Source organism: Serratia nematodiphila DZ0503SBS1, from assembly GCF_000738675.1.
GTDB classification, from domain to species: Bacteria; Pseudomonadota; Gammaproteobacteria; order Enterobacterales; family Enterobacteriaceae; genus Serratia; species Serratia nematodiphila.
In genome coordinates, this window is the sequence record NZ_JPUX01000001.1 from 2,177,098 (window position 1) to 2,233,762 (window position 56,665).

General features: G+C 61.2%; 53 protein-coding genes and 1 pseudogene (2 of these 54 running past the window's edge). 42 read left to right on the forward strand and 12 right to left on the reverse strand.

Annotated features, from left to right (window positions below):
* From JL05_RS09980 to JL05_RS10030, 11 genes are all read left to right on the forward strand, one after another.
* Positions 1-935, forward strand: partial view of an NAD+ synthase gene (locus tag JL05_RS09980; RefSeq protein WP_033632314.1) — the 3' portion only. 688 nt of this gene lie to the left of the window's left edge; only the last 935 of its 1,623 coding nucleotides appear in the window; its start codon lies off the left edge, out of view; the stop codon is at positions 933-935.
* Positions 936-946: 11 nt separating this feature from the next.
* Complete coding sequence (gene glnB, locus JL05_RS09985) at positions 947-1,285, forward strand: nitrogen regulatory protein P-II (protein WP_004847623.1); 339 nt, start codon at positions 947-949, stop codon at positions 1,283-1,285.
* Between the two features lie 219 nt (positions 1,286-1,504).
* The gene (locus JL05_RS09990) at positions 1,505-2,428 is read left to right on the forward strand and encodes a LysR substrate-binding domain-containing protein (protein WP_015378793.1); all 924 of its coding nucleotides are present in this window, start codon (positions 1,505-1,507) and stop codon (positions 2,426-2,428) included.
* 115 nt (positions 2,429-2,543) lie between these two features.
* Positions 2,544-4,007, forward strand: coding sequence for a gamma-aminobutyraldehyde dehydrogenase (locus JL05_RS09995; protein ID WP_033632315.1), 1,464 nt, complete (start codon positions 2,544-2,546; stop codon positions 4,005-4,007).
* A 73-nt stretch (positions 4,008-4,080) separates the two neighbouring features.
* A complete protein-coding gene (gene ydcS / locus JL05_RS10000; RefSeq protein ID WP_019452335.1) occupies positions 4,081-5,235 on the forward strand; it encodes a putative ABC transporter substrate-binding protein YdcS in 1,155 nt (384 codons plus the stop codon).
* Positions 5,236-5,288: 53 nt separating this feature from the next.
* On the forward strand, positions 5,289-6,317 hold the full coding sequence (locus tag JL05_RS10005; RefSeq protein ID WP_033632316.1) for an ABC transporter ATP-binding protein: 1,029 nt from the start codon (positions 5,289-5,291) through the stop codon (positions 6,315-6,317).
* A 1-nt stretch (position 6,318) separates the two neighbouring features.
* The gene (locus JL05_RS10010) at positions 6,319-7,263 is read left to right on the forward strand and encodes an ABC transporter permease (RefSeq protein WP_033632317.1); all 945 of its coding nucleotides are present in this window, start codon (positions 6,319-6,321) and stop codon (positions 7,261-7,263) included.
* Positions 7,253-8,059 (forward strand): ABC transporter permease, encoded by an 807-nt coding sequence (locus JL05_RS10015; RefSeq protein WP_004941378.1) that lies wholly within the window; start codon positions 7,253-7,255, stop codon positions 8,057-8,059. The genes JL05_RS10010 and JL05_RS10015 overlap by 11 nt, the downstream gene beginning before the upstream one ends.
* A 35-nt stretch (positions 8,060-8,094) precedes the next feature.
* Positions 8,095-9,519, forward strand: coding sequence for an aminobutyraldehyde dehydrogenase (patD, locus tag JL05_RS10020; protein ID WP_033632318.1), 1,425 nt, complete (start codon positions 8,095-8,097; stop codon positions 9,517-9,519).
* A gap of 85 nt (positions 9,520-9,604) precedes the next feature.
* The gene (locus tag JL05_RS10025; RefSeq protein ID WP_033632319.1) at positions 9,605-11,515 is read left to right on the forward strand and encodes an NAD(P)/FAD-dependent oxidoreductase; all 1,911 of its coding nucleotides are present in this window, start codon (positions 9,605-9,607) and stop codon (positions 11,513-11,515) included.
* On the forward strand, positions 11,512-12,696 hold the full coding sequence (locus JL05_RS10030) for a c-type cytochrome (RefSeq protein WP_033632320.1): 1,185 nt from the start codon (positions 11,512-11,514) through the stop codon (positions 12,694-12,696). Before JL05_RS10025 ends, JL05_RS10030 begins: the two co-directional genes overlap by 4 nt.
* 37 nt (positions 12,697-12,733) lie before the next feature.
* Here JL05_RS10030 and hmpA read toward each other — a convergent pair whose 3' ends face one another.
* Positions 12,734-13,924, reverse strand: coding sequence for an NO-inducible flavohemoprotein (gene hmpA, locus JL05_RS10035; RefSeq protein ID WP_033632321.1), 1,191 nt, complete (start codon positions 13,922-13,924; stop codon positions 12,734-12,736).
* 357 nt (positions 13,925-14,281) lie between these two features.
* Here hmpA and glyA point away from each other — a divergent pair, with 357 nt between their 5' ends.
* Entirely contained in the window at positions 14,282-15,535 is a 1,254-nt protein-coding gene (gene glyA, locus JL05_RS10040) for a serine hydroxymethyltransferase (protein ID WP_025303922.1), read from the forward strand.
* Between the two features lie 156 nt (positions 15,536-15,691).
* Positions 15,692-16,837: a 3-phenylpropionate MFS transporter gene (locus tag JL05_RS10045; protein ID WP_021504511.1), complete on the forward strand. Its 1,146-nt coding sequence runs from the start codon at positions 15,692-15,694 to the stop codon at positions 16,835-16,837.
* Here the strand turns inward: JL05_RS10045 and csiE are convergent, their stop codons facing one another.
* Complete coding sequence (gene csiE / locus JL05_RS10050) at positions 16,838-18,103, reverse strand: stationary phase inducible protein CsiE (protein ID WP_033632322.1); 1,266 nt, start codon at positions 18,101-18,103, stop codon at positions 16,838-16,840. It lies immediately after the preceding gene.
* Between the two features lie 182 nt (positions 18,104-18,285).
* On the opposite strand from csiE, the gene JL05_RS10055 reads away from it, so the two are divergent.
* The gene (locus tag JL05_RS10055) at positions 18,286-18,921 is read left to right on the forward strand and encodes a DUF1007 family protein (RefSeq protein WP_050501234.1); all 636 of its coding nucleotides are present in this window, start codon (positions 18,286-18,288) and stop codon (positions 18,919-18,921) included.
* Positions 18,912-19,934: a nickel/cobalt transporter gene (locus JL05_RS10060; protein WP_033632324.1), complete on the forward strand. Its 1,023-nt coding sequence runs from the start codon at positions 18,912-18,914 to the stop codon at positions 19,932-19,934. The genes JL05_RS10055 and JL05_RS10060 overlap by 10 nt, the downstream gene beginning before the upstream one ends.
* Positions 19,935-19,990: 56 nt before the next feature.
* Here the strand turns inward: JL05_RS10060 and suhB are convergent, their stop codons facing one another.
* Complete coding sequence (suhB, locus tag JL05_RS10065; protein WP_004941400.1) at positions 19,991-20,794, reverse strand: inositol-1-monophosphatase; 804 nt, start codon at positions 20,792-20,794, stop codon at positions 19,991-19,993.
* 119 nt (positions 20,795-20,913) lie between these two features.
* Between suhB and trmJ the strand changes: the two genes are divergently transcribed.
* From trmJ to JL05_RS10175, 22 genes are all read left to right on the forward strand, one after another.
* A complete protein-coding gene (gene trmJ / locus JL05_RS10070; protein ID WP_015378781.1) occupies positions 20,914-21,648 on the forward strand; it encodes a tRNA (cytosine(32)/uridine(32)-2'-O)-methyltransferase TrmJ in 735 nt (244 codons plus the stop codon).
* Positions 21,649-21,841: 193 nt separating this feature from the next.
* Entirely contained in the window at positions 21,842-22,336 is a 495-nt protein-coding gene (iscR, locus tag JL05_RS10075) for a Fe-S cluster assembly transcriptional regulator IscR (protein WP_004941404.1), read from the forward strand.
* A gap of 54 nt (positions 22,337-22,390) precedes the next feature.
* Positions 22,391-23,605, forward strand: a complete 1,215-nt coding sequence (gene iscS, locus JL05_RS10080) for a cysteine desulfurase (protein ID WP_016929764.1) — start codon at positions 22,391-22,393, stop codon at positions 23,603-23,605.
* A gap of 24 nt (positions 23,606-23,629) precedes the next feature.
* On the forward strand, positions 23,630-24,016 hold the full coding sequence (iscU, locus tag JL05_RS10085; protein ID WP_033632325.1) for a Fe-S cluster assembly scaffold IscU: 387 nt from the start codon (positions 23,630-23,632) through the stop codon (positions 24,014-24,016).
* Between the two features lie 54 nt (positions 24,017-24,070).
* Positions 24,071-24,394, forward strand: coding sequence for an iron-sulfur cluster assembly protein IscA (gene iscA, locus JL05_RS10090; protein WP_004941410.1), 324 nt, complete (start codon positions 24,071-24,073; stop codon positions 24,392-24,394).
* A gap of 62 nt (positions 24,395-24,456) precedes the next feature.
* Positions 24,457-24,978, forward strand: a complete 522-nt coding sequence (hscB, locus tag JL05_RS10095) for a co-chaperone HscB (RefSeq protein ID WP_004941412.1) — start codon at positions 24,457-24,459, stop codon at positions 24,976-24,978.
* Between the two features lie 32 nt (positions 24,979-25,010).
* Complete coding sequence (gene hscA / locus JL05_RS10100; RefSeq protein WP_033632326.1) at positions 25,011-26,861, forward strand: Fe-S protein assembly chaperone HscA; 1,851 nt, start codon at positions 25,011-25,013, stop codon at positions 26,859-26,861.
* 2 nt (positions 26,862-26,863) lie between these two features.
* Positions 26,864-27,199: an ISC system 2Fe-2S type ferredoxin gene (gene fdx / locus JL05_RS10105; protein ID WP_004941417.1), complete on the forward strand. Its 336-nt coding sequence runs from the start codon at positions 26,864-26,866 to the stop codon at positions 27,197-27,199.
* A gap of 32 nt (positions 27,200-27,231) precedes the next feature.
* On the forward strand, positions 27,232-27,432 hold the full coding sequence (gene iscX / locus JL05_RS10110; RefSeq protein ID WP_006327336.1) for a Fe-S cluster assembly protein IscX: 201 nt from the start codon (positions 27,232-27,234) through the stop codon (positions 27,430-27,432).
* Between the two features lie 83 nt (positions 27,433-27,515).
* On the forward strand, positions 27,516-28,811 hold the full coding sequence (gene pepB, locus JL05_RS10115; protein ID WP_033632327.1) for an aminopeptidase PepB: 1,296 nt from the start codon (positions 27,516-27,518) through the stop codon (positions 28,809-28,811).
* 88 nt (positions 28,812-28,899) lie between these two features.
* A complete protein-coding gene (sseB, locus tag JL05_RS10120; protein ID WP_015378777.1) occupies positions 28,900-29,730 on the forward strand; it encodes an enhanced serine sensitivity protein SseB in 831 nt (276 codons plus the stop codon).
* Positions 29,731-29,892: 162 nt separating this feature from the next.
* Positions 29,893-30,318, forward strand: coding sequence for a nucleoside-diphosphate kinase (gene ndk / locus JL05_RS10125; RefSeq protein ID WP_004941424.1), 426 nt, complete (start codon positions 29,893-29,895; stop codon positions 30,316-30,318).
* A gap of 232 nt (positions 30,319-30,550) precedes the next feature.
* The gene (gene rlmN, locus JL05_RS10130; protein WP_004941426.1) at positions 30,551-31,747 is read left to right on the forward strand and encodes a dual-specificity RNA methyltransferase RlmN; all 1,197 of its coding nucleotides are present in this window, start codon (positions 30,551-30,553) and stop codon (positions 31,745-31,747) included.
* A gap of 98 nt (positions 31,748-31,845) precedes the next feature.
* Entirely contained in the window at positions 31,846-32,595 is a 750-nt protein-coding gene (gene pilW / locus JL05_RS10135) for a type IV pilus biogenesis/stability protein PilW (protein WP_015378776.1), read from the forward strand.
* On the forward strand, positions 32,585-33,559 hold the full coding sequence (rodZ, locus tag JL05_RS10140; protein WP_033632328.1) for a cytoskeleton protein RodZ: 975 nt from the start codon (positions 32,585-32,587) through the stop codon (positions 33,557-33,559). The genes pilW and rodZ overlap by 11 nt, the downstream gene beginning before the upstream one ends.
* Positions 33,560-33,606: 47 nt before the next feature.
* On the forward strand, positions 33,607-34,728 hold the full coding sequence (ispG, locus tag JL05_RS10145; protein ID WP_004941434.1) for a flavodoxin-dependent (E)-4-hydroxy-3-methylbut-2-enyl-diphosphate synthase: 1,122 nt from the start codon (positions 33,607-33,609) through the stop codon (positions 34,726-34,728).
* 139 nt (positions 34,729-34,867) lie between these two features.
* Positions 34,868-36,142 carry a histidine--tRNA ligase gene (gene hisS / locus JL05_RS10150; protein ID WP_004941437.1) on the forward strand — a complete coding sequence of 425 codons (1,275 nt, stop codon included), beginning with the start codon at positions 34,868-34,870 and terminating at the stop codon, positions 36,140-36,142.
* 13 nt (positions 36,143-36,155) lie between these two features.
* Positions 36,156-36,776: a YfgM family protein gene (locus tag JL05_RS10155; RefSeq protein ID WP_033632329.1), complete on the forward strand. Its 621-nt coding sequence runs from the start codon at positions 36,156-36,158 to the stop codon at positions 36,774-36,776.
* 11 nt (positions 36,777-36,787) lie between these two features.
* Positions 36,788-37,969, forward strand: a complete 1,182-nt coding sequence (gene bamB, locus JL05_RS10160; RefSeq protein WP_004941440.1) for an outer membrane protein assembly factor BamB — start codon at positions 36,788-36,790, stop codon at positions 37,967-37,969.
* 255 nt (positions 37,970-38,224) lie between these two features.
* The gene (gene der / locus JL05_RS10165; protein WP_004941442.1) at positions 38,225-39,715 is read left to right on the forward strand and encodes a ribosome biogenesis GTPase Der; all 1,491 of its coding nucleotides are present in this window, start codon (positions 38,225-38,227) and stop codon (positions 39,713-39,715) included.
* Between the two features lie 98 nt (positions 39,716-39,813).
* Positions 39,814-40,770: an AEC family transporter gene (locus tag JL05_RS10170; protein WP_033632330.1), complete on the forward strand. Its 957-nt coding sequence runs from the start codon at positions 39,814-39,816 to the stop codon at positions 40,768-40,770.
* A 13-nt stretch (positions 40,771-40,783) separates the two neighbouring features.
* The gene (locus tag JL05_RS10175) at positions 40,784-41,005 is read left to right on the forward strand and encodes a zinc ribbon domain-containing protein (RefSeq protein ID WP_004941446.1); all 222 of its coding nucleotides are present in this window, start codon (positions 40,784-40,786) and stop codon (positions 41,003-41,005) included.
* A gap of 4 nt (positions 41,006-41,009) precedes the next feature.
* Here the strand turns inward: JL05_RS10175 and JL05_RS10180 are convergent, their stop codons facing one another.
* From JL05_RS10180 to JL05_RS10190, 3 genes are all read right to left on the reverse strand, one after another.
* Complete coding sequence (locus JL05_RS10180) at positions 41,010-41,351, reverse strand: protealysin inhibitor emfourin (protein ID WP_004941448.1); 342 nt, start codon at positions 41,349-41,351, stop codon at positions 41,010-41,012.
* Complete coding sequence (locus JL05_RS10185; protein ID WP_015378772.1) at positions 41,351-42,376, reverse strand: M4 family metallopeptidase; 1,026 nt, start codon at positions 42,374-42,376, stop codon at positions 41,351-41,353. Before JL05_RS10185 ends, JL05_RS10180 begins: the two co-directional genes overlap by 1 nt.
* A 63-nt stretch (positions 42,377-42,439) precedes the next feature.
* Positions 42,440-43,522 carry a LacI family DNA-binding transcriptional regulator gene (locus JL05_RS10190; RefSeq protein WP_004941451.1) on the reverse strand — a complete coding sequence of 361 codons (1,083 nt, stop codon included), beginning with the start codon at positions 43,520-43,522 and terminating at the stop codon, positions 42,440-42,442.
* Positions 43,523-43,880: 358 nt separating this feature from the next.
* On the opposite strand from JL05_RS10190, the gene JL05_RS10195 reads away from it, so the two are divergent.
* Together JL05_RS10195 and JL05_RS10200 are read left to right on the forward strand one after the other, a co-directional pair.
* Positions 43,881-45,191 (forward strand): MFS transporter, encoded by a 1,311-nt coding sequence (locus tag JL05_RS10195; protein WP_015378771.1) that lies wholly within the window; start codon positions 43,881-43,883, stop codon positions 45,189-45,191.
* Between the two features lie 11 nt (positions 45,192-45,202).
* Positions 45,203-47,568: pseudogene (locus tag JL05_RS10200) on the forward strand (glycoside hydrolase family 31 protein).
* A gap of 3 nt (positions 47,569-47,571) precedes the next feature.
* On the opposite strand, the gene xseA reads toward JL05_RS10200, so the two are convergent.
* A complete protein-coding gene (xseA, locus tag JL05_RS10205; RefSeq protein WP_033633602.1) occupies positions 47,572-48,948 on the reverse strand; it encodes an exodeoxyribonuclease VII large subunit in 1,377 nt (458 codons plus the stop codon).
* A 170-nt stretch (positions 48,949-49,118) separates the two neighbouring features.
* On the opposite strand from xseA, the gene guaB reads away from it, so the two are divergent.
* The 3 genes from guaB to JL05_RS10220 all read left to right on the forward strand — a co-directional run bounded on the left by guaB (position 49,119) and on the right by JL05_RS10220 (position 53,684).
* Entirely contained in the window at positions 49,119-50,582 is a 1,464-nt protein-coding gene (guaB, locus tag JL05_RS10210; RefSeq protein WP_004941460.1) for an IMP dehydrogenase, read from the forward strand.
* A gap of 103 nt (positions 50,583-50,685) precedes the next feature.
* Positions 50,686-52,263: a glutamine-hydrolyzing GMP synthase gene (guaA, locus tag JL05_RS10215; RefSeq protein ID WP_033632331.1), complete on the forward strand. Its 1,578-nt coding sequence runs from the start codon at positions 50,686-50,688 to the stop codon at positions 52,261-52,263.
* 224 nt (positions 52,264-52,487) lie between these two features.
* Positions 52,488-53,684, forward strand: a complete 1,197-nt coding sequence (locus JL05_RS10220) for a tyrosine-type recombinase/integrase (protein WP_050501235.1) — start codon at positions 52,488-52,490, stop codon at positions 53,682-53,684.
* 8 nt (positions 53,685-53,692) lie between these two features.
* On the opposite strand, the gene JL05_RS10225 is transcribed toward JL05_RS10220, so the two are convergent.
* From JL05_RS10225 to JL05_RS10245, 5 genes are all read right to left on the reverse strand, one after another.
* Positions 53,693-53,977 carry a hypothetical protein gene (locus JL05_RS10225; RefSeq protein ID WP_033632332.1) on the reverse strand — a complete coding sequence of 95 codons (285 nt, stop codon included), beginning with the start codon at positions 53,975-53,977 and terminating at the stop codon, positions 53,693-53,695.
* Positions 53,974-54,627: an MT-A70 family methyltransferase gene (locus JL05_RS10230; RefSeq protein ID WP_033632333.1), complete on the reverse strand. Its 654-nt coding sequence runs from the start codon at positions 54,625-54,627 to the stop codon at positions 53,974-53,976. The genes JL05_RS10225 and JL05_RS10230 overlap by 4 nt, the downstream gene beginning before the upstream one ends.
* 103 nt (positions 54,628-54,730) lie before the next feature.
* Positions 54,731-54,982 carry a helix-turn-helix transcriptional regulator gene (locus tag JL05_RS10235; RefSeq protein ID WP_033632334.1) on the reverse strand — a complete coding sequence of 84 codons (252 nt, stop codon included), beginning with the start codon at positions 54,980-54,982 and terminating at the stop codon, positions 54,731-54,733.
* A gap of 40 nt (positions 54,983-55,022) precedes the next feature.
* Positions 55,023-55,901 (reverse strand): RecT family recombinase, encoded by an 879-nt coding sequence (locus tag JL05_RS10240; RefSeq protein ID WP_033632335.1) that lies wholly within the window; start codon positions 55,899-55,901, stop codon positions 55,023-55,025.
* Positions 55,898-56,665, reverse strand: partial view of a PD-(D/E)XK nuclease-like domain-containing protein gene (locus JL05_RS10245; RefSeq protein WP_033632336.1) — the 3' portion only. Its footprint extends 54 nt past the window's final position; only the last 768 of its 822 coding nucleotides appear in the window; its start codon lies beyond the right edge, outside the window — the gene reads right to left on this strand; its stop codon occupies positions 55,898-55,900. Before JL05_RS10245 ends, JL05_RS10240 begins: the two co-directional genes overlap by 4 nt.

Here is a 56,665-nt window from a genome sequence, read left to right on the forward strand (position 1 = left end):
TGGCGGCCTTCGACGAGCAGGTGACCCGCCTGGAATTCAACGAGCTGGATGTGGTGCCGATGGCCGATCCGGCCGCCGAACTGCCGCAGCTGGCGCAGGTGTACCAGGCGCTGGTGCTGGCGGTGCGCGACTACGTGACCAAAAACGGCTTTAAAGGCGCGGTGCTGGGGCTGTCCGGCGGCATCGACTCGGCGCTGACGCTGGCGATCGCCGTGGATGCGTTGGGCAAAGACAAGGTGCAGGCGCTGATGATGCCATTCCGCTACACCGCGGATATCAGCATCGCCGACGCCAAGGAAGAGGCGGAAATCCTCGGCGTGGAGTTCGATATTGTCTCCATCGAACCGATGTTCGACGCCTTTATGGGCCAGCTGTCGCCGATGTTCGCCGGCACCGAGCGCGACACCACCGAAGAGAACCTGCAGGCGCGTTGCCGCGGGGTGGTGCTGATGGCGCTGTCCAACAAACGCCGCAGCATCGTGCTGACCACCGGCAACAAGAGCGAAATGGCGGTGGGTTACGCCACGCTGTACGGCGATATGGCCGGCGGTTTCGACGTGCTGAAGGACGTGCCGAAAACGCTGGTGTTCAAGCTGTCTGAATACCGTAACACCGTCTCCTACGTGATCCCGCAGCGGGTGATCGATCGTCCGCCGTCCGCCGAGCTGGCGCCGGATCAGGTCGATCAGGACAGCCTGCCGCCGTACGATATCCTGGATGCGATCCTGGAAGGTTACGTCGAGCGCGACAAGTCGGTCGCCGATCTGGTGGCCGAAGGCTTCGATGAAGCGATCGTGCGCAAGGTGATCCGCCTGGTGGACATCAACGAATACAAGCGGCGTCAGGCCGCCGTCGGGCCGCGCATCACCGCCCGTAACTTCGGCAAAGACCGCCGCTACCCCATCACATCCGGTTTTGGCCGCAAAAATTGGTAAAAGGAAAGAAGATGAAAAAGATCGACGCGATTATCAAGCCGTTCAAACTGGATGACGTCCGCGAAGCGCTGGCCGAAGTGGGCATCACCGGCATGACGGTCACCGAAGTCAAAGGCTTCGGCCGCCAGAAGGGCCACACTGAGCTGTACCGCGGCGCCGAATACATGGTCGATTTTCTGCCTAAGGTGAAGATCGAGATCGTGGTTGCCGACGACATCGTCGACACCTGCGTGGAAACCATTATGCAAACCGCGCAGACCGGCAAGATCGGCGACGGCAAAATCTTCGTCTTCGACGTGGCGCGCGTGGTGCGTATCCGTACCGGCGAGCAGGACGAAGAAGCGATCTGATCCTCCGCAGGTTCATCGGCCATCAGGAGGGCGCAGCATGCTGCGCCCTTGTCATTTCTGCTCCCCGTACATCACACTTCTTCGCCTCGCCGTTTCCCCCATTTTTGCCTGCGAGCATTCTAAAAAAGCGAACGCTATCGCGTTTTTGACACTTTTCCCGATCGCTTCACGGCCGGCGTCTACACTCAACGCAATGTTTTTGCTTGAGGAATCACCCCCATGATGACGTTACGCCAAATCCGCCACTTCATCGCCGTGGCGGAAACCGGGTCGATCTCCGCCGGCGCCCAGGCGGTGTTTGTCTCCCAGTCTTCGCTGACGCTGGCGATCCAGCAGCTGGAAACCGAGATCGGCGTGCGGCTGTTCGATCGCCACGCCAAGGGCATGACGCTGACCCATCAGGGGCACCAGTTTTTGCGCCAGTCGTATCTGATCCTGGCGACGGTGGACAACGCCAAGCGCAGCCTGCAGATCGGCACCGAAAGCCTGACCGGCAAGCTGACTATCGGCGTCACCAGCCTGGTGGCCGGTTACTTCCTGGTGGAACTGCTCACGCGCTTTAAATCGGCTTATCCCAATGTCACCGTGCAGGTGGTTGAAGACGAACGCCCGTACATCGAGCATCTGCTGGTCAGCGGCGAGATCGACATCGGCGTGCTGATCTTGTCGAATATCGAGGACCGCGACGCGCTGCAGACCGAGGTGCTGATGCACTCGCCGTATCGCCTGTGGCTGCCGCCGCTGCACCCGCTGCTGGAGCACGAGAGCATCAGCCTGGCGGACGTGGCCAAACAGCCGCTGATCCAGCTCAACGCCGATGAAATGGACGTGCACGCGCGGCGCATCTGGGCGCGCGCCGGGCTGAAGCCGGAGATCGCCATGAAGACCGCCTCGACCGAGGCGGTGCGCAGCCTGGTGGCGGCGGGGATGGGGGTCTCCATCCAGCCGGACATGGCATACCGCGCCTGGTCGCTGGAGGGCAACATGATCGAGGCGCGCAAGCTGGACGATCTGCTGGAGCCGCTGGATATCGGGTTGGCGTGGCGGCGCGGCAGCGCGCGGCCGGAGCTGGTGACGCCGTTCCTCACCATCGCGCGCGAGAACGGCAGCAAACACGCCGCCGGGCTTAAGCATTCGATTTAATCGAACGCGTCGTTCAGTATTTAGAATTTGTTGCCCGCCAGAGGCTCGCTTAGGCTGATTAAAACTAACTTATTCACATTTGGTTAACGTTTTTGTCACTTAGGGGCGTCAGGCGATGGCGGATGTGCAGGTTCTCTCAGGTTTGTCCTGTCAGCAGTTCATTAACGGTCAGCTTATCGACGGCGAAGGCCAGCAGGAATGCATCGTCAATCCGGCCAACGGCGAGACGCTGATCGCCCTGACCGAAGCCTCTTCGGCGCAGGTCGGCAGCGCGGTAAAAGCCGCGCAGCAGGCGTTCGGCCATTGGTCGCGCACTACGCCGGCCCAGCGCGCCACGCTGTTGCTGCGCATCGCCGACGCCATCGAGCGGCAGGCGCCGCAGCTGGCGCAGCTGGAGGCCCTCAACTGCGGCAAGCCGCTGCATCAGGCGCTCAATGACGATTTGCCGGCGGCGGTCGACGTGTTCCGCTTCTTTGCCGGCGCGGTGCGTACGCAGCAAGGGCAACTGGCCGGTGAGTATGTGCCGGGCCACACCTCGATGATCCGCCGCGATCCCATTGGCGTGGTGGCCTCGATCGCCCCCTGGAACTATCCGCTGATGATGGCGGCGTGGAAGATTGCGCCGGCGTTGGCGGCGGGCAATACCGTGGTGTTTAAACCCTCCGAACATACGCCGCTGACCATTCTGGCGTTGGTGCCGGCGCTGCAAGAGATCCTGCCGCCGGGCGTGCTGAACATCGTCTATGGCGGCGGTGAAGGGGTCGGCAGCCAGCTGGTGGGGCACCCGCAGGTGCGGCTGGTGTCGGTCACCGGCGATATCGTCACCGGGCAAAAAATCCTCCAGGCGGCGGCCAAAAGCGTCAAGCGCACCCATCTGGAGCTGGGGGGCAAGGCGCCGGTGATCGTTTGCGACGACGCCGATCTCGACGAGGTGGTCAACGGCATTCGCACCTATGGCTATTACAACGCCGGCCAGGACTGCACCGCCGCCTGCCGCATCTACGCGCAGGCCGGCATCTATCCCAAACTGGTGGATGCGCTGGGCGAAGCGGTCGCCAGCCTGCGCTTCGCCCGCAAGCGCGATCAGGACAACGAGATCGGCCCGTTGATAAGTGCCCGTCAGCGCGATCGCGTCGCCAGCTTTGTCGAGCGGGCGCTCAGCCAACCGCATATCGAATTGATCACCGGTGCCGCGGCGCACTCCGGGCCGGGGTTCTACTACCAGCCGACCCTGCTGGCGGGTTGCCTGCAAAGCGACGAGATCGTGCAGCGCGAGGTGTTCGGCCCGGTGGTCAGCGTCACGCGCTTCGAACACCTGGAGCAGGCGGTCGCGTGGGCCAACGACTCGGAATACGGGCTGGCCTCGTCGGTGTGGACGCAAAATATCGATCGGGCGCTGCACATTGCCGCCCATCTGCAGTACGGCAGCACCTGGATCAACACTCATTTCACCTTGGCGAGCGAAATGCCGCACGGCGGCCTGAAACGCTCCGGCTACGGCAAGGATCTGTCCAGCGATTCGCTGCAGGATTACAGCGTTGTCAGGCACGTAATGGCGAAGTTCAAAGCCGGCTTCTAACGGTTATATCAAGAAAAATCAGGCGGCAGCCGTTCCCTGCCGCATACCGATAAGCAACACAGGGGTAATTACGATGGGAAAAACTACCGCAGTCACCACCACCGTCTCCGCGCTCTGCCTCACCGTGCTGTGCGGCCTGGCCCAGGCGGCCGATCTGCCGCAGTCGCTGGGCAAAGGCGAAGGCCGGTTGGACATCATCGCCTGGCCCGGCTACATCGAACGCGGCCAGTCCGACAAAAACTACGACTGGGTCACCCAGTTTGAGAAGCAAACCGGCTGCGCGGTGAACGTGAAGACCGCCGCCACCTCCGATGAAATGGTCAGCCTGATGGCCAAGGGCGGCTACGATCTGGTGACCGCCTCCGGCGACGCCTCGCTGCGCCTGATCTTCGGCAAGCGGGTGCAGCCGATCAATACCGCGCTGATCCCTAACTGGAAGAACATCGATCCGCGCCTGCTGAACGGCGCCTGGTACACCGTGGACGGCAAAACCTACGGCACGCCGTACCAGTGGGGGCCGAACCTGCTGATGTACAACACCAAAACCTTCCCGACGCCGCCGGACAGCTGGGCGGTGATCTTCCAGCAGCAGAACCTGCCGGACGGCAAGAGCAACCAGGGCCGGGTGCAGGCTTACGACGGCCCGATCTACATCGCCGACGCGGCGCTGTTCCTGAAGGCCACCCAGCCGCAGCTCGGCATCAGCGATCCTTACCAGCTCAACGAAGAGCAGTATCAGGCGGCGCTGAAGCTGCTGCGCAGCCAGCACGCGCTGATCCACCGCTACTGGCACGATACCTCGGTGCAGATGAGCGACTTTAAAAACGAAGGCGTGGTGGCCTCCAGCGCCTGGCCGTATCAGGCCAACGCCCTGAAGGGCGAAGGGCAGCCGATCGCCACCGTGTTCCCGAAAGAGGGCGTGACCGGCTGGGCGGACACCACCATGCTGCATGCCGACGCCAAACACCCGAGCTGCGCCTACCAGTGGATGAACTGGTCGCTGGAGCCGAAGGTGCAGGGCGATGTGGCGGCCTGGTTCGGGTCGGTGCCGGCTTCACCGGCGGGCTGCAAGGCCAGCGCGCTGCTGGGTGAGAAGGGTTGCGAAACCAACGGTTTCAACCAGTTCGACAAAATCGCCTTCTGGAAAACGCCGCAGGCGCAGGGCGGCAAGTTCGTGCCGTACAGCCGCTGGACCCAGGATTACATCGCCATCATGGGCGGCCGCTAAGCCGCGGGGCGCAGCCCGCTGCGCCCGAATTACATCAGAATGGAGCACAGAAAATGACCATTGCCGTGCAATTCATCGATGTTTCGCGGACTTTCGGCGATGTTCGCGCCGTGGATCGGGTATCCATCGACATTCAGGACGGGGAATTCTTCTCCATGCTCGGGCCGTCCGGCTCGGGCAAAACCACCTGCCTGCGCCTGATCGCCGGCTTTGAACAGCTCACTTCCGGCTCGATTCGCATTCACGGCCAGGAAGCCGCCAACCTGCCGCCGTATCAGCGCGACGTGAATACCGTGTTTCAGGATTACGCGCTGTTTCCGCACATGTCGGTGCTGGAAAACGTCGCCTACGGCCTGATGGTGAAGGGCGTCGCCAAACGCGAGCGGCTGGCGCGGGCGCAAGAGGCGTTGGAGAGCGTGGCGCTCGGTTTCGTCGCCGAACGCAAGCCGGCGCACCTGTCGGGCGGCCAGCGGCAGCGCGTGGCGCTAGCGCGCGCGCTGGTCAATCGGCCGCGGGTGCTGCTGCTGGACGAACCGCTCGGCGCGCTGGATCTCAAGCTGCGCGAGCAGATGCAGGGCGAACTGAAGAAGCTGCAGCGCCAGCTGGGCATCACCTTTATCTTCGTCACCCACGATCAAAGCGAAGCGCTGTCGATGTCCGATCGGGTGGCGGTATTCAATAACGGCCGCATCGAGCAGGTGGATACGCCGCGCGAGCTTTACATGCGGCCGAAGACGCCGTTCGTCGCCGAGTTCGTCGGCACCTCCAACGTGGTGCGCAGCGAGCTGGCGCAGCGCCTGCTCGGCGAAAGCCGAACCTTCTCGATCCGGCCGGAGCATATTCGCCTGCTGGAGCAAGGCGGCGCGGCGCAGGACGAAATCCAGGTGCAGGGCACGCTGCAGGAAATCCACTACCAGGGCGCGGCCACGCGCTATGAGATCGCGCTGAACGGCGGCGAAAAGCTGCTGGTCAGCCAGGCCAATCCGCAGTGGATCGCCGAAGGGCTACAGCGGCAGATCGGCCAGCCGATCGTCGCCTGCTGGCCGCGTGCGGCGATGGTGCCACTGCTGGAGGAGAGGTGAGATGGACATGAGCATCGATTCCCCCTCGGCGCGCGGTGGTAGCGTGCGCGCGCTGTCGACCTGGCTCTATCGCCGGCCGACGCTGTATCTGCTTTTGCTGCTGGTGCCGCCGCTGCTGTGGTTCGGCGCGGTGTACCTCGGTTCGCTGCTGACGCTGCTGTGGCAGGGGTTCTACACCTTCGACGATTTCACCATGGCGGTGACGCCGGATCTGACCTTCGCCAACCTGGCGGCGCTGTTCAACCCGGCCAACTACGACATCATCCTGCGCACGCTGACCATGGCGGTGCTGGTGTCGCTGGCCAGCGCGGTACTGGCGTTCCCGATCGCCTATTACATGGCGCGCTACACCAGCGGCCGCGTCAAGGCGTTCTTCTACATCGCGGTGATGATGCCGATGTGGGCCAGCTATATCGTTAAAGCCTATGCCTGGACTTTGCTGCTGGCGAAAGACGGCGTGGCGCAATGGTTTCTGCAGCACCTGGGGCTGGAGCCGCTGTTGGCTTCGCTGCTGACGGTGCCCGGCGTTGGCGGCAACACGCTGTCGACCTCGGGGCTGGGGCGTTTTCTGGTGTTCGTCTATATCTGGCTGCCGTTCATGATCCTGCCGATCCAGGCGGCGCTGGAGCGCCTGCCGCCCTCGCTGCTGCACGCCTCGGCGGATCTGGGCGCCCGGCCGGCGCAGACCTTCCGCCACGTCATTTTGCCGCTGGCGGTGCCGGGCATCGCCGCCGGGTCGATCTTCACCTTTTCGCTGACGCTGGGCGACTTTATCGTGCCGCAGCTGGTGGGGCCGCCGGGCTATTTCATCGGCAGCATGGTCTACGCCCAGCAGGGCGCGATCGGCAATATGCCGATGGCCGCGGCCTTTACGCTGGTGCCGATCGTTCTGATCGCCATCTACCTTTCCATCGTCAAACGTCTGGGGGCTTTCGATGCACTCTGAACGCGCGCCCTTAGGGCTGAAGCTGGCCGCCTGGGGCGGACTTGTCTTCCTGCATTTCCCGTTGGCGATCATCGCCATCTATGCCTTCAACACCGAAGACGCGGCCTTCAGCTTCCCGCCGAAGGGCTTTACGCTGCACTGGTTCAACGTCGCCGCCGGGCGGCAGGACATCCTCGATGCGGTGCTGCTGTCGGCGCAGATCGCCTGCCTGGCGACCGCCATCGCGCTGGTGCTCGGCACCCTGGCGGCGGCGGCGCTGTATCGGCGCGATTTTTTCGGCAAAGACAGCATTTCGCTGCTGCTGCTGCTGCCGATCGCGCTGCCGGGGATCGTCACCGGCCTGGCGCTGCTGGCGGCGTTCAAGGCGCTGAACATCGAGCCGGGCATCCTGACCATCGTCGTCGGCCATGCGACGTTCTGCGTGGTGATCGTGTTCAACAACGTCATCGCCCGATTCCGCCGCACCTCGTACAGCCTGATCGAAGCTTCGATGGATCTTGGCGCCGACGGCTGGCAAACCTTCCGTTACGTGATCTTGCCGAACCTCGGCTCGGCGCTGCTGGCCGGCGGCATGCTGGCGTTTGCGCTGTCGTTCGATGAAATCATCGTGACCACCTTTACCGCCGGCCACGAGCGCACGCTGCCGCTGTGGCTGCTGAACCAGCTCGGTCGCCCGCGCGACGTGCCGATCACCAACGTGGTGGCGCTGTCGGTGATGCTGTTGACCATGCTGCCGATCCTCGGCGCTTACTACCTGACCAAAGGTGGGGAAAGCGTCGCCGGCAGCGGCAAATAATTTCCTTACCCGACCTCTGATAAAAGGATAACCCTATGCAAAGCCAACTGTTGATTGACGGCCAACTGGTGAATGGCCAGGGCGCGACCCAGCCGGTGTATAACCCGGCGACCGGCGAAGTGATCGCGCAGGTGGCGGAGGCCAGCCCGGAGCAGGTCGATCGCGCGGTGCTGGCGGCGGACGCCGCGTTCGCCGCCTGGGGGCAAACCACGCCGAAGGAGCGCGCCGAGCATCTGCTCAAGCTGGCGGATCTGATCGACGAGCATGCCGAGACCTTCGCCAGGCTGGAGTCGCTCAACTGCGGCAAGCCTTATCACTGCGTGCTGAACGACGAGCTGCCGGCGGTGGCCGACGTATTTCGCTTCTTCGCCGGCGCCAGCCGCTGCCTGACCGGCATGGCGGCCGGTGAGTATCTGGCCGGGCACACCTCGATGATCCGCCGCGATCCGCTCGGCGTGGTGGCCTCGATCGCGCCGTGGAACTACCCGCTGATGATGGCGGCCTGGAAACTGGCGCCGGCCTTGGCGGCGGGCAACTGCGTGGTGATCAAGCCTTCGGAGCAGACGCCGCTGACCACCTTCAAACTGGCCGAACTGGCCGCCGGGCTGTTCCCGCCGGGCGTGCTCAACGTGCTGTTCGGGCGCGGCGCCAGCGTGGGCGATCGGCTGACCGGGCATGACAAGGTGCGCATGGTGTCGCTGACCGGGTCGATCGCCACCGGCGAGCACATCATCGCCCACACCGCCGCCGGCATTAAGCGCACCCATATGGAGCTGGGCGGCAAGGCGCCGGTGCTGGTGTTCGACGACGCCGATCTGCAGCAGGTGGTGGACGGCATTCGCGGTTTCGGCTTCTACAACGCCGGGCAGGATTGCACCGCCGCCTGCCGCATCTACGCGCAGAAAAGCATTTATCCCGAGCTGGTGAAGCGGCTGGGCGAGGCGGTGGCCAGCCTGAAGATCGGCGCGCCGGACGACGAGACCACCGAGCTGGGGCCGTTGATTACCGCCCAGCATTTGGAGCGGGTGGCCGGTTTTGTCGAGCGAGCCAAAGCGTTGCCGCATGTGCAGGTAGTGACCGGCGGCGAGAAGGTGAAGGGGCCGGGATACTATTTCCAGCCGACGCTGCTGGCCGGCGCGCGCCAGGACGATGAGATCGTGCAGCGCGAAGTGTTCGGCCCGGTGGTGACGGTGACGCCGTTCGACGACGAAGAGCAGGTACTGGCCTGGGCGAACGAATCCAATTACGGGCTGGCGTCGTCCGTGTGGACCCGCGACGTGGGCCGCGCGCATCGCTTAAGCGCCCGCCTGCAATACGGCTGCACCTGGGTGAACACCCACTTCATGCTGGTGAGCGAAATGCCGCACGGCGGCCAGAAACTGTCCGGCTACGGCAAGGATATGTCGATGTACGGGCTGGAGGATTACACGGCCATTCGTCATGTGATGTTCAAACATTGATTTTACAATAATTATCCGCACAATAGCGCGGCCTTTGGGCCGGCCCCGGCCGGCCGATGATAATAAAAATTGAAAGGAAGCCTATATGGGTATCACCAGACGCGATTTTCTCAACGGGGTGGCGATCACCATCGCCGCCGGGTTGACGCCGCTGCAAATCCTGCGCGCGTCGCCGCAAACCGCCAATCAAACCCTGTACTACCCGCCGGCGCTGACCGGGCTGCGGGGTAATCATCCGGGCTCGTTCGAGCATGCGCATCAGCTGGGGCGCGACGGAAAAACCTTTGACTTCGGCAGCGTGCCCGCCGTTGAAGAGTTCGATCTGGTGGTGGTGGGCGCCGGCATCAGCGGCCTGGCGGCCGCCTGTTTCTGGCAGCAGCTGAAGGGCGAGCAGCAGCGCATTCTTTTGATCGACAACCACGACGACTTCGGCGGCCACGCCAAGCGTAACGAGTTCAACAGCGACGACGGCATGCTGCTCGGCTACGGCGGCAGCGAATCGCTGCAGTCGCCGCGCTCCAACTTCAGCCCGGTGGCGATGGGGCTGCTGCGCAAGCTCGGCGTCGATATCGACCAACTGGAACAGGCTTTCGACACCACCTTCTACCCGGATTTGAATTTGAGCCGCGGCGTTTACTTCGATCGCAAGAACTTCGGCGTCGACAAGGTGGTGAGCGGCGATCCGGGCCGCACGGTGGCGGACGACATCCCGCGCGATCGCCTCAACGGCCGCTCTTATGACGCGTTCATCGGCGATTTCCCGCTGCCGGAAAGCGATCGCCAGGCGCTGATCGCGCTGCACACGGTGGAGAAGGATTATCTGCCGGAGATGACGCTGGAGCAGAAGGTCGAGTGGCTCGATACCCACAGCTATACCCAGTTCCTGCGGGAGAAGGTGGGCCTGAGCGAGCTGGCGATCCGTTATTTCCAGCAGACCACCAACGATTTCCAGGCGGTGGGCATCGATGGCACCTCGTGCAGCGATGCGCGCATTTGCGATCTGCCGGGCCTGAACGGCATGAATCTGCCGCCGCTGGACGAAGAGTCGCAGGCGGATCTCGACGATCCTTACGTGTTCCACTTCCCGGACGGCAACGCCACGCTGGCGCGCCTGATGGTGCGCCAGCTGATCCCGGCGGTGGCGCCGGCAGGCAAGGACATGAACGACGTGGTGCTGGCTAAATTCGACTACAGCCAGCTCGATCGGCCGGAATCGCCGGTGAAGCTGCGTTTGAACAGCACCGGGCTGCACGCGGCCAACGTCGGCGACAAGGTGGAAGTCACCTACATGACCGGCGAGAAGATGACCAAAGTGCGCGCCGGGCAGGTGGTGATGGCCGGCTACAACATGATGATCCCGTATCTGGTGCCGGAGATGTCGCACGAGCAGCAGGAGGCGCTGAAGCAGAACGTCAAGGCGCCGCTGGTGTACAGCAAGGTGGTGATCCGCAACTGGCAGCCGTTCATCAAGCTGGGCGTGCACGAGGTTTATTCGCCGGCCGCGCCGTACAGCCGCGTGAAGCTGGACTATCCGGTGAGCATGGGCGGCTATCAGCACCCGCGCGATCCGGATCGGCCGATCGGCCTGCATATGGTGTATGTGCCGACGCTGCCGGGCAGCGGCCTCAGCACGCGCGAACAGTCGCGTAAAGGGCGCGCGCTGCTGCTGGGCACGCCGTTCGAAGTGCACGAACAGATGATCCGCGAACAGCTGCAGGGCATGCTGGGCGAGGCCGGTTTCGATCATCAGCGCGACATTCAGGCGATCACCGTCAACCGCTGGTCGCACGGTTACTCCTACTTCCTCAACGGGCTGTTTGACGACGAAGACGAAGCCAAGAAAATCATCGAAACGGCGCGGCAGCCGATCGGCAAGATCGCTATCGCCAACTCCGATGCCGACTGGAGCCCGTACGCCAACTCGGCGATCGATCAGGCGTGGCGCGCGGTTAACGAACTGGCCTACGGCAAGGTTGCCGCCAAGGAGGGAGCATGAGTCTGCGTTCGCTGTACCTGTTGAGCCTGTTGGCCGCCGGCGGCTCGGCTCAGGCGATGTCGACCGGGGAATACGTCGCCAAAGCCGGTGACTGCACCGCCTGCCATACCGCGCCGGGCGGCGCCGAATTGGCGGGCGGCATGAAGTTCCCGACGCCGCTCGGGGCTATCTACGCCACCAACATCACGCCGGACAAGTTGCACGGCATCGGCGCTTACTCATTCGAAGAGTTCGATCGCGCCATGCGTCAGGGGATCGCCAAAGACGGTCACCGGCTTTATCCGGCGATGCCGTACACCTCGTACGCCAAAATGAGCACGGAAGACATGCGCGCGCTGTATGACTATCTGATGAACGAGGTGCCGGCGCAGAACGTCGCCAACCGCGACAGCGATATCACTTGGCCGCTGTCGATGCGCTGGCCGCTGGCGGTGTGGAATCAGCTGTTCCACGACGACCAGCCGTATCAGGCGGATCCGCAGCAAAGCGCCGAGTGGAACCGCGGCGCCTATCTGGTGCAAGGCGCAGGCCACTGCGGCAGCTGCCACACGCCGCGCGGCTGGGCGATGCAGGAGAAGGGCCTGGACGGTAAGGAGCCGGTGTTCCTGAGCGGCGCCGAGCTGGACGGCTGGTACGCCTCCAATCTGCGCGGCCTGCCGCCGGAGGAGGTGACGGCGCTGCTGAAAACCGGCCGCAGCCGCCATGCGGCGGTCGCCGGGCCAATGAGCGAGGTGGTGACCCACAGCACGCAGTACCTCAGCGACGGCGATCTGAACGCCATCGCGGTGTACCTGCGCAGCCTGGCGCCGGACACCGCCGCCAAACCTGCCTCATCTGCTGCGCAGGCGGATAATTCGGGCGGCAAGGCGACCTATGCGATGTACTGCTCGACCTGTCACGGCAATCAAGGTGAAGGCACCGACTTCGCCATTCCGGCGCTGGCGGGCAATGCCACGGTAACGGCGGATAATCCGCTGACCGCGCTGCGGGTGGTGCTGGAAGGGGCGCATACGCCGATCACGCAACGGGCGATGGCGTTCGACATGCCGGCTTATGGCTGGGCGTTGAACGATCGTCAAGCGGCCGATCTGATGAGCTATCTGCGGGGAAGCTGGGGCAACCAGGCGGCGCCGGTGACGGTGCAGCAGGTGCAGGACGCGCGCCAACTGCAGGAGAAATGAAGGGGGAGCGCGGTCTGACGGCCGCGCTCCGCACGCATTACAGCACCTTATGCGGGCCGAAGCATTCGTAGTGGATGCGTTCGGCCTCTACGCCCATCTCCAACAGCTGTTTGCCCACGAACTGCATGAAGGCCACCGGGCCGCAGAAGTAATAGTGCATTTGCGGATCGGCCAGGCTGCCTTGCAGCGCGCTCAAATCCATCAATCCGCGGCTGTGGTAGTCGCGGCCTTCCACGTCATCGGCGCCCGGCTCGCGGTACCACACATGGCGGCTCAGATTCGGCATGCGCCCGGCAATATCCGCCACTTCCTCGGCAAAGGCGTGCACGCTGCCGTTTTCCGCCGCGTGCAGCCAGTGGACCTGCGCCTGATGTTGGCTGTCGTGCAGGCTGTTGAGCATGCCGAGCATTGGGGTTTGGCCGACGCCGGCGGAGATCAGCGCCACCGGCGTGGTCGGCGTCACGTCGAGGAAGAAGTCGCCGTGCGGCGGGGCGATGTCGATCACGTCGCCTTCCTGCGCCTGCTGGTGCAGGTAGTTGGACACTTTACCCTGATCTTCACGCTTCACCGCGATGCGGTAGAACTCGCCGTTCGGCGAGGCGGTCAGCGAGTACTGGCGAATTTCCTGATGCTCCAGGCTGTCGTGCTTGATGTAGACCGCCAGGTATTGCCCCGGTTTGAAGTCCGCCACCCGGCCGCCGTCCACCGGCGCCAGCACGAAGCTGCAGATCACGTCGCTCTGCGGCTGTTTCTTCAGGATGCGGAACGCGCGCAGATCGCGCCAGCCGCCGTTGTCGGTTTCGCTCTGCTGATAAATCTGCTCTTCACGCTGAATAAACACGTTGGCCAGCACGCCGTAGGCTTTGCCCCAGGCGTCCAACACTTCCTGACCCGGGCTGAACATTTCGTCCAGCGTCGCCAGCAGGTGGCCGCCGACGATGTTGTACTGCTCCGGCTGGATATTGAAGCTGGTGTGCTTCTGCGCGATGCGCTCCACCGCCGGCAGCAGCGCCGCCAGGTTCTCGATGTTGGCGGCATAGGCGCAGATGGCGTCGAACAGCGCCTGACGCTGATCGCCGTTGCGCTGATTGCTCATATTGAAAATGTCTTTCAATTCCGGGTTGTGGGCGAACATGCGATCGTAAAAGTGGGCGGTCAGCTTCGGCCCGGTTGCTGCCAGCAGGGGGATGGTGGATTTCACGGTGGCGATGGTTTGGCTATCCAGCATGGGAGCGCTCCTTGGGTTGGGATCTTGACGAGAATTTTAATGATGCATTTTAAATGCATCTTATTGGGTTCCGCGCCGCTTGTAAATACCCTTGTTTTCGTTGCGGTGTTCTTCGGGCGTCGATCGCGCTCACAGAACATGAAAAAAGCGCATTGTTCGCATGAGGAAATGTCCGTTGATAAACGGCAGCGTTTCGCGGATCAAAGCCTTGCGCCGCCTTATGCCAATCGTTTGCGTAAAAACCTCTGTCAAGACCTATCTTCGGTAGGGCGAAACGGTTTACACTGTGGCCCAGACCCCAAACGGGTAGTTATTTGGTGATTTTTTAGTTAGCTGATTTAAGTCAGGAGATGCCGGATGTTAAAGCGTGAAATGAACATTGCCGATTACGATGCGGAACTGTGGCGTGCCATGGAGCAGGAAGTGGTGCGTCAGGAAGAGCACATCGAGCTGATCGCGTCTGAGAACTACACCAGCCCGCGCGTAATGCAGGCTCAGGGTTCCCAGCTGACCAACAAATACGCTGAAGGCTATCCGGGCAAGCGTTACTACGGCGGCTGCGAATACGTGGATATCGTTGAGCAGCTGGCTATCGACCGCGCCAAAGAATTGTTCGGCGCCGATTACGCCAACGTGCAGCCGCACTCCGGCTCCCAGGCTAACTTCGCCGTGTACACCGCGCTGCTGCAGCCGGGCGACACCATTCTGGGCATGAACCTGGCGCACGGCGGCCACCTGACCCACGGTTCCCCGGTTAACCTGTCCGGCAAACTGTATAACGTGGTGCCTTACGGCATCGACGACAAAGGTCAAATCGACTATGACGATCTGGCCAAACAGGCGCAAACCCACAAGCCGAAAATGATCATCGGCGGCTTCTCCGCTTACTCCGGCGTGGTTGACTGGGCCAAAATGCGCGAAATCGCCGACAGCATCGGCGCTTATCTGTTCGTCGACATGGCGCACGTGGCCGGCCTGATCGCCGCCGGCGTGTACCCGAACCCGGTGCCGCACGCGCACATCGTCACCACCACCACCCACAAAACCCTGGCGGGCCCGCGCGGCGGCCTGATCCTGGCGAAGGGCGGCGACGAAGAGCTGTACAAGAAGCTGAACTCCGCCGTGTTCCCTGGCGGCCAGGGTGGCCCGCTGATGCACGTGATCGCCGGCAAGGCGGTGGCGCTGAAAGAAGCGATGGAGCCTGAGTTCAAGGTTTACCAGCAGCAAGTGGCGGTCAACGCCAAGGCGATGGTGGACGTGTTCCTGCAGCGCGGCTACAAAGTGGTCTCCGGCGGCACCCATAACCACCTGTTCCTGCTGGATCTGGTCGACAAAAACCTGACCGGTAAAGAAGCGGACGCCGCCCTGGGCCGCGCCAACATCACCGTCAACAAAAACAGCGTGCCGAACGATCCGAAGAGCCCGTTCGTCACCTCCGGCGTGCGTATCGGCACCCCGGCCGTGACCCGTCGCGGCTTCAAAGAAGCCGACGTGCGCGAACTGGCCGGTTGGATCTGTGATGTGCTGGACAACATCAACGATGAAGCCACCATCGAACGCACCAAGAAGAAAGTGCTGGATATCTGCGCCCGCCTGCCGGTTTACGCCTAATCCCGCTTTCGCCTGACAAAACCCGCTGCGGCGGGTTTTTTTATGGCCGCTTGCGGCAAACTGTGAGCTGTCTGGCACTCTAACGCATTGAAGTGGAATGAAGATTGCGGGCCGGTGTGAGCTCTGTCAAAGTATTGCCCTCACACCGGAGGGATCATGGTTCTGCAATCCACGCGTTGGCTCGCGCTCAGTTATTTCACCTACTTCTTTTCCTACGGCATCTTCTTACCGTTCTGGGGCGTGTGGCTGAAAGGCGAGGGCATCGCGCCCGAAACCATCGGCATGTTGCTCGGCGCCGGTTTGGTGGCCCGCTTCCTCGGCAGTTTATTGATTGCTCCCCGCGTTAAAGATCCCTCTCATCTGGTCTCCGCCTTGCGCCTGCTGGCGCTGCTGACCCTGGCTTTCGCGGTTGGCTTCTGCTTCGGCAACGGCTGGGGCTGGCTGATGCTGGTGATAGCGGGGTTCAACCTGTTCTTCTCGCCGCTGGTGCCATTGACCGACGCGCTGGCCGCCACCTGGCAAAAGCAAATCCGCATGGACTACGGCCGGGTGCGGCTGTGGGGCTCGCTGGCGTTCGTCATCGGCTCGGCGCTGACCGGGCAACTGGTGGCGGTGTGGGGCCATAACGCCATTCTCTACAGCCTGATCTTCAGCGTGCTGGCGATGCTGCTGGGCATGCTGCTGAAGCCGAGCGTGATGCCGCAGGGCGAAGCGCGCACGCACGGCGGAGCCGAGCGTTCGCTGTGGGCGCTGTTGAAAGAAGGGCCGGTGTGGCGCTTCCTGCTGTGCGTCACGCTGCTGCAGGGGGCGCACGCCGGCTACTACAGCTTCGGCTCCATTTACTGGCAGGAGGCGGGCTATTCGGCCTCGACCATCGGCTATCTGTGGTCGCTGGGCGTGGTGGCGGAGGTGATTATTTTCGCCAGCAGCAACGTGCTGTTCCGCCGCTGGAATGCGCGCAACCTGCTGCTGCTTTCCGCCTGCTGCGGCGTGCTGCGCTGGAGCCTGATGGCCTACAGCACCGAGCTGGGTTGGCTGCTGCTGATCCAGATCCTGCACTGCGGCACCTTCACCGTGTGCCATCTGGCGGCGATGCGCTTTATCGCCGCGCGCCAGGGGCAAGAGGTGATCCGGCTGCAGGCGGTGTATTCGGCGCTGGCGATGGGCGGCGGTATCGCCGTCATGACGGTCATTGCCGGGTTCCTGTTCGAACATTGGCAGGGCGGGGTATTCTGGGTGATGGCGGCGGTCGCGGCGCCGGCCTTGTTCATCCGGCCGCCGGCGGTCAGCGTCAGCCGGTGATTAAGGCGCTTCCAGCAGCGCGCGAATGGCCTGGCGCTGCCGGGTTTCCAGCGGCAGTTCGGTATAGATCAGCGGCGGGTGCGGATCGTTGTGCACCGCCGCATAAGGGGTGATCACCAGCGTGACGCCCTGCGGCGCGCCGCCGCGCAGATAGTCGCTCAGCGGTAGGTATTTGATGTTCAGCGGCAGCAGCGTGAGCTCGCGGATCTGATATTCCACTTCCTCTTCCAGCTGCGGATTGTCCAGCGTCAGCAGCAGCACCTGTTTTTCCTGCAGCGCGTTGTCCTGCATCAGCCAGGCGCCGAAGCTGATGGCCACCAGGCCCGCCTCCTCGTTGGAAAAATGCACGCCGTACTCCTGCTCCAGCGGTATCAGCGCTTCCTGTGTGGTGCGCATCAGCCGCGGGTATTTGCGCACCACGTCTTCCAGCAGCATATTGTCGATGCCGATGGCGAAACGGCAGCGCTCCAGCGCCGGCGCCAGGTGGGCGAACAGCTGGCTGACCAGCTCGGCCTTGCTGCTGAAGGCCATGCCGGAAAGTTGCTGGAAACGCTCGACCATGCTGTCGATCGCCGCCATCAATCTCTGCTCTTGCGCCGAGTCATTGCTGTGGTAGCTGTGATTTTTCAACAGGGTGAAGGTCAGCGCCAAAAAATCGCGCTCGTCCGCGTGCGGCGGCTGGTTAAACAGCCGGTTGCAGGCCTGATGCAGCCTGGCAGCGGCCCGCTGCTCCGGCTTTTGCCGCAGCCAGTCGCGTTGAACGGCGTCGAAACGCGGATGGCGCTGCAGGCGGTTTTGCCAGGCGCAGTAGAGCAGATAATGCTGCAGGAATTGGCGGTCGCGCGCGTCGAAGTGGCGGTTGAGCAGCGGCTCGCAGGCATCTATCACTTGAGCCAGCTGCGACGCCGACCCGGCATCGGCCGTCAGCGCCAGCCGCAGGCGCGGGGCGAAGTCGCTTTCGACGAACTGCGGGCTGCAGCGCAGGGCCCGCCGCAGCCAATGGATCAGGCACAGGCGTTGGTCGAGCGCGCTGCCCCGCAGTTGGTAGCCATGGTCGGGATCGACGGCGATCTCCAGGTGGTGGAAACGCTGGATTTCACTGGCCACCTCGGCTATATCTTGCCGGGTTATCGGGGGGGCGACGCCGTTGATTCGGCTTAGGGTCTCCAGCTGTAACTCGGGCTCCGGCGTGTACAGCATCAGCAGCAGATGGCAGCGCCGTTGTTGTCCGGAGAGCTCGGGCACGGGAGAGGTGTCCAGGCTCATTATCACCTTCCGGCATAAAAGGTTGCGATTATGCCTAAGCATAGCAAAAGGCTTTGTAACGTCAGGATGACAGCGCGGCTTTTACTTCGGCTTACAACTTTCGTCACAAATATCGCCGGGAGAGGCGGGCCGTTCGGCAGTTATTTGTGTTACGTTATAACAAATGCAGGTAAGACAGGATAATGATGAAGTTACGTCGTCTTTTGGCTGCCCTCGGCGCCGTGTTCAGCGCCGGTGCGATCGCTCATCCGCACAGCTTTATTGATATGAACACCACCTTTGTCGCCAAAGACCAGCGGCTGGTTGGCCTGAAAATGGTGTGGGTGATGGATGAAATCACCTCGGCGGATCTGCTCTACGATGCGAAAAACGCCAAGAGCGATTCGGAAGTGTGGAAAAAGCTGGCGGCGGAAGTGATGGCCAACGTGCTGGGGCAGCACTATTTCACCGACCTTTACCGCGGCGGTAAGCCGGTGAAATACCTGAACTTGCCCAGCGAATATCACCTGTCGCGCCAGGGCAACCAGGCGGTGCTGGAGTTCGTGCTGCCGTTGGCCGAGCCGCAGCCGCTGGCGGGCAAGCCGTTCGAGCTTTCTACTTACGATCCGACTTATTTCGTGGATATGACCTATAAAGACCAAAATGCGCTGCATTTGCCGCCGGAGATGGCGCAGCAGTGCAGCTACAAGCTGATGACGCCGAAGCCGAATGCGTCGCTGCAGGCCTATGCGCTGTCGCTCGACAAGAACGACTCGCCCGGCGAAGACCTGGCGCTGGGGCAGCAGTTCGCCCAGCGGGTGACGCTGCAATGTCGCTGAATCTCTCGCAACCGACGACGAGCCGGCGCCACTGGGCCTTCGGCCTGTGGCCGCTGCTGCCGTTTACGCTGGCGCTGGCGGCCGCCGCGCTGCTGGCGTGGCACTATTGGCCGCAGCTGCTGATGCAGAGCGTGGTATGGCAAAAAGCGCTGCACCAGCAGATGGCGGGGCTGTTGCAGCAGGTGAAGGCCGCGCCGCAGCAGGCCGGGCTGGCGCTGATGCTGTTCAGCCTCGGCTATGGCGTCTTGCATGCGCTCGGCCCCGGCCACGGTAAAGTGGTGATCGCCACCTATCTGGCTACCCACCCAGCGCGGCTGAAAAGCAGCCTGAAGCTGACCTTCGCCGCTTCGCTGGTGCAGGGGCTGGTGGCGATCGCGCTGGTCACGTTGATGCTGGTGGTGTTGCAGCTCTCTTCGCGCCAGCTGCACCAAAGCAGCTTTTGGCTGGAGAAGGGCAGTTTTATTCTGGTGATGCTGCTTGGCGTGCTGCTGAGTTGGCGCGCGCTGAAACGTCTGTTTGCGGCGATCAAGGCGATGCGTCCGGCGCCGGCGCTGCGCATCAACAGCCTGACGCCGCTGGCGGCGGATCATGTCCACAGCGCCAATTGCGGCTGCGGCCACCGGCATCTGCCGAGCGACAGCGAGCTGCAGGCGGGAAGCGATTGGCGCACTCAGGCCGCCATCGTGCTGGCGATGGGCATGCGTCCCTGTTCGGGGGCGATTTTGGTGCTGCTGTTCTCCAAGGTGATCGGCGTGTTTGGCTGGGGCGTGATCTCCGCGCTGGCGATGGCGTTCGGCACCTCGTTGACCATCTCCATGCTGGCGCTGCTGGTGCATTACAGCCGCCGGCTGGCGGTGCGCCTCAGCCGTTCGCGCGCGCCCGCCGCCTGGAGCGCGGTGGCCTGGGGTTCGCTGGCGCTGGCCGGTGGCCTGATCCTGCTGGCCGCCGGGCTGCTATTGTACGTCAGCGCGCAGCCGGAATTCGGCGGCGGCATCCGCCTCTTCTCCCGCTAACGGGCATAAAAAAAGCGCTGCATCGGCAGCGCTTTTTTACGATTCGCTTCTGGCGATTAACGCTTCAGCGCTTCGCTCAGTTCTTCACGCATGGTGGCCAGCATGGCTTTCACCACGCGCGGGTTGCCTGCGACCACGTTGCCGGAGCTGAAGTGGTTGTGGCCGCCGACGAAGTCGGTGACCAGGCCGCCGGCTTCACGCACCAGCAGTTCGCCTGCGGCGAAGTCCCACGGCTTCAGGCCGATTTCGAAGAAACCGTCCACGCGGCCGGCGGCGACATAGGCCAGATCCAGCGCAGCGGAACCGGTGCGGCGGAAGTCCGCGCACTGGGTGAACAGCTTGCCGACGATGTTGATGTAAGGCGTGGCGTGCTGTTTGACTTTGAACGGGAAGCCGGTCGCCAGGATGGTGCCATCCAGATCTTTGGCGTTGGTGCCGCGCAGACGGTAACCGTTGAGCTGTGCGCCCTGGCCGCGCGTGGCGGTGAACAGTTCGTTGCGCATTGGATCGTAAACCACGGCCACTTCGGTACGGCCTTTGATGCGTACGGCGATGGAAACGGAGAAATGAGGGAAACGTTTGATGAAGTTTGCAGTGCCATCCAGTGGATCGATCACCCATTGCACATCGCGATCTTCGCCGATCAGCTCACCGCGTTCTTCGCTCACGATACTGTGTTGCGGATAAGACTTGCGGATGACGTCGATGATCAGATGCTCTGCATCGCGATCGACGTTGGTGACGAAGTCATTGGTCCCTTTCTGGCTCGCTTCTACAGCGTCCGGGGTTTCGTAGTTTTTGGCAATCAGGTTACCGGCCTTGCGCGCAGCGCGCACGGCGATAGTCAGCATCGGATGCATGGGTATCTTCCAACTAGGATGTTAAAGAACAGGAAACGGCGCGAAGTATAGCAGCTGTTCGGCAAATTGCCTACGGCTGTGTTAAGATGCTGCGATTTTCCGCCACGCTCAGAGTTTGTATGCTGCACAATATCCGCATTGTTCTGGTAGAGACTTCACATACCGGCAACATGGGCTCGACCGCCAGAGCCATGAAAACCATGGGTTTAACCAACCTTTATCTGGTTAATCCGCTGATCAAACCCGATTCTCAGGCCATCGCCCTGGCCGCCGGCGCCAGCGACGTGATCGGCAACGCCACCATCGTCGATACCCTCGATGACGCCATCGCCGGCTGCAGCCTGGTGGTGGGCACCAGCGCACGTTCTCGCACCTTGCCGTGGCCGATGCTGGAGCCGCGCGAATGCGGCGTGCGCGCGGTGCATGAAGGCGAGCACGCGCCGGTGGCGCTGGTGTTCGGCCGCGAACGCGTCGGGCTGACCAACGATGAATTGCAAAAGTGCCACTACCACGTCGCCATTCCGGCCAACCCGGACTACAGCTCGCTGAACCTGGCGATGGCGGTGCAGATCCTGGCGTACGAAGTGCGCGTGGCTTACCTCGATCGCCAACAGGCGGGCGCGCCACAGCTGGAAGAGACGCCGTATCCGCTGGTGGACGACCTCGAGCGTTTCTATCAGCATCTGGAGCAGACGCTGCAGCGCACCGGTTTCATTCGCCCGTCGCATCCGGGCCAGGTGATGAACCGTCTGCGTCGGCTGTTCACCCGCGCGCGCCCGGAAGGGCAGGAGCTGAATATCCTGCGCGGCATGCTGACGTCGATCGAGAAACAGGATAAACATCAAGGTAATTAATTGATGTGGCATCACGGTGGGCGACAATAGTATTAGTTATCCAAAGGTTATAACATGTATTTTATATACCTTTGTTCTTGCTAAGTTCAAAACGTGCTAATACTTGAGTTAATTACTGGGTTAAATAGTTGACTGTTTTACTCGGGAATGTCAGACTTTCGGCCATATTTGACCAACAGGTAACCATTGAGCTATGAGACTGACATCCAAAGGCCGTTATGCCGTAACCGCTATGCTCGACGTAGCGCTGCATTCTCAGGAAGGGCCGGTGCCACTGGCGGACATTTCCGAACGCCAGGGTATTTCGCTCTCTTATCTGGAACAATTATTCTCCCGTCTGCGCAAGAATGGCCTGGTGGCCAGCGTGCGCGGTCCGGGCGGTGGTTATCTGCTGGGTAAAGACGCGGGTGAGATCGCCGTTGGCGCTGTCATCACTGCTGTCGATGAATCGGTAGATGCAACCCGTTGCCAGGGCAAAGAAGGCTGTCAGGGCGGCGATCGCTGCTTGACCCACGCCCTGTGGCGCGATCTGAGCGAGCGCATCAGCGGGTTCCTGAACAACATTACGCTGGCAGAACTGGTCAACAACCAGGAAGTGCTGGTGGTGGCGGATCGTCAAAACAACGATACGCGCCGCACGGCCAACGGCCGTCCGCAAGAAACTATCAACGTTAATCTGCGCGCATAAGCAGCTGGCGAAATTATTTTAGTTTTTGGAAGTGATGTACGGAGCACAAGAGCAATGAAATTACCGATTTATCTGGATTACTCAGCAACGACGCCGGTTGACCCGCGCGTTGCTGAGAAGATGATGCAGTTTTTGACCCTGGACGGCACTTTCGGCAACCCGGCTTCCCGTTCCCACCGTTTCGGTTGGCAGGCGGAAGAGGCGGTAGACATCGCCCGTAACCAAATCGCCGAACTGGTGGGCGCTGACCCGCGCGAAATCGTCTTCACCTCCGGGGCGACCGAATCCGACAACCTGGCGATCAAAGGCGCTGCCAATTTCTACCAGAAAAAAGGCAAGCACATCATCACCAGCAAAACCGAACACAAAGCCGTGCTCGACACCTGCCGTCAGCTGGAGCGCGAAGGGTTTGAAGTGACCTACCTGGCGCCGCAGAGCAACGGCATCATCAGCCTGCAGGATCTCGAAGCGGCGCTGCGCGATGACACCATTCTGGTCTCCATCATGCACGTCAACAACGAAATCGGCGTGGTGCAGGACATCGAAGCGATCGGCGAAATGTGCCGTGCGCGCGGTATCATCTACCATGTTGACGCCACCCAGAGCGTGGGCAAACTGCCTATCGATCTGAGCAAGCTGAAAGTCGACCTGATGTCGTTCTCCGGCCACAAAATCTATGGCCCGAAAGGCATCGGCGCGCTGTACGTGCGCCGCAAGCCGCGCATCCGCATCGAAGCGCAGGTACACGGCGGCGGTCACGAGCGCGGCATGCGCTCCGGCACCCTGCCTGTCCACCAGATCGTCGGCATGGGCGAAGCTTATCGCATCGCCAAAGAAGAGATGACCGAAGAGATGGCGCGTCTGCGCACTCTGCGTGACCGTCTGTGGAACGGCGTGAAAGATATGGAAGAAGTGTATCTGAACGGCGATCTGGAGCACGGCGCACCGAACATCCTGAACGTCAGCTTCAACTACGTTGAAGGCGAGTCGCTGATCATGGCGCTGAAAGACCTGGCCGTTTCTTCCGGTTCAGCCTGTACCTCCGCCAGCCTCGAGCCGTCCTACGTGCTGCGCGCGCTGGGCATGAGCGATGAATTGGCGCACAGCTCGATCCGTTTCTCCCTGGGGCGTTTCACCACGGAAGAAGAGATCGACTACACCATTCAACTGGTGCGTAAATCCATCGGCCGTCTGCGCGATCTGTCCCCGCTGTGGGAAATGTTCAAACAGGGTGTGGACATCAACAGCATCGAATGGGCGCATCATTAATTCTCAGGTTTCAGGAGCAAGGTCATGGCTTACAGCGAAAAAGTAATCGATCATTATGAAAACCCGCGCAACGTGGGTTCTTTCGACAACGAAGATCCTACCGTCGGCAGCGGCATGGTAGGGGCGCCGGCTTGCGGCGACGTCATGAAGCTGCAAATCAAGGTTAACGATGAAGGCATCATCGAAGACGCGCGCTTTAAAACTTACGGCTGCGGTTCCGCCATCGCCTCCAGCTCGCTGGTGACCGAATGGATGAAAGGCAAGTCGCTCGATCAGGCTGAAGCGATCAAAAATACCCAGATCGCCGAAGAGCTGGAATTGCCGCCGGTCAAAATTCACTGCTCGATCCTGGCTGAAGACGCCATCAAAGCAGCGATTGCCGACTATAAGAACAAGCATAGCGCCAAGTAATTTGTCTGAGTCGGCCCGGCCGCGCCGGGCTTTGATGTGAAGTGTGAGGTTGTGATGTCTATTACCATGAGCGACAGCGCTGCGCAGCGTGTTCAGGCGTTTTTGACGAACCGCGGCAAAGGTCTCGGCCTGCGTCTGGGAGTGCGAACTTCCGGCTGCTCCGGGATGGCGTACGTGCTGGAATTTGTTGACGAAGCCAACGATGACGACATCGTATTTGAAGACAAAGGCATCAAGGTGATCATCGACGGCAAGAGCCTGGTCTACCTTGACGGCACCGAGCTTGATTTCGTTAAGGAAGGCCTGAACGAAGGCTTCAAGTTCAACAACCCGAACGTCTCAAGCGAGTGCGGCTGCGGCGAGAGTTTCAACGTCTGACAGTCCATCGTGCTCCCCCGTTTCGGCGGGGGAACTTCATCCGCTAACGCCCAGAGCACGCTATGGATTACTTTACTTTATTCGGGCTGCCAGTTCGCTACACCGTGGACGGCAGCCTGCTTGCGTCCCGCTTCCAGGATCTGCAACGCCAATTCCACCCCGATCGTTTCGCCAACCAGCCGGAGCGCGAACGCCTGATGGCGTTGCAGCAGGCGGCGACCATCAACGAAGCCTACCAGGCGCTGAAGCACCCGTTAAAACGCGCGGAGTATATGCTATCTTTGCACGGCTTCGATCTGGGCAACGAACAGCATACGATGCGCGACACCGCGTTCCTGATGGAACAGCTGGAACTGCGCGAAGAGCTCGACGCCATTGAGCGCAAGCCGGAGGCGGAAAGCCTGCTGGCCGATTTCGGCGCGCGGCTGGCCGTCTCCATCAAACAGCGCAGCGCGCTGATGCTGCAGCAGTTGGACAGTGAGCAGTGGGCGGACGCCGCCGACACCGTGCGCAAGCTGCGCTTTTTGGACAAACTCCAGCAACAGGTTGAACAACTCGAAGAAAAACTGCTGGGTTTTGAGTAACACCTTCTGATTCTGATTGTGGAAGCTTCAACATGGCCTTATTACAAATTAGTGAGCCTGGCCTCAGCGCCGCGCCGCACCAGCGACGCTTGGCCGCCGGCATCGACTTAGGCACCACCAACTCGTTGGTCGCCACGGTGCGCAGCGGGCAGGCGGAAACGCTGGCCGACGAACAGGGGCGCCATTTGCTGCCTTCGGTGGTGCATTATCAGGCGGACGCGCAGCGCGTCGGCTGGGAGGCGCGCCAACAGGCGGCGCAGGATCCGGCCAATACCGTCAGCTCCATCAAACGCATGATGGGCCGCTCGTTGGCGGACGTGCAGCAACGTTACCCGAACCTGCCGTATCAATTTCAGGCCAGCGACAACGGCCTGCCGCTGATCGTCACCGCCGCCGGCCCGGTTAATCCGGTCGGCGTTTCCGCCGATATCCTGCGGGCCCTGTCCGCGCGCGCGCAAGCGGCGCTGGAAGGCGAGCTGGATGGCGTGGTGATCACCGTTCCCGCCTACTTCGACGACGCGCAGCGTCAGGGCACCAAAGACGCAGCGCGTCTGGCCGGCTTGCACGTTCTGCGCCTGTTGAACGAACCGACCGCGGCGGCGATCGCCTACGGGCTGGATTCCGGCCAGGAAGGGGTGATCGCGGTTTACGATCTGGGCGGCGGCACCTTTGATATCTCCATTCTGCGCCTCAGCCGCGGCGTGTTCGAAGTGCTGGCGACCGGCGGCGATTCCGCGCTGGGCGGCGACGACTTCGATCATCTGTTGGCCGACTGGCTGCGCGAGCAGGCCGGCGTGGCCGATCGCAGCGACCACGGCGTGCAGCGTCAACTGCTGGATGCCGCCATCGCCGCCAAAATCGCGTTGAGCGATGCCGACAGCGTGCGCGTCGAGGTGGCCGGCTGGCAGGGCGAGGTGTCTCGCGCCCAGTTTGAAGCGCTGATCGCCCCGTTGGTGAAACGCACGCTGATGGCCTGCCGCCGGGCGCTGAAAGACGCCGGCGTCGCCGCCGACGAGGTGCTGGAAGTGGTGATGGTCGGCGGTTCCACCCGCGTGCCGTTGGTGCGTGAGCAAGTGGGCGCCTTCTTCGGCCGCACGCCGCTGACGGCGATCGATCCGGATAAAGTGGTCGCCATCGGCGCCGCGATCCAGGCCGACATCCTGGTGGGCAACAAACCGGACAGCGACATGCTGCTGCTGGATGTGATCCCGCTGTCGCTGGGCCTCGAAACCATGGGCGGCCTGGTGGAGAAAGTGATCCCGCGCAACACCACCATTCCGGTGGCGCGCGCGCAGGAGTTCACCACCTTTAAAGATGGCCAGAGCGCGATGATGATCCACGTGCTGCAGGGCGAGCGCGAGCTGGTGCAGGATTGCCGTTCGCTGGCGCGCTTCACGCTGCGCGGCCTGCCGCCATTGCCTGCCGGGGGCGCGCACATTCGCGTCACCTTCCAGGTGGATGCCGACGGCCTGCTGAGCGTCACCGCGATGGAGAAATCCACCGGTGTGGAAGCCTCGATCCAGGTCAAGCCGTCGTATGGCCTGTCGGACAGTGAAATCGCCGGCATGATCAAGGATTCGATGGCCAATGCGCAAAGCGACGTGGGCGCGCGCAAGCTGGCGGAGCAACGCGTGGAAGCCGCGCGGGTGCTGGAAAGCCTGCAGGGCGCGCTGGCCACCGACGCCGCGCTGCTGAGCGAGGCGGAAAACCAGGCGATCGCCGCCGCGACCCAGGCGTTGCAGCAGGCGGCGCAGGGTGAAGATCCCGCCGCTATCGAAGACGCCATCAAAACATTAGATGCACAAACGCAAGATTTTGCCGCGCGCCGCATGGACGCTTCCATTCGCCGCGCGCTGGCTGGCCATTCTGTGGATGAGGTTTAACCATGCCTAAAATTGTTTTCCTGCCCCATCAAGATCTTTGCCCGGAAGGGGCGGTTCTGGAAGCCGAAAAAGGGGAGTCGATCCTCAACGTTGCGCTGCGCAACGGCATTGAAATCGAGCACGCCTGCGAGAAATCCTGCGCCTGCACCACCTGCCACTGCATCGTGCGTGAAGGCTTCGATTCGCTGGAAGAGAGCAGCGAGCTGGAAGACGACATGCTGGACAAAGCGTGGGGGCTGGAGCCGGAAAGCCGTCTGAGCTGCCAGGCGCTGGTCGCCGACGAAGATCTGGTGGTCGAAATGCCGCGCTACACCGTCAATCACGCGCGTGAGCATTAATTGTTAGCCGCAGCGTCAACCCGGAGATCATAATGGGACTGAAGTGGACCGACAGCCGTGAAATCGGCGAAGCCCTGTACGACCAATACCCGGATACCGATCCGAAAACCGTGCGTTTTACCGACATGCATCAGTGGATCTGCGATCTGGAAGAGTTCGATGACGATCCGCAGGCTTCCAACGAAAAAATACTGGAAGCGATCCTGCTGGTCTGGTTAGATGAAGCGGAGTAAATAGCGTAACGGGCTGCCATGGGCGGCCCGTTTATTTTGTATCCGACAAGATTAATAAAAGAATAATCCGGAGTAAGAAGGCTATGACAACAGAATTCATGCAGGTCACGCTGTCGCAACAACCTGCCGACGCCCGCTGGGGCGAAAAAGCGCTGCTGAGCACCAACGGCGAAGGAATGACCATCCACCTGACCGGCGCCGACAAGCTGGGCGCGATCCAGCGCGCGGGCCGCAAAATTGACGGTCAGGGCATCAAAAACGTCAAGCTGGCCGGCGACGGTTGGGATTTGGAAAACAGCTGGGCGTTCTGGCAAGGCTATCGCGGGCCGAAAGGGCAGCGCAACGTCGAATGGGCCGAGCTGCCGGAAGCCGCGCGTCAGGAACTGGATAAGCGCCTGAAGATCGTCGACTGGGTGCGCGACACCATCAACATGCCGGCGGAAGAGCTGGGGCCGGAGCAATTGGCGACCCGCGCCGTCGATCTGATGTGCGACGTCGGCTGCGATGCCGTCAGCTACCGCATCACCAAGGGCGAAGATCTGCGCGAGCAGAACTATGCCGGCATCCACACCGTCGGCCGCGGCTCCGAGCGCCCGCCGGTGCTGCTGGCATTGGACTTCAACCCGACCGGTAACCCGGATGCGCCGGTGTTCGCATGCCTGGTCGGCAAGGGCATCACCTTCGACAGCGGCGGCTACAGCCTGAAGCAAAGCGCCTTTATGGATTCGATGAAATCCGACATGGGCGGCGCGGCCACCATCACCGGCGCCCTGGCGCTGGCGGCGGCGCGCGGCCTGAAGCAGCGCGTGAAGCTGTACCTGTGCTGCGCCGACAACATGGTCAGCGGCAACGCCTTCAAACTGGGCGACATCATTCGCTACCGCAACGGCAAAACCGTTGAGGTGATGAACACCGATGCGGAAGGGCGCCTGGTGCTGGCCGACGGCCTGATCGACGCTTCTGAGCAGAACCCGCAGCTGATTATCGACTGCGCCACCCTGACCGGCGCGGCGAAAACGGCGGTAGGCAACGACTATCACGCGCTGTTCAGCTTCGACGACGCGCTGGCGCAGGAGCTGCTGAGCAGCGCCGCCGCCGAGCATGAGCCGTTCTGGCGTCTGCCGCTGGCCGAGTTCCACCGCAGCCAGCTGCCGTCCAACTTCGCCGAGCTGAACAACGTGGCCGGCCCGGCCTACACCGCCGGCGCCAGCACCGCGGCGGCCTTCCTGTCGCATTTCGTTAAGAACTACCAACAAGGCTGGTTGCACATCGACTGTTCCGCCACCTACCGCAAAGGCGCGGTGGATCAGTGGTCGGCCGGCGCGACCGGGCTGGGCGTGCGCACCCTGGCCAATCTGTTGCTGAGCAAAGCCAAATAATTGAACGCCCGCCGCGTCGGGCGCTAGAATGCGCATTATCTTCGGGGCCCAGCATGCTGGGCCTCGCTATTTGATCTTGGAGTTTGCCATGAGTGCCCATCATCACGATGCCGCCCCGAGCGAGAACGAACTTGAACGCCTGCTGAAGCTGGCGGTGACGGAGCCGGCCCACCGCCCGGCGTTCTTCCGTGAACTGCTCGAGGCCACGGTGCTGATCCTCGGCGACAGCGAGCAGGTGCAGCAGGACGGCGACATCACGCTGAATGCGGATACGCCGGTCAATATCCAGCATTGGGAAAAACAGGACGGCGGCAGCATTATTCCGTTCTTCACCTCGCTGGAAGCGCTGCAGAAGGCCGTTGAGGATGAACAGCCGTTCATCGCCATGCCGGCGCGGGTGCTGTTTGAAATCACGCAGGGCGCGGATCTGTTCCTCAACCCGAAGGCGGAATACGGCAAAGAGTTCTACCCGGAAGAGGTGGCGATGCTGCTGGCGACCGGCGGCGTTGTCAAACCGGTGGAGCATTACGTCGACAAAGAGACCCAAATCCTGCTGGGGCAGCCCGAAGAGTATCCGTCGGCGATGGTGGATGCGCTGACCACGCTGTTCAGCCAGCGCAAGCCGGTGCGCCGCGCGTTTCTGGCGCTGATGCACGACCAGGCGGCGGACGAGAAGCCGAATCTGCTGATCGGGCTGGAAGTGGATGCCGAGCCGGCGGAGATCGAGGCGTTGATCAACGAGGCCGGCAGCGTCGCCAGCGAAACGGCGCCGAATGACGAACCGGTGGATTTCTGCCTGGTATCGGAGAAAGAGCGGGGCATCAGCCACTACCTGATCGCCCATACGCAGCCGTTTTATCAGCGCCGCTGGGGCAGTTGGCTGCGCAATGTGATCCCGTCTACCGACAAGACCCAATAACGTCGGCGTGCCGCTGAAAGTGGCGAATGAAGATCATATTTTTTTAATGAAATGTTGATTTTCCCGTAGGCAAGCGTTAACGGCGCACATATAATCTGCGCCACTTGAGAAGGCCGGCAACATTGCAGACCGGCCTGTTTTGGAAGTCATACAGAGGCCATCATGACCGTAGAACGTACCTTTTCCATCGTTAAACCAAACGCTGTAGCCAACAACGACATCGGCGCTATCTACGCGCGTTTCGAGCGCGCCGGTTTCAAAATCATCGCCGCTAAAATGCTGCGTCTGACTCGCGAGCAAGCTGAAGGCTTCTACGCTGAGCACAAAGGCCGCCCATTCTTCGACGGTCTGGTTGAGTTCATGACCTCCGGCCCAATCATGGTGCAGGTTCTGGAATCTGAAAACGCCGTGCAGCGCAACCGCGACATCATGGGCGCAACTAACCCGGACAACGCACTGGCCGGCACCCTGCGCGCCGACTACGCGGACAGCTTCACCGCTAACGCCGTTCACGGTTCCGACTCCGTTGAATCCGCACAGCGTGAAATCGCTTACTTCTTCAACGAAAGCGAAATCTGCGCACGTTAATCGTGCCGTTGCTGATAACCAGGCATTCACCGGCTGAAACAATAAAAATGCCCTGAATGCCTTTCAGCCATAGAAACCCGCTACTAAAATTTGTACAATGCCGCGCCCCTGATAAGACGACTTGTCAGGGGCGTGTTTTTAGTGCCGCCACCCGAATCATGCGGGCTGAAATGCACAACTTACTTTCCATTCTTTAGCGCCATAACGTGTAATAACGAGGCCAGAGATCATTATGTTAGAACCCATCACGTCCGAGCACACCGTGTCTGAAAATAATTCGCTGACTACCCCCTCCGTTAACGTGGAGCAACCGGCTGCGGCCAAAATCAACCTGCTGGACCTGAACCGCCAGCAAATGCGTGAGTTCTTCGCCGAAATGGGCGAAAAACCGTTCCGTGCCGATCAGGTGATGAAGTGGATTTACCACTACTGCTGCGACGATTTCGAGCAGATGACCGACATCAACAAAGTCCTGCGCGGCAAGCTGCAGCGCGTGGCGGAAATCCGCGCGCCGGAAGTGGCGGAAGAACAGCGTTCGGCCGACGGCACCATTAAGTGGGCGATCAAGGTGGGCGATCAGCAGGTCGAAACCGTGTATATCCCGGAAGCCGACCGCGCGACGCTGTGCGTCTCCTCGCAGGTAGGCTGCGCGCTGGAGTGCAAATTTTGTTCGACGGCGCAGCAGGGCTTCAACCGCAACCTGCGCGTGTCGGAAATCATCGGCCAGGTGTGGCGCGCGGCGAAGATCATCGGCGCGCTGAAGGTGACCGGCCAACGCCCGATCACCAACGTGGTGATGATGGGCATGGGCGAGCCGCTGCTCAACCTGAACAACGTGGTGCCGGCGATGGAAATCATGCTGGACGATTTCGGCTTTGGCCTGTCCAAACGCCGCGTGACCCTGTCTACCTCCGGCGTGGTGCCGGCGCTGGACAAGCTGGGCGACATGATCGACGTGGCGCTGGCCATTTCGCTGCACGCGCCGAACGACACCATCCGCGATGAGATCGTGCCGATCAACCGCAAGTACAACATCGAGACCTTCCTGTCCGCGGTGCGTCGCTACCTGGAGAAATCCAACGCCAACCAGGGCCGCGTCACCGTCGAGTACGTGATGCTGGATCATATCAACGACAGCACCGACGACGCGCATCAGCTGGCGGAAGTGCTGAAAGACACGCCGTGCAAGATCAACCTGATCCCATGGAACCCGTTCCCGGGCGCTCCGTACGGCCGCAGCTCCAACAGCCGGGTGGATCGTTTCTCCAAGGTGTTGATGGAATACGGCTTTACGACTATTGTTCGTAAAACCCGTGGTGACGATATCGACGCCGCCTGCGGGCAACTGGCGGGTGAAGTGATCGACCGTACCAAGCGTACCCTGAAGAAGAAAATGGCCGGGGAACCTATCAACGTACGGGCGGTCTGAATCCTATAGCACCATTTTTTGTTATCTAACAGCCTGTTATGCGAAAGCGTGTCGCTGGCGGGCGTTAGCTGACGGCCGATAAGGAAATGAATGCGGGCATGAAGCTGAAACTGTGGGGTATGTGGCTGGCGGCCGGGTTGTTGGCCGGGTGTTCCGGTTCAGCGCCGGAAAAGGAAGCACAGGTCTCTGAGGCGGGCCAGACGCGCCTGCAGCTGGGCCTGGAGTACCTGCAGCAAGGCGACATGGACGCGGCGCGCCAGAACCTGGAGAAGGCGCTGGACGCGGCCCCGCAGGATTACCGCACGCAGTTGGGCATGGCGCTCTACGCGCAGCGCAGCGGTGAAAACGCCGAGGCCGAACAGCGTTATCGGCAAGCGCTCAAACTTGCGCCGGGCAATGGCACCGTACTGAATAATTACGGTGCGTTTCTTTGCGGTTTAGGGCAGTATGTACCGGCGCAACAGCAGTTTAGCGCTGCGGCGCTGGCGCCCGATTATGGCCAGGTCGCCGACAGCCTGGAAAACGCAGGTTACTGTTTTCTCAAGGCCGGACAAAACGATGAGGCGCGCACGCTGTTGAGCCGCGCGCTAAAAGTCGATCCGGACAAAGGCGCTCCGCTGCTGGCGGAGGCCGAAAAGCAATTTGGAGAAGGGAAGCGCGCCCAGTCGCAACTTTTATTGGATGTTTATCAGCATGTTCTGCCGGCCAGCGCCAGCAGCTTATGGTTACAGATTCGTTTCGCCGCGTTAGCCGGCCGCCAGGATAGCGTTCAACGCTATGGCAAGCAGCTAGCGCGAAGTTTTCCACAATCCAAACAGTACCAGCAGTTCTTAGCTAATGAATACTGAAGCCTCCCAAGATAAAACCGTATCCATGACGACGGGCCAGCGCCTGCGTCAGGCCCGTGAGCAACTCGGGCTGAGCCAACAGACCGTTGCAGAACGCCTGTGTCTCAAAATGTCCACCGTGCGCGATATCGAGGAAGACAGCGTGTCCGCTGACCTCGCGTCCACCTTCGTGCGCGGCTACATCCGTTCCTACGCCAAGCTGGTGCATCTGCCGGAAGACGAACTGCTGCCGATGTTGGCCAAGCAGGCGCCGTTGAAGATGGCGAAAGTGGCGCCGATGCAAAGTTTCTCGCTGGGCAAGCGTCGCAAGAAACGCGACGGCTGGCTGATGAGCTTCACCTGGCTTATCGTGTTCGTGGTGATCGGCCTGACCGGCGCCTGGTGGTGGCAAAACCACAAGGCGCAGCAGGAAGAGATCGCCACCATGGCCGATCAATCCTCGGCGCAGCTTTCACAGAATAACGAAGGGCAGTCCGTGCCGCTGACCGACGGCAATGCCGACGCCGGCACCAACGTGCCGTTGACCGACAACAGCGCCGCGCCGGCCGATACCGGCGCAGCGGCTCAGGCGCCGGCGGCGACCGCCCAGGCGCCGAGCGCGGCTCAGCAGCAGCCTGCCGTGGTGTCGCCAAGCCAGACCACCCTGCCGGAAACCGCGCCGGTGGCGCAAGCACCGTTGCCGACCGCCGATGCGGGCGTGGCTGCGCCGGCGGCCGATCCGAACGCGCTGGTGATGGATTTCTCCGCCGACTGCTGGCTGCAGGTGACTGACGCGAGCGGTAAAACGCTGTTCAGCGGCACCCAGAAGCAAGGCGGCAAGCTGAACCTGACCGGCACTGCGCCGTATAAACTGACCATCGGTGCGCCGGCGGCAGTTCAGATCCAGTATCAGGGTAAACCGGTTGATTTAAGCCGGTTCGTTAAGTCAAACCGTGTTGCTCGCCTGACCGTCGCCGCGCAGTAATCGCGCGGCACCGGTCGTGATGTCAGAGCAGCAATGGAGAGTAAGTAATGCATAACCAAGCGCCCATCAACCGTCGAAAATCTACACGCATTTACGTCGGCAAGGTGCCTATTGGTGATGGCGCGCCGATTGCCGTGCAGTCGATGACCAACACCCGTACCACCGATGTTGAAGCAACGGTTAATCAGATCAAAGCGCTGGAGCGCGTGGGCGTCGACATCGTCCGCGTTTCGGTTCCTACCATGGACGCCGCCGAGGCGTTCAAACTGATCAAGCAGCAGGTCAACGTGCCGCTGGTCGCCGATATCCACTTCGATTATCGCATCGCACTGCAGGTGGCCGAATATGGCGTAGACTGCCTGCGCATCAACCCGGGCAACATCGGCAACGAATCGCGCATTCGCTCGGTGGTGGACTGCGCCCGCGACAAGAACATCCCGATTCGCATCGGCGTCAACGGCGGCTCGCTGGAAAAAGACCTGCAGGAAAAGTACGGCGAACCTACGCCGGAAGCGCTGCTGGAATCCGCCATGCGCCATGTGGACATCCTCGATCGTCTCAACTTCGACCAGTTTAAGGTCAGCGTCAAGGCGTCGGACGTGTTCCTGGCGGTGCAATCCTACCGCTTGCTGGCGTCGCGCATCGATCAGCCGCTGCACCTGGGCATCACCGAAGCCGGCGGCGCGCGCAGCGGGTCGGTCAAATCGGCCATCGGCCTGGGCATGCTGCTGTCTGAAGGCATCGGCGATACCCTGCGCATCTCGCTGGCGGCGGATCCGGTCGAAGAGGTGAAGGTCGGTTTCGACATCCTGAAGTCGCTGCGCATCCGCGCGCGCGGCATCAACTTCATCGCCTGCCCGACCTGCTCGCGTCAGGAGTTCGACGTGATCGGCACGGTGAACGCGTTGGAGCAGCGCCTGGAAGACATCATCACGCCGATGGACGTTTCGATCATCGGCTGCGTGGTGAACGGCCCGGGTGAAGCGCTGGTGTCCACCATGGGCGTAACCGGCGGCCACAAGAAGAGCGGCTTCTATGAAGACGGCGTGCGCCAGAAAGAGCGTTTCGACAACGAACAGATGATCGACCAGCTGGAAGCGAAGATTCGCGCCAAGGCCGCGATGATGGACGAAAGCAAACGCATCACGGTCAACCTGCTGGAAAAATAAGCGTTATCGCTACACGGCGGGCCTGTTGGCCCGCTTGTTTATGAACCTGAAGGGCAGAAAACCGCATCCGCGTTGAATACCGGGCGGCAAAGTCCCTATAATCGGGTTCATTTTTACAGACAACGGACAGAGAACTCACGTGGCAAAGAACATTCAAGCCATTCGCGGCATGAACGACTACCTGCCGGAAGAAACGGCATTATGGCAGCGTATTGAAGGCACCCTCAAGCAGGTGCTGGGCGGCTACGGTTACAGCGAAATCCGGTTGCCGATTGTAGAGCAGACCCCGTTATTCAAACGCGCGATCGGCGAAGTGACCGACGTCGTGGAAAAAGAGATGTATACCTTCGAAGACCGCAACGGCGAAAGCCTGACGCTGCGTCCGGAAGGGACGGCTGGCTGCGTGCGCGCCGGCATCGAACATGGTCTGCTGTACAATCAGGAACAGCGTCTGTGGTACATCGGCCCGATGTTCCGCTACGAGCGCCCGCAGAAGGGACGTTACCGTCAGTTCCATCAGCTGGGCGCGGAAGTGTTCGGCCTGCAAGGCCCGGATATCGACGCCGAGCTGATCCTGCTGACCGCCCGCTGGTGGAAAGCGCTGGGCATCGCCGAGCACGTCACGCTGGAGCTGAACTCCATCGGTTCGCTGGAGGCGCGCGCCAACTACCGCGACGCGCTGGTGGCGTTCCTGGAGCAGCACGTCGAGGTGCTGGACGAAGACTGCAAACGCCGCATGTACAGCAACCCGCTGCGCGTGCTGGACTCCAAGAATCCTGAGGTGCAGGCGCTGCTGAACGACGCGCCGCGCCTGTCCGAGTACCTGGATGAAGAATCCCGTGCTCACTTCGCCGGTCTGTGTGAACTTTTGGCGCAGGCAGGTATCCCATATACCGTTAACGAGCGCCTGGTGCGCGGTCTGGATTACTACAACCGCACCGTGTTTGAGTGGGTGACCACCAGCCTGGGCGCGCAGGGCACCGTCTGCGCGGGCGGCCGTTACGACGGCCTGGTCGAGCAGCTGGGTGGCCGCGCCACCCCGGCGGTCGGTTTCGCCATGGGGCTTGAGCGTCTGGTGCTGCTGGTGCAGGCGGTCAACCCGGAATTCAAGGCGCCGTCGGCTATCGACGTGTACGTCATTTCTTCCGGCGCGGGCACCCAGAGTGCGGCGATGCGGCTGGCTGAACAGGTGCGCGACGCGGCGCCGCAGCTGAAGCTGATGACCAATTACGGCGGCGGCAACTTCAAGAAGCAGATCACCCGTGCGGACAAATGGGGCGCGCGCATCGCGCTGATCCTGGGTGAGAGCGAAGTGGCGGCGCAGCAGGTGGTGGTGAAAGACCTGCGCAGTGGTGAACAAGAAACGCTGGCGCAAAGCGAAGTCGCTGCGCGTCTGGCTTTGATGTTAGGTTAAGGAGAAGGACACCGTGGAAGTCTATACCACTGAAAACGAACAAGTCGACGCACTGCGTCGGTTCTTTGCCGAGAACGGCAAAGCGCTGGCGGTGGGCGTGGTGCTCGGAATTGGTGCCCTGGTTGGCTGGCGTTATTGGCAGAGCCATGAAAACTCCAACATGATGGCGGCATCGCAATCCTATCAGGAAGCCAGCGATCGTCTGGCGGCCGGCAAGCCGGATGACGTGGCTGCCGCGGAGAAATTTGTCCAGGCCAACGGCAACAGCTACGGCGTATTGGCCGCGCTGCAGTTGGCCAAGCACTTTGTCGAACAGAATGATTTCGCCAAGGCGCAGCAGCAGCTGGCGCTGGCGCAGGGCCAGACCAAAGACGACAACCTGTTGGCGATGATCAACCTGCGTCTGGCGCGCGTCCAGCTGCAGGAGAAAAAGCTGGATGAAGCGCTGAAAACGCTGGATGGCGTGAAAGGCGAAGGCTGGGTGGCGATGATGCAGGATGTGCGCGGCGATGTATTGCTGGCCAAGGGCGACGCCAAGGGCGCGCGCGAAGCTTACAGCAAAGGCATTGAGTCCAATGCTTCTCAGGCGCTGCAGGTTCTGCTGCGCATGAAATTGAATAACTTGTCCAGCTAAGGGGAATTCCCATGCAATTGCGTAAAACACTCTTGGTCGGACTGGTTTCCGCTGCCTTGCTGAGTGGTTGCTCGCTGTTTAACAGCGAAGAAGACGTGGTTACCATGTCGCCGTTGCCGAAAGTTGAAAATCAGTTTACGCCGAGCAAGGCGTGGAGCACCTCGGTGGGCGACGGTATCGGTGAGTATTACTCCCACCTGCGTCCGGCCTATCAGGACAGCACCATTTACGCCGCCGATCGCTTCGGCATCGTGAAAGCGATGGACGCCGACAGCGGTAACGAGAAGTGGAAGGTCAATCTCTCCGAGAAGACCGGTTTCTTCTCCAGCAACCTGTCTGCGCTGCTGTCGGGCGGCCTGACGGTCGCGGGCGACAAGGTTTACGTCGGCAGCGAAAAAGCGGTGGTTTACGCATTGAACACCGCCGACGGCGCCATCGCCTGGCAGACCAAAGTGGCCGGCGAAGCGATCTCCCGTCCGGTTGTCAGCGACGGCATGGTGTTGGTGCACACCTCCAACGGCATGTTGCAGGCGCTGAACGAAGCCGACGGCGCGGTGAAGTGGACGGTTAACCTGGACATGCCTTCGCTGTCGCTGCGTGGTGAATCCGCGCCGGCCGTCGCTTTTGGCGCCGCCATCGTCGGCGGTGACAACGGCCGCGTCAGTGCGGTGCTGATGCAGCAGGGCCAGATTATCTGGCAACAGCGTATTTCTCAGCCGAGCGGCGCGACCGAAATCGATCGTCTGAACGACGTGGACACCACGCCGGTGATCGTTGACGGCGTGGTCTACGCGCTGGGTTACAACGGCAACCTGACGGCGCTGGATCTGCGTTCCGGCCAGATTATCTGGAAACGCGAGCTGGGTTCGGTGAATGATTTCATCGTCGACGCGGGCCGCATCTACCTGATCGATCAGAACGACCGCGTAGTGGCGCTCAGCACCGAAGGCGGCGTGACCGTGTGGACGCAGAGCGATCTGCTGCACCGTAACCTGACGCCGCCGGTGATGTATAATGGTTATCTGGTGACCGGTGACGCCGAAGGTTATCTGCACTGGATCAACACCACCGATGGCCGTTTTGTCGCCCAGCAGGAAGTGGACAGCTCCGGCTTCCTGTCTGCGCCGATGGTGGCCAGCGACAAGCTGATCATCCAGGCTCGCGGCGGGAAAGTTTACGCTTTCACCCGCTAACGCCGCTCGTCGTGACCCTTCTTGCACCCGAAAGCTTTCGGGTTGCAGCCAGGCGGCAAGCGCATGAGTCCTCGGGAGCTCAGTGAACTGAGTGACCGAGGCGAGGGTGCGCAGACAACGCCGCTGTGGCGCGAAAGATGAAGGGGAAAACGGCTCCTGAGTGTTCAGGGGCCGTTTCGTATTTTATAAGCTGCACCGCTGGTGTCTATCCACAGTGCAGTAACGCATTGATTATTAAGTAATGAGGCTTCAACAATGATACCTGTCGTCGCGCTGGTCGGGCGCCCGAATGTGGGTAAATCCACCTTGTTCAACCGTTTAACCCATACGCGTGATGCGCTGGTGGCGGATTTCCCGGGGCTGACGCGTGACCGCAAGTATGGTCGTGCTGAAATCGAAGGCAATGAATTCATCATCGTCGATACCGGCGGCATCGACGGCACCGAAGACGGCGTCGAAACGCGCATGGCCGGTCAGTCGCTGCTGGCGATCGAAGAAGCGGACATCGTGCTGTTCATGGTCGACGCCCGCGCCGGCCTGATGCCGGCGGATCAGGGCATTGCCCAGCACCTGCGCAGCCGCCAGAAGGCGACCTTCCTGGTGGCCAACAAAACCGACGGTCTGGATCCGGACACCGCCACCGCCGATTTCTATTCGCTCGGCCTGGGTGAAGTGTTCGCTATCGCCGCTTCTCACGGCCGCGGCGTGACCCAGCTGATCGAACACGTGCTGGTGCCGTTCGTACCGGAAAAACCGGAAGACGTCGAGCTGACCGAGGAAGAGGCCAACGCCGCTTACTGGGCTGAGCAAAACGGTGAAACGCTGGAAGGCGAAGAAGACGAAGAGCCGGAAGAAGCGTTCAATCCGCAGGATCTGCCGATCAAGCTGGCGATCGTCGGCCGCCCGAACGTCGGTAAGTCTACGCTCACTAACCGCATCCTCGGCGAGGAGCGCGTGGTGGTGTACGACATGCCGGGCACCACCCGCGACAGCATCTACATTCCGATGGTGCGCGACGAACGCGAGTACGTGCTGATCGACACCGCCGGGGTGCGCAAACGCGGCAAGGTGACGGAAACCGTCGAGAAATTCTCGGTGATCAAGACTCTGCAGGCGATTGAAGACGCCAACGTGGTGCTGCTGGTGATCGACGCGCGTGAAGGCATTTCCGATCAGGATCTCTCTTTGCTCGGCTTTATCCTCAATAGTGGGCGCTCACTGGTGATTGCGGTCAACAAGTGGGACGGCATGAGCGAAGAAGATCGCGAGCACGTGAAAGAGATGCTCGATCTGCGCCTGGGCTTCGTCGACTTCGCGCGCGTGCACTTCATTTCCGCCCTGCACGGCAGCGGCGTCGGCAACCTGTTCGAGTCGGTACAGGAAGCCTACGAGTGCGCAACCCGCCGCGTAAACACCTCGATGCTGACCAAAATCATGCAGATGGCGGTTGACGATCACCAGCCGCCGTTGGTGCGCGGCCGCCGCGTGAAGCTGAAATATGCCCATGCCGGCGGTTACAACCCGCCGATCGTGGTGATCCACGGCAACCAGGTCAGCGATCTGGCCGATTCGTATAAACGCTATTTGATGAACTACTTCCGCCGCTCGCTGAATGTGATGGGGACGCCGATCCGCATCCAGTTCAAAGAGGGTGACAACCCGTTCGCCGGCAAACGCAACCTGCTGACGCCGACCCAGATGCGTAAGCGCAAGCGCCTGATGAGCCACCTGAAAAAGAGCAAGTAATCGCTCATGAGGGGCGCGGCAGTGATGCCGCGCCCTTTTTTATTGGCCCGAAATCGTTTTATTATCTGAAGATTACCTCGCCTGCCTGAAGGAACACCATGTCCTGGGAAACCTGGAGTTTTGCGTTTAACGTCACCGTGCCGAATCTGCTGATGATGCTGCTGGGGATCCTGCTGCGCCATTGGCGCCTGATGGATGACCGCTTTGTCGACGGTGCGACCCGCCTGGTGTTCAATCTGGCGCTGCCGTGCCTGCTGTTTTTCAGCATCGCCACCAACCATCCGCAGCTGCTCGGCAACCTGCCGCTGGTGCTGTTCGGCGCGGTCGGCACGCTGGCGACCTTCCTGCTTTTGGAGCTGGCGGCCAGGTGGCTGGTGAAAGAACCGCGTGAGCGTGGGGTATTCGTGCAGGGCGGCTTCCGCGCCAATACCGCCATCGTCGGCCTGGCCTACGCCATGACCGCCTACGGCAGCGAAGGCATTGCGCTCGCCTCGCTGTACCTGACGGTGACGGTGATCCTGTTCAACATACTGTCGGTCATCACCCTCACGCGCAGCCTGCAGGGCGGGCAGGGCAATAAAATCAGCCACCTGTCGCTGCTGCGCAGCATCGTCACCAATCCGTTGATCATCGGCCTGGTGTGCGGGTTGCTGTATGCGCAAACCGGGCTGGGCATCCCGACCGTGATCCGCCAGACCGGCAGCTATATCTCCGCGCTGTCGCTGCCGCTGGCGCTGCTGTGCACCGGCGCCAGCCTGGATTTTCGCGCCATGTTCCGTTCGTCCAACGTGGCGGCGCTGTCATCGGCGGCTAAGCTGTTTCTGGTGCCGTGCCTGATGACGCTGGCCGGCTGGCTGTGCGGGTTTCAGGGGGCGGCACTGGGGATTATCTTCCTGTTTTCCGCCACGCCGACCGCTTCGGGCAGCTATGTGATGACGCGCGCCATGGGCGGCAACGCCACGCTGGCGGCCAACATTATTGCCATCACCACCGTCGGATCGTTCTTCACCACCGCGTTGGGGATCTATTTTTTGCGCTCATGGGGCGCGATTTAACCTGGGAGTCGTTATGGACGCGCACTGTCCGCACTGTCGTCAGACCATGAATTGGGTAGCGGGTCACTACCATTGTGCCGCCTGTCAGCGCGATTATCGGCAGCTGGCGAGCTGCCCGGAATGCGGGCAGCCGCTGCAAGAATTGAAAGCCTGCGGGGCGGTGGATTACCTGTGCCAGAACGGGCACGGGCTGATCTCCAAAAAGCGGGTGAATTTCAGCTATCAGCCGCTGTAAGCCCTCACTCATCCACCTGGCCGGTTTTCCACAGATCCACCAGCGCCTGCGGCGCGCTGCTTTCCGGGATTAACAGCACGATCTCGGTGCTCAGGGTGGGGCTGGTGTAGTTGATCTGTATGCGGTAGTAGCGTTGGTCGCCGCAGCCGGGGGAGTTGGGCTGGCCTTCTTCCTGCGCATAGGGCAGCGTCTGGTTCAGCAGCTGATTCAGGCGCTGCCGCTGCTCCGGCGTGATATCGGCCAGCGCGATGCGGCGCTGGCCCGCCAGTTTGGGAATGTAGGCGAAGCCTCCCTCGCGCGCCAGCTCAATGACCGTATCCTGATTGAGCGTCGGCAGCGGTTTCATTATTCCACCCCCACCTGATGCCAGGCTTGCTGCACCTTGTCCGCTACGCTCTGGTCGAAACGCGCTTGCGCATGTTTCACCGTTGCGCGGGCGAAGGTGGCGAAATCGGCATTTTGCGGCAGCGCTTTGTCGCATACCGTGTCATACCAGACGTAGCCGGCTTTCTCCCAGGCGAAGCCGCCCAGCGCCGTCGCCGCCAGGTAGAAGGCGCGGTTGGGGATGCCGGAGTTGAGGTGCACGCCGCCGTTGTCTTCCTTGGTCTGGATATAATCCTTCATGCTGGCGGGCTGCGGGTCTTTACCCAGCAGCGGGTCATCGTAGGCGGTGCCGGGCGCCGACATCGAGCGCAGCCCTTTGCCTTTGATGCCCTTGGCGAGCAGCCCGGCGCCGATCAGCCAGTCGGCTTTATCGGCGGTTTGCTGCAGGTGGAACTGCTTGACCAGCGAACCGAACACGTCGGACAGCGATTCATTGAGCGCGCCGGACTGCTGGTAGTAGATCAGCCCGGCTTCGCTCTCGGTCACGCCGTGCGCCAGCTCGTGGCCGACCACGTCGATGGCGATGGTGAAACGGTTGAAAATCTCGCCGTCGCCGTCGCCGAACACCATCTGCTGGCCGTTCCAGAAAGCGTTCTGGTACTCCTTGCCGTAGTGTACGCTGCCGACCAGCGGCAGCCCCTGGTTATCCAGTGAGTTGCGGCGGTAGGCCTGCCAGAAGAAATCGTAGGTGACGCCGAGGTAGTCGTAGGCTTCGTCCACCGCCACATCGTGGTTGCTGGGCTGGCCCTCTTTACGTACCTGTTTGCCGGGCAGTTGGGTGCCGTTCTGGGCGTCGTAGATATCGCGGAGCGCTTCGCCGGCTCGGGCGTTTTTCTCGGTCGGTGAACGCAGCGGCTTGTTGCCGAGCAGGCTTTGCACGTGGTTCAGAGTGTGCAGCGCGCAGTCGCGCTGCGGGGCATTGCCGTGTTCAATGATGCGGCGCAGCATGTAGGGAGGAATGACGGAACGCATGCGCTGGGCTGGCATAGTGGCTCTCCTTAGGCAAAAAATTTTACCTCATCGAATGAATGCACTGTGCCTAAGTGTAGCCTACTCGTCATAAAGCCTGTGGTCATGCGTGCTCACCGCCGGCGCAGTCTTGTGCGGGCTGATGCGCCGCACCGAGGCGCGCACCGCCAGCCGGCCGTGCAGCAGCAGATTGCACGGCGGTGCGTCGGCGCGCAGCATGCGCCGCTGCAGCAGTTGGATCGCCTCGTAACCCAGTTCGTCGCGCGGCACCTGCACCGAGGTCAGCGGCACGTCATGGATTTCCGCCAGGTTGAAGCCGTCGGTGCTCATCACCGACACGTCGCCCGGCACGTTCAGCCCTCGCTTGTTGAGCGCCTTGACCGCCCCGACCGCCATGTAATCGCCGCCGGCCAGGATCGCCGTCGGCAGCGGGGCGTGGCCGTGGATGCCATCGAGATAGGTGGTCAGCGCCTGCTCGGCCTCTTCGCTGCCGAAGCCGGAGGTGGTGACCAGATGGCGGCCGTCGTCGAACGGCAGATGATGCCGCGCGTAGGCTTGCCGGATGCCCGCCAGCCGCAGCTCCATGGTGTGGCGGCGCAGACACTGCAGGTTGAGAATATGGCTGTGCCCCTGCTGGAACAGGTAGCTGGCGGAGTAATCGCCGATCAACTGATGATCCGGCGAGACGCTGTCCAGCCGCATCTGCCGATCGCTGCAGTTGATCAGCACGCAAGGTTTGTGCAGATCGGCCGCCAGGGTGTGGATATGCTCGTCGTCGATGCCGATGATCAGCGCCGCTTCGGTGTGCGGATCGCTCATCTTTTCCAGAAACAGCGCGCCGTCGCTGCGCTGCTCTTCCAGCCCGCAGTAGCGGATGCGCACCTCGTGCTCCATCAGCGCGGCGGCAATGCCCTGAATGACCTTGTAGTAGAAGATGTCGGTGCGCACGTCGAACGCGCGCTGCGGCGCGAACACCATCACGTTGTTCAGCATCAGCCGGCCGCTGGAAATGCCCTGCAGAATGCCGTTTTGCTGCGCACAGTCCAGCACCTTGCGGCGCGCCTCGGCGCTGGTGTTGGCCTTGCCGGCCAGCACGCGGGAAACGGTGCTGATCGACAGCCCGGTTTGGCGGGCGATCTCCTGGATTTTCAGCTTTCCGTTCATTTTGTGATCTCCTTCAAATTCGTCCATGAGAATATTTTCACTGCGGATTTTCAGCGTCTTGACCGGATTTATCGGCCATTATGACTATTTTTTCACCCGCTTGTGAAAATCTTTGCAAAAAACCCCGTTTCGCTGTGCGCTATCGCTGAGTAGTCTGCATTGGTACACCAATTTTGGGACATGTCAGTCCAATTTTAACGGTGTGCGAAAAAGAAAACAAAAAATAAATCATGGGGTTGTGATGGACTGCCGGTCTGTTATGCGAGCGTTGGCCTGTGTTCACCGTCCCCTTTTGATAGCGCAACGTACCTTACCAATGCGCGCGTCGCTGTCACAGGCGGCCGCGGGGAGAGAACTGATGAGTGTGGAGATCAATCAGGCGGTCGCGCAGAGCGGCCGGCGCAAGTTCAAATCGCTGCGCTGGTGGATGCTGGCGCTGTTCTTGCTGGGCGTCACGGTCAACTACATTACCCGCAACTCGCTGGGCATTCTGGCGCCGGAGCTGAAAACCAGCCTGAACATGAGCACCGAGCAATATGCCTGGGTGGTGGCGTCGTTCCAGCTGGCCTACACGGTGTTCCAGCCGATCTGCGGCTGGCTGATCGACGTTATCGGCCTGAAGATGGGCTTTCTGATCTGCGCCGGCATTTGGGCGGTGGTATGCATGCTGCACGCCGGCGCCGGCAGCTGGCTGCAACTGGCCATTCTGCGCTTCTTCATGGGGGGCGCGGAGGCGGCGGCCACCCCGGCCAACGCCAAGGCGATCTCCGACTGGTTCCCGAAAAAGGAGCGGCCGATCGCCGCCGGCTGGGCGGGCGTCGGTTTCTCCATCGGCGCCATGCTGGCGCCGCCGATCATCGTCATCGCTCACGTCTCCTTCGGCTGGCAGGGGGCGTTCCTGTTCTCCGGCGGGCTGGCGCTGATCTGGGTCGTGCTGTGGTGGCTGTTCTACCACTCCCCGCAGCAGCACCCGAACCTCAGCCAGCAAGAGCTGGATCTGATCCGCGAAGACAACGAGCCGGTGTTGCCGAAGCTGCCGTTTTTCACTTCGCTGGCCAGCCTGTGCAAGAACAAGAAGTTTTACGGCATCGCCATCCCGGCCTTTCTCGCCGAGCCGGCCTGGGCGGTCTTCAGTTTCTGGGTGCCGCTGTACCTGGCCACCGAACGCGGCATGGATCTGAAACAGATCGCGATGTTCGCCTGGCTGCCGTTCCTGGCGGCGGATATCGGCAGCGTCGCCAGCGGCTATCTCACCACCCTGTACCGCAAATGGTTCGGCTGCAGCCGCGTCAACTCGGTGGTCGCCAGCTCGGTGACCGGCGCTTTCCTGATGGTGTCGCTGGCGTTCGTGGCGATCACCCAAGATCCCTATGTGGCGATCGCGCTGATCTCGATCGGCGGTTTCGGCCATCAGGTGATCTCCTGCATGCTCAGCGCCCTGGTGGTGGAATCGTTCGATAAAAACCAGATGGCGACGGTCAACGGCATGCGCGGCTCCAGCGCCTGGATCGCCAGCTTCCTGTTCACGCTGCTGATCGGCGCGGTATCCGACACCATCGGCTTCAACCCGCTGTTTATTGCCATGGGCTTCTTCGATCTGATCGGCGCTGTGTTCCTGATTGCCCTGATCGCCGAGCGCGGCGGTAAGAAAACCCCTTCACACAGCTAAGTGGAATATGTATGAAAACCTTGAAAAATTGGACATTGGCGGCGCAGCATGCCGACCATGTCGAGCTGCTGGTCGATGAACGCCACCGTTTCTGCCTGTACGTGCTGGAAGACGGTCTGTTCCGCGTGTTGATCAAACGTGAGGGCGAGCTGGCGCTGGATCGCACCTGGAGCATCGCGCCGCAGAACGATGTGCCCTGGGAGGGGCGCGATCGGCTCAGCGTCGCCGGTTTCAGCCTGCCGGGCTATCAGCTGCGCCAGGCGGGCGATCGGCTGGTGGTCAGCACGCCGCTGCTGCGCGTGACGGTGCATCAGCCGCTGTGGTTGGAATGGGAGCATTGCAATGCCGCCGGCGAGTGGCGGCCGCTGGCGGCGGATCGGCCGACCAGCGCCTACCTGCTCAATGCGCACGGCGACGGCGTGGCGCACTACCAGCGGCGTTTTGCCGATGAGCGCTATTACGGCCTGGGGGAGAAAGCCGGCGATCTGGAACGCACCGGCCGCCGCTTCGAGATGCGCAATCTGGACGCCATGGGCTACAACGCCGCCAGCACCGATCCGCTGTACAAGCACATTCCGTTCACCATCACCCGTGGGCCGGAGGCGAGCTTCGGCCTGTTCTACGACAACCTGAGCAGCTGCTGGCTGGATCTGGGCAACGAGATCGACAATTACCACGCGGCCTATCGCCGCTATCAGGCCGAAGCGGGCGATCTGGATTACTACCTGTTCCTCGGGCCGAAGGTTTTGGACGTCACCAAGGCCTTCGTGCGCCTGACCGGCCGCACCCACTTCGGGCCGAAGTGGAGCCTGGGCTACAGCGGCTCGACCATGCACTACACCGACGCGCCGGACGCCCAGCAGCAGCTGCAGCAGTTCATTGCGCTGTGCCGCCAGCACGCCATTCCCTGCGACTCCTTCCAGCTGTCGTCGGGCTACACCTCGATTAACCACAAGCGCTACGTGTTCAACTGGAACTACGACAAGGTGCCGCAGCCCAAGCTGCTCAGCCAGGCGTTTCACGACGCCGGCCTCAGGCTGGCGGCCAACATCAAGCCGTGCCTGCTGCAGGATCATCCGCAGTATCAAGAGGTGGCGGCGCAGGGGCTGTTTATCCGCGATTCGCAAAGCGACGCGCCGGAACGCTCCAGCTTCTGGGACGATGAAGGATCGCACCTCGACTTCACCAACCCGGCGACGGTGCGCTGGTGGCAGCAGGGCGTCACGCAGCAGCTGCTGGAGATGGGCATCGATTCCACCTGGAACGACAACAACGAGTACGAAGTGTGGGATGGCGAAGCGCGCTGTCACGGCTTCGGGCGGCCGATCGCCATCAAGCACATCCGCCCGGTGATGCCGCTGCTGATGATGCGCGCCTCGATGGAGGCCCAGCAGCGCTTCGCGCCGCAGAAGCGGCCGTACCTGATCTCACGCTCCGGCTGCGCCGGCATGCAGCGCTATGTGCAGACCTGGAGCGGCGACAACCGCACCAGTTGGCAGACGCTGCGCTACAACATCCGCATGGGGCTGGGCATGAGCCTGTCCGGCTTGTATAACCTCGGCCACGACGTCGGCGGCTTCTCCGGCGACAAGCCGGACGCGGAGCTGCTGGTGCGCTGGGTACAAAACGGCGTGATGCATCCGCGTTTCACCATTCACTCCTGGAACGACGACGCCACGGTCAATGAGCCCTGGATGTACCCGGCCGCTACCCCGGCGGTGCGCGAGGCGATCAACCTGCGTTACCGGCTGCTGCCGTATTTCTACACCCTGTTGTGGCAGGCCTGCGCCGACGACGAGCCGATGCTGCGCCCGACTTTTCTCGATCACGAACAGGATGTGCGCACCTTTGGCGAAAACGACGATTTTCTGATCGGCCGCGATCTGCTGGTGGCCAGCGTGGTGGAACCGGGGCAGCGTCGCCGTTCGGTGTATCTGCCGGATAACGGCGAAGGCTGGTACTGCTTCTACAGCGGCCAGTGGTTCGGCGGCGGCCAGACGGTGACGCTGGCGGCGCCGCTGGAGCGTCTGCCGCTGCTGGTGCGCGCCGGGCGGCGCTGCCGCTGTCGCAGCGGCTGGCGCATGTGGACGTGGCCGCCGACGATCGGCGCGAGCTGCGGCTGTTTCCGCTCAAGGGCTGCGGCGTGAGCAGCGGGCTGTTGTTTGAGGACGACGGCGAAAGCGAAGGTTGGCGGCAGGGCGATGCGCTGTGGCTGCGCTGGGAAATGCGCTGTGACCATCAGCGCATCATGCTGGATATCACGACTGAAGGGCATTTCCGCCCGGCCTGGCGCACGCTGACGCTCAGCCTGCCGGAAGGCGAAACGCGCGCGCTGTGGGTGAACGGCGAACCGGGCGAGCGTTTTACGCTGGAGTAGGGCTTACTCGGTCGCGCGCTTCTTGCGCGGCTTTTTAGCGACGGTGATGGTTTTCACCTCGCTTTCCACCCAACCATCCTGCAGGCGGGTTTTCAGCAGTTCGCCGACCTGCGCCTGCTTGGTGGTTTTCAGCAGCTCGCCGCGCGGAGTTTGCGTCACGCTGTAGCCGCGCGCCAGCGTCGCCAGCGGGCTGACGGTCTCCAGCTGGCTGCAGGCCACGCCGAAGCGCTGGCGGTAGGCGTTGAGCTGCCGCTCCATCGCCTGCTGCAGACGGTATTCCTGCTGCTGCACGCGCTGTTGGTAGCGGTGAATGCGGCCCTGCGGCTGCACCTGCGCCAGCCGCTGCTGGGCGCGCTCGCTGCGGCGGGCGGCCAGGCGCAGCTGTTGCTGCATGCCGTCTTCCATCCGGCGCTGCAGCTTGAACAGCAGCGTCTGCTGACGCGCCAGGCGCAGATGCGGATGCTGCTGCTGTAAACGGTGGTGAATGTGGGTGAACTGCTGCTGGCGCTGCGCCAGGTAGTAATCCATCGCCATCTCCAGCCGCTGCTGCTGCGACTGCAGCTGGCGCAACAGCTCAAGCTGATTGCGGCTGACCAGTTCGGCGGCGGCGGATGGGGTTGGCGCGCGCAGGTCGGCAACGAAGTCGGCGATGGTGACGTCGGTTTCATGGCCGACGGCGCTGACGATCGGAATGCGGCTGGCGAAGATCGCCCGCGCCACGCGTTCGTCGTTGAAGCTCCACAGATCTTCCAGCGAACCGCCGCCGCGGCCGACGATCAGCACGTCGCATTCGTCGCGTCGGTTGGCGGTCTCGATGGCGCGCACGATCTGCATCGGCGCTTCCGCACCCTGCACCGAGGTGGGGTAGATGACGATCGGCAGCGACGGATCGCGCCGCTGCAACACCTGCAGGATATCGTGCAGCGCCGCGCCGCTGGCGGAGGTGATCACCCCGACGCGTTTGGCCGGGGCGGGCAGCGGCTGCTTGAACTGCTGATCGAACAGCCCTTCGGCGCTCAGGCGCTGTTTCAACTGCTCGAACTGTTGCTGCAGCAGGCCGTCGCCGGCGGGCTGCATGCTCTCGGCGATCAGCTGATAGTCGCCGCGCGGTTCATACAGCGTGATACTGGCGCGCACCAAGACCTGCTGGCCGTTTTGCGGCCGGAAGGTGACGCGTCGGTTGCTGTTGCGGAACATCGCGCAGCGCACCTGGGCGCGGTCGTCTTTCAGCGTGAAATACCAGTGGCCGGAGGCGGGCTGGGAGAGGTTGGAGATCTCGGCGGAGAGCCAAATCTGCCCCATTTCCCTTTCCAGCAGTTGGCGAACCGTCTGATTCAGGCGGCTTACGGTAAAAATGGAAGGCGAAACAGGTAGCGACATGTGACCCAGATCAAATTTCAAAACAATCACTTAATTGGTCGATACTACATGGCTGAAAAAGGTAATCAAGACTTTTTGTAAGAAAGTGCTGGAGGCAACCGATTCCGCTCTGTATAATGCCGCGGCAATATTTTATCTTTTTCACAGCCCACCCTGGTGAGATATTGCCCATGCTACGTATCGCTAAAGAAGCTCTGACGTTTGACGACGTCCTCCTGGTTCCAGCCCACTCCACGGTTCTGCCTAACACCGCAGAGCTCGGCACCCAACTGACCAAAACCATCCGCCTGAACATCCCTATGCTGTCCGCAGCCATGGATACCGTTACCGAATCCGGCCTGGCCATCGCGCTGGCGCAGGAAGGCGGCCTGGGCTTCATCCACAAAAACATGTCCATCGAGCGCCAGGCTGAAGAAGTCAGCCGCGTGAAGAAACATGAAAGCGGCGTAGTCACCGACCCGCAGACCGTTACTCCGGCCACCACGCTGCAAGAAGTGAAAGAGCTGACCGCGCGCAACGGCTTCGCCGGTTATCCGGTCGTCACCGAAGACAACGAGCTGGTCGGCATCATCACCGGCCGCGACGTGCGCTTCGTGACCGATCTGACCCAGCCGGTGACTGCGGTGATGACGCCGAAAGATCGCCTGGTCACCGTGAAAGAAGGTGAAGCGCGCGACGTGGTGCTGCAGAAGATGCACGAAAAGCGCGTAGAGAAAGCGCTGGTGGTGGACGACAGCTTCCACCTGCTGGGCATGATCACCGTTAAAGACTTCCAGAAAGCGGAACGTAAGCCGAACGCCTGTAAAGACGAGCACGGCCGTCTGCGCGTAGGCGCGGCGGTCGGCGCCGGCGCCGGCAACGAAGAGCGCGTCGACGCGCTGGTGGCGGCGGGCGTTGACGTTCTGCTGATCGACTCCTCGCACGGCCACTCCGAAGGCGTGTTGCAGCGCATTCGCGAAACCCGCGCCAAATACCCGGATCTGCAGATCGTCGGCGGCAACGTCGCGACCGCAGCGGGCGCCAAAGCGCTGGCTGAGGCCGGCGTGAGCGCGGTGAAAGTCGGTATCGGCCCTGGCTCCATCTGCACCACCCGTATCGTGACCGGCGTGGGCGTGCCGCAGATCACCGCCATCGCCGACGCGGTGGAAGCGCTGGAAGGCACTGGCATTCCGGTTATCGCCGACGGCGGCATCCGCTTCTCCGGCGACATCGCCAAAGCGATCGCCGCAGGCGCATCCTGCGTGATGGTCGGCTCCATGCTGGCGGGCACCGAAGAATCTCCGGGCGAAATCGAGCTGTATCAGGGCCGTTCGTTCAAATCTTACCGCGGCATGGGCTCGCTGGGCGCGATGTCCAAAGGCTCTTCCGACCGTTACTTCCAGACCGATAACGCCGCCGACAAACTGGTGCCGGAAGGTATCGAAGGCCGCGTGGCCTATAAAGGCATGCTGAAAGCCATCGTGCACCAGCAGATGGGCGGCCTGCGCTCCTGCATGGGCCTGACCGGCTGCGCCACCATCGACGATCTGCGCACCAAGGCGGAGTTCGTGCGCATCAGCGGCGCCGGCATTCAGGAAAGCCACGTGCACGACGTGACCATCACCAAAGAGTCGCCGAACTACCGCATGGGCTGATGCCTTAACCTCTCCTGAGTGAGAGGCCGGGGTGGGGCGCCAAGCCCCATCCCGAAAACATACATTTTCGCTCTTTTTCTCTTGTTGCTGGAATTCGCCTCACATGACACAAAATATCCATAAGCATCGCATCCTCATACTGGACTTCGGTTCGCAATACACCCAACTGGTCGCCCGCCGCGTGCGCGAAATCGGCGTTTACTGCGAACTGTGGGCCTGGGACGTTAGCGAAGAGCAGATCCGCGAATTCAACCCAAGCGGCATCATCCTGTCCGGCGGCCCGGAAAGCACCACCGAAGCCGGCAGCCCGCGCGCCCCGGACTACGTGTTCAACGCCGGCGTGCCGGTGCTGGGCGTGTGCTACGGCATGCAGACCATGGCGATGCAGCTGGGCGGCCATGTGCAGGGCTCCAACGAACGCGAGTTCGGCTACGCGCAGGTGGAAATCGTCAACGAGAGCGCGCTGCTGCGCGACATCGAAGACGCCATCAGCCCGGCCGGCAAACCGCTGCTGGACGTGTGGATGAGCCACGGCGACAAAGTGACCGCGATCCCGTCCGACTTCGTGACCGTTGCCAGCACCGACACCTGCCCGTTCGCCATTATGGCCAACGAAGAAAAACGCTTCTACGGCGTGCAGTTCCACCCGGAAGTGACCCACACCCGTCAGGGCCAGCGCATGCTGGAGCGCTTCGTACTGGATATCTGCCAGTGTGACGCCCTGTGGACGCCGGCCACCATTATCGAAGATGCGGTAGAGCGCATCCGCGAGCAGGTGGGTGAAGACCACGTGATCCTCGGCCTGTCCGGCGGCGTTGACTCCTCCGTGACCGCGATGCTGCTGCACCGCGCCATCGGCAAGCGCCTGACCTGCGTGTTCGTCGACAACGGCCTGCTGCGCCTGAACGAAGCCAAGCAGGTGATGGAAATGTTCGGCGACCACTTCGGCCTGAATATCGTGCACGTCGAGGCGGAAAACCGCTTCCTGACCGCACTGGCGGGCGTCGACGAGCCGGAAGCCAAGCGTAAAATCATCGGCCGCGTGTTCGTTGAAGTGTTCGACGAAGAAGCCTGCAAGCAAGAGCAGGTGAAATGGCTGGCGCAGGGCACCATCTACCCGGACGTGATCGAATCCGCCGCTTCCGCCACCGGCAAAGCGCACGTGATCAAATCGCACCATAACGTGGGCGGCCTGCCGAAAGAGATGAAGCTGGGCCTGGTCGAGCCGCTGAAAGAGCTGTTCAAAGACGAAGTGCGCAAAATTGGCCTGGAACTGGGCCTGCCGTACGACATGCTGTACCGTCACCCGTTCCCGGGCCCGGGTCTGGGCGTGCGCGTGCTGGGCGAAGTGAAGAAAGAGTACTGCGATCTGCTGCGCCGCGCCGACGCCATCTTCATCGAAGAGCTGCACAAAGCAGACCTGTACAACAAAGTCAGCCAGGCGTTCACCGTGTTCCTGCCGGTGCGTTCGGTCGGCGTGATGGGCGACGGCCGCAAATACGACTGGGTGGTCTCCCTGCGTGCGGTAGAAACCATCGACTTCATGACCGCGCACTGGGCGCATCTGCCGTATGACTTCCTCGGCCGCGTGTCCAACCGCATCATCAACGAAGTGGACGGCATCTCCCGCGTAGTGTACGACATCAGCGGCAAGCCGCCGGCGACGATCGAGTGGGAATGATGAACAGCTAATTACTGACTATCAGTGATTATTTAAAAACCCCCGTTGTAGCCTTGCTGTTCGGGGGTTTTCTCTTTCTGACTATCAATTGCTATTCTTGAAAGCATTCAATTTCTGACGGTACCTTTGACGGTATATCCACTTTCGCTGTACTCTCGGCCTAATCCGTTCACCACCTTTTTGGTAAATATTGACGGTATCAACCACAGCAGAGAGTAGCCGGCATGCTCACAGATACGAAACTGAAAAACCTGAAGCCAAGAGAGAAACTATACAAGGTCACCGATCGTGATGGCCTCTACGTTGCCGTGCAACCAAGCGGCTCCGTCTCCTTCCGATATGACTATCGAATTAATGGCCGGCGCGAGACGCTTACGATCGGCCGATATGGTGCTGACGGTATCACATTGGCTGAAGCGCGCGACGAACTCAATACCGCCAAAAAGATGGTGGATGCAGGCCATTCGCCGGCTGCAGCAAAGCGCGACGGTATCATGCAAATAAAGGGGGCGGAAAATTTCTCTGATTATACCGTCGCCTATATGAAACACGTCCGCCTTGCGGATAGCACTCGGGCGATGAAACAGGCAGTGATCGACAGAGACATCCTGCCAACGCTGGGGAAAAAGCTTCTGCATGAAATCACTACGCCAATGCTGCGCACACTGTGCGATAAGATAGTCGACCGCGGCGCCAGGGCGACGGCGATCCAAGTGCGTGAAATTGTCAGTGCCGTTTTCACCCATGCTATTGACCGCGGCCACGCAGTGCCAAACCCGGCGGCAAATATCAAAGCATCCAGCATTGCCACATTTGAAGAACGCGACCGCGCGCTGGAGCCTTGTGAGATCGGGTTGTTCTTCAACGCCCTAAACTCTACCGGCGCCGCATCTTCATTAAAGCTGGCTTTGAAGCTGATACTGATCACGATGGTGCGCAAGGGGGAACTAACAGATGCCACCTGGAAGGAGGTTGATTTTTCTTCAGCGCGCTGGACGATACCAGCGGAACGCATGAAGGCGGGGCGGCCGCATGTTGTTTATCTGTCCCAGCAGGCGATCGACATTATGGTTGCACTGCAAGTGGCAGCGTGTGGTTCCGATTACATTCTTCCGGCCAGATATAACCCACGAAAATCTATGTCCAACTCAGCGCTTAACCGGGTGATCAATACGACAAACGAAAAAATCAGGGAAGAAGGAAAAGAAATAGCACACTTCACAGTTCACGATCTGCGTAGAACTGCCAGCACGCTGTTGCATGAAGAAGGGTTTAATACGGATTGGATTGAGAAGTGTTTGGCCCATGAGCAGCGCGGCGTGCGCGCGGTATACAACAAAGCAGAGTATGCCGAACAGCGCAGGGATATGCTGCAGCAATGGGCCAATATGGTGGATGAGTGGATTGAATCGGAGCGGTAAAATAGAAATCAATTTTGTCGTGCGCTGACTGATGCAAGACACTGATCGAACATGGCTATTTTGGGGCTTTGCGCGAACCGGCGTATTCCGCCGGCATACGCGTAAGTGCATGGTTGATTGCCGTGGAGCTTCCGCTCAATTAGCTGGTGGTCAACCAACGTTGCCAGCGCGCGGCTAAGGGCATGTGACGAGATTGGCTTGTGCTCCATTTCGTACAGTTCCTTTATCTTTGCATAGCCGATATTCTCGTTTTCTTTCACGATCTGCATAACATCATCACGGTTGTGTTTCATGATGCGATCCTCACTGCTGCTTGTATGGTGAATCCGCCGGGGAGCAGTTCGACGTCATTCCTAGGGCATTCGTTACCCCAATGGTGCCAGCCTGGCGCGTCACCTCTGCTGAAAAGTTCAATTCGTGACACGTCACCGTACAGACGTTCAAGCCGGTGGCGAGCCTCCCAGGGCTTCGCGCTGTGCTGAGTGATAGGCGCGTAGATCACCTGTTTCACAGATGCATCCTGTCGTTCAAGGCCGGCGCCGCGAACGGCAACGAGCATTGATTCTTGGTTGCCGCGACTGTAATTCCCGGGGTTCATTCTTGTGACGCCGTTTAGCAGATCGAGAAAGTCGTAAAAGTCGACCAGGCCATCTTCGATGGCGGCGTTGACGGTACGCTCTGCCAGTTCGTTGAACTTCACCCACGTGAAAAGGAACATCTGCCGAACGTCGAATCCCCAGGCTTCCGCAAGTTCCTTGGCTTGGTCGGCATGCGTACCGGTGTACCACATTGCCAATACGCTGTTTTCTGCTGCGATTGACCACACAGGAAGCCGCTTCAAGTCCTGCAGCGTCATCGTGCTGTAGTGGTTGCCTGCGGCGCCGTTGCTGATCCTGTTGCCGTACTGCCATGGCGGATCTGCGTAGATAAGTTGATAGGTCATGACTTCACCGCCCAGACGATAATCAAGATCGTGGCGAACCACCACACGAACAGGCCAGCAAGCATATAGGCCCACGCATTACGCATCATGTGACGTTTGATATTCATGCCGCGCGCTCCTGTACTGGCCGTTGCTTGCGCTGGCGGACATCGGGGGAATAATCCGGCGTGCGGCCGGTGTTTTCGGCCTGTTGCTTATCGAGCCACGCTTCTACTTCATCTAAGTTCCAGGCTACCGTGCGGTTGGTCAGTGCAAAGCGCTGCGGGAACTCTCCTGCCTTTTCCAGTTTGGTGATCTGCGACTCCGACATGGGAACCATCGCCAGGAGTTGTGTTTTTCGAATTGCTGCTTTCATTGCTTCTCCTTTGGCGGGGCTGTAGCCCCGCGGCTGTTGGTTACATATGGATTTCGCTCAACTCATCGCGACGGATGTTGTAAACGTCGGTGGCTGCCTGCAACTGCTGTTCATGCGGTGCCAGAACGTGTGCGCCGTATTTATAGGCTTTGTCCAGTTCTTCCACGCTTGCGGCTTTGTTTGCCGCTTCGGTAAACGCAGCCAGCAGATCATCAGGCGACCGCTCATCTTGGTTCACTGCCTTGATCTCTTTTTCCGGCTTCTTGCCGTTGATAAGGCTATTTACGCCGGCGGCGCTGGTGGCGGGTGGGGTAACGTCGCGTTCAACGCGTGGTTTGGTTTCCTCAAGCTCGTCCGGGGTATAGACACCCAGCAGAACATCAGGGGCATGTAGGCGTGACCAGCGTTTGGTGCACAGGTATGCCAGTTGTTGCTTTGGATCGTGTTCCCAAAGCGGTGAGTTGCGCACGCCGGCATCTTTCATGCTGATAGTGAGGTAGCGAGGTTCGGTTTCTCCGCGTAGCGTTGCCCATACCGTTACCGTCAGATCAGCAGACTTATCATTTTTGCCGTTTACCTTCGACCAGTCGCCATCCCATTTGTAATTAAGGCGGGTGGCCAAAAGATTGGATGATGAGACTACTGCGTTAACAAGCTGCGCCTCATAGCCAAGCGATCCGTTAACAACATGGGTTTTCTGCGCTACAGCAAATGGGTTCATACCCCACTGCGCCGCTTGCATCGTTACTGCCAGACAGTCCGCCGGCTTTCCTGCCAGGTGCTGCGGAACGGTGGCTTTGCTTTGTGCCATCAGTTCGGCGAAGCGAACAAGCCGATCCATCCCCTCCGGGCTGAAGATGGCCGCTGCAGTTCCTACTGTGGCGCTGTGTTGAGATGTCAAAGTGAGTTCGTTGCTCATGCGTATTGGTCCTGTTTGCGCGCCCATGCTGGCCGCTGAATTTTTTCGACGCCGCCCCATTCATTGGTAATGCGGCACTGGTGATAGGTATTAAGATCCCGGCGGTAGAGTCGGTGGCCCTCGTCTACGTCTGCTGCGTCGAGTTCAAAAACGCGTACCGGGTAGCGGCCGCAGTCGATCGTCTCGCTGACAGCCAAGAAGAAGAATCCGGGAGTTTCGCCGGTTACCTGCTGGAATCCATCACGGTACATGGCATCCTGGACGTGATAGCGGAACTCCTCGATGTGGCGCGCGAAACGGTCCATGTCTGCAACCTTCTTCACGTCCACAATCACCGGGTGATCACTCAAGTGCCTGTCTGGCCGGCACCGGCACAACTCACCGGTTTCCGGGTCAGTCCAGTAGAACGATGATTCGCAATGGCCTTCTGCTTCCAGCATCCAGCGCGCTGCGGGGTGAGCCATAACGCTGTCGCGCATTAACTGAAGTTTCCGGCCTTGCTCTGCGTCCATGACGGTTTTACCGGTATGCTCGCAGTCTTTCAGGAATGCCGCTTCTGCCTCCTTTCCTGCCGTGGTGCGCCGGTTAAACTCCGGCGCTACGATGAATCGCTTACTGAACTCCTCCGGCTCCAGCAACTTGCAGTGCAGGGCGGTACCCATGTCCAGCGCCTTCAGCTTTTCAGTGTCGACCGGTGCATTCTTGATCCACTGCAGCAGCGCCGGGTTCTTGGCGACCATATCCAGCTGAGACTTACTCACGCC

Excerpts from the sequence above, each read along its gene's own strand:
- glnB (WP_004847623.1), top strand. The coding sequence starts at position 947 with ATGAAAAAGATCGACGCGATTATCAAGCCGTTCAAACTGGATGACGTC.
- JL05_RS10185 (WP_015378772.1), bottom strand. The coding sequence starts at position 42,376 with ATGCCAGCCCAGCGCATGCGTTCCGTCATTCCTCCCTACATGCTGCGC.
- JL05_RS10180 (WP_004941448.1), bottom strand. The coding sequence starts at position 41,351 with ATGAAACCGCTGCCGACGCTCAATCAGGATACGGTCATTGAGCTGGCG.
- der (WP_004941442.1), top strand. The coding sequence starts at position 38,225 with ATGATACCTGTCGTCGCGCTGGTCGGGCGCCCGAATGTGGGTAAATCC.
- rodZ (WP_033632328.1), top strand. The coding sequence starts at position 32,585 with ATGAATACTGAAGCCTCCCAAGATAAAACCGTATCCATGACGACGGGC.
- JL05_RS10060 (WP_033632324.1), top strand. The coding sequence starts at position 18,912 with ATGTCGCTGAATCTCTCGCAACCGACGACGAGCCGGCGCCACTGGGCC.
- guaA (WP_033632331.1), top strand. The coding sequence starts at position 50,686 with ATGACACAAAATATCCATAAGCATCGCATCCTCATACTGGACTTCGGT.
- JL05_RS10175 (WP_004941446.1), top strand. The coding sequence starts at position 40,784 with ATGGACGCGCACTGTCCGCACTGTCGTCAGACCATGAATTGGGTAGCG.
- patD (WP_033632318.1), top strand. The coding sequence starts at position 8,095 with ATGCAAAGCCAACTGTTGATTGACGGCCAACTGGTGAATGGCCAGGGC.
- suhB (WP_004941400.1), bottom strand. The coding sequence starts at position 20,794 with ATGCATCCGATGCTGACTATCGCCGTGCGCGCTGCGCGCAAGGCCGGT.
- fdx (WP_004941417.1), top strand. The coding sequence starts at position 26,864 with ATGCCTAAAATTGTTTTCCTGCCCCATCAAGATCTTTGCCCGGAAGGG.
- JL05_RS10235 (WP_033632334.1), bottom strand. The coding sequence starts at position 54,982 with ATGAAAGCAGCAATTCGAAAAACACAACTCCTGGCGATGGTTCCCATG.
- JL05_RS10230 (WP_033632333.1), bottom strand. The coding sequence starts at position 54,627 with ATGACCTATCAACTTATCTACGCAGATCCGCCATGGCAGTACGGCAAC.
- guaB (WP_004941460.1), top strand. The coding sequence starts at position 49,119 with ATGCTACGTATCGCTAAAGAAGCTCTGACGTTTGACGACGTCCTCCTG.
- JL05_RS10055 (WP_050501234.1), top strand. The coding sequence starts at position 18,286 with ATGATGAAGTTACGTCGTCTTTTGGCTGCCCTCGGCGCCGTGTTCAGC.
- pepB (WP_033632327.1), top strand. The coding sequence starts at position 27,516 with ATGACAACAGAATTCATGCAGGTCACGCTGTCGCAACAACCTGCCGAC.
- JL05_RS10220 (WP_050501235.1), top strand. The coding sequence starts at position 52,488 with ATGCTCACAGATACGAAACTGAAAAACCTGAAGCCAAGAGAGAAACTA.
- hscA (WP_033632326.1), top strand. The coding sequence starts at position 25,011 with ATGGCCTTATTACAAATTAGTGAGCCTGGCCTCAGCGCCGCGCCGCAC.
- ispG (WP_004941434.1), top strand. The coding sequence starts at position 33,607 with ATGCATAACCAAGCGCCCATCAACCGTCGAAAATCTACACGCATTTAC.
- JL05_RS10010 (WP_033632317.1), top strand. The coding sequence starts at position 6,319 with ATGGACATGAGCATCGATTCCCCCTCGGCGCGCGGTGGTAGCGTGCGC.
- JL05_RS09990 (WP_015378793.1), top strand. The coding sequence starts at position 1,505 with ATGATGACGTTACGCCAAATCCGCCACTTCATCGCCGTGGCGGAAACC.
- JL05_RS10225 (WP_033632332.1), bottom strand. The coding sequence starts at position 53,977 with ATGAAACACAACCGTGATGATGTTATGCAGATCGTGAAAGAAAACGAG.
- hmpA (WP_033632321.1), bottom strand. The coding sequence starts at position 13,924 with ATGCTGGATAGCCAAACCATCGCCACCGTGAAATCCACCATCCCCCTG.
- pilW (WP_015378776.1), top strand. The coding sequence starts at position 31,846 with ATGAAGCTGAAACTGTGGGGTATGTGGCTGGCGGCCGGGTTGTTGGCC.
- JL05_RS10005 (WP_033632316.1), top strand. The coding sequence starts at position 5,289 with ATGACCATTGCCGTGCAATTCATCGATGTTTCGCGGACTTTCGGCGAT.
- iscU (WP_033632325.1), top strand. The coding sequence starts at position 23,630 with ATGGCTTACAGCGAAAAAGTAATCGATCATTATGAAAACCCGCGCAAC.
- JL05_RS10015 (WP_004941378.1), top strand. The coding sequence starts at position 7,253 with ATGCACTCTGAACGCGCGCCCTTAGGGCTGAAGCTGGCCGCCTGGGGC.
- sseB (WP_015378777.1), top strand. The coding sequence starts at position 28,900 with ATGAGTGCCCATCATCACGATGCCGCCCCGAGCGAGAACGAACTTGAA.
- JL05_RS10045 (WP_021504511.1), top strand. The coding sequence starts at position 15,692 with ATGGTTCTGCAATCCACGCGTTGGCTCGCGCTCAGTTATTTCACCTAC.
- bamB (WP_004941440.1), top strand. The coding sequence starts at position 36,788 with ATGCAATTGCGTAAAACACTCTTGGTCGGACTGGTTTCCGCTGCCTTG.
- hscB (WP_004941412.1), top strand. The coding sequence starts at position 24,457 with ATGGATTACTTTACTTTATTCGGGCTGCCAGTTCGCTACACCGTGGAC.
- trmJ (WP_015378781.1), top strand. The coding sequence starts at position 20,914 with ATGCTGCACAATATCCGCATTGTTCTGGTAGAGACTTCACATACCGGC.
- iscX (WP_006327336.1), top strand. The coding sequence starts at position 27,232 with ATGGGACTGAAGTGGACCGACAGCCGTGAAATCGGCGAAGCCCTGTAC.
- ndk (WP_004941424.1), top strand. The coding sequence starts at position 29,893 with ATGACCGTAGAACGTACCTTTTCCATCGTTAAACCAAACGCTGTAGCC.
- ydcS (WP_019452335.1), top strand. The coding sequence starts at position 4,081 with ATGGGAAAAACTACCGCAGTCACCACCACCGTCTCCGCGCTCTGCCTC.
- JL05_RS10190 (WP_004941451.1), bottom strand. The coding sequence starts at position 43,522 with ATGAACGGAAAGCTGAAAATCCAGGAGATCGCCCGCCAAACCGGGCTG.
- xseA (WP_033633602.1), bottom strand. The coding sequence starts at position 48,948 with ATGTCGCTACCTGTTTCGCCTTCCATTTTTACCGTAAGCCGCCTGAAT.
- iscA (WP_004941410.1), top strand. The coding sequence starts at position 24,071 with ATGTCTATTACCATGAGCGACAGCGCTGCGCAGCGTGTTCAGGCGTTT.
- iscR (WP_004941404.1), top strand. The coding sequence starts at position 21,842 with ATGAGACTGACATCCAAAGGCCGTTATGCCGTAACCGCTATGCTCGAC.
- rlmN (WP_004941426.1), top strand. The coding sequence starts at position 30,551 with ATGTTAGAACCCATCACGTCCGAGCACACCGTGTCTGAAAATAATTCG.
- JL05_RS10240 (WP_033632335.1), bottom strand. The coding sequence starts at position 55,901 with ATGAGCAACGAACTCACTTTGACATCTCAACACAGCGCCACAGTAGGA.
- JL05_RS10195 (WP_015378771.1), top strand. The coding sequence starts at position 43,881 with ATGAGTGTGGAGATCAATCAGGCGGTCGCGCAGAGCGGCCGGCGCAAG.
- JL05_RS10170 (WP_033632330.1), top strand. The coding sequence starts at position 39,814 with ATGTCCTGGGAAACCTGGAGTTTTGCGTTTAACGTCACCGTGCCGAAT.
- JL05_RS10030 (WP_033632320.1), top strand. The coding sequence starts at position 11,512 with ATGAGTCTGCGTTCGCTGTACCTGTTGAGCCTGTTGGCCGCCGGCGGC.
- iscS (WP_016929764.1), top strand. The coding sequence starts at position 22,391 with ATGAAATTACCGATTTATCTGGATTACTCAGCAACGACGCCGGTTGAC.
- JL05_RS10025 (WP_033632319.1), top strand. The coding sequence starts at position 9,605 with ATGGGTATCACCAGACGCGATTTTCTCAACGGGGTGGCGATCACCATC.
- JL05_RS09995 (WP_033632315.1), top strand. The coding sequence starts at position 2,544 with ATGGCGGATGTGCAGGTTCTCTCAGGTTTGTCCTGTCAGCAGTTCATT.
- glyA (WP_025303922.1), top strand. The coding sequence starts at position 14,282 with ATGTTAAAGCGTGAAATGAACATTGCCGATTACGATGCGGAACTGTGG.
- csiE (WP_033632322.1), bottom strand. The coding sequence starts at position 18,103 with ATGAGCCTGGACACCTCTCCCGTGCCCGAGCTCTCCGGACAACAACGG.